54 protein-coding genes, 5 tRNA genes and 1 pseudogene (1 of these 60 running past the window's edge) are annotated in these 57,671 nt (G+C 52.7%); 17 read left to right on the top strand and 43 right to left on the bottom strand.

Annotated elements, in window-relative coordinates; all coding sequences use genetic code 11:
- From rhtC to pldA, 3 genes are all read right to left on the bottom strand, one after another.
- Positions 1–270 carry the start of a threonine export protein RhtC gene (gene rhtC / locus AAIG39_RS20165; RefSeq protein ID WP_343194579.1) on the bottom strand. It extends 354 nt beyond the left edge of the window, so only the first 270 of its 624 coding nucleotides appear in the window; the start codon lies at positions 268–270; the stop codon falls past the left edge of the window.
- 61 nt (positions 271–331) lie between these two features.
- Positions 332–2,158: an ATP-dependent DNA helicase RecQ gene (gene recQ / locus AAIG39_RS20160; protein WP_343194578.1), complete on the bottom strand. Its 1,827-nt coding sequence runs from the start codon at positions 2,156–2,158 to the stop codon at positions 332–334.
- Positions 2,159–2,223: 65 nt separating this feature from the next.
- Positions 2,224–3,099: a phospholipase A gene (pldA, locus tag AAIG39_RS20155; RefSeq protein ID WP_090088478.1), complete on the bottom strand. Its 876-nt coding sequence runs from the start codon at positions 3,097–3,099 to the stop codon at positions 2,224–2,226.
- Between the two features lie 159 nt (positions 3,100–3,258).
- On the opposite strand from pldA, the gene yigI reads away from it, so the two are divergent.
- Complete coding sequence (yigI, locus tag AAIG39_RS20150; protein WP_090088475.1) at positions 3,259–3,726, top strand: acyl-CoA thioesterase YigI; 468 nt, start codon at positions 3,259–3,261, stop codon at positions 3,724–3,726.
- A 51-nt stretch (positions 3,727–3,777) separates the two neighbouring features.
- Positions 3,778–4,665: an EamA family transporter RarD gene (gene rarD, locus AAIG39_RS20145; protein WP_090088474.1), complete on the top strand. Its 888-nt coding sequence runs from the start codon at positions 3,778–3,780 to the stop codon at positions 4,663–4,665.
- A 436-nt stretch (positions 4,666–5,101) separates the two neighbouring features.
- Here rarD and corA read toward each other — a convergent pair whose 3' ends face one another.
- From corA to lptM, 8 genes are all read right to left on the bottom strand, one after another.
- Positions 5,102–6,052: a magnesium/cobalt transporter CorA gene (corA, locus tag AAIG39_RS20140; RefSeq protein WP_039077036.1), complete on the bottom strand. Its 951-nt coding sequence runs from the start codon at positions 6,050–6,052 to the stop codon at positions 5,102–5,104.
- Between the two features lie 153 nt (positions 6,053–6,205).
- The gene (ysgD, locus tag AAIG39_RS20135) at positions 6,206–6,262 is read right to left on the bottom strand and encodes a YsgD/CorL family protein (RefSeq protein WP_212743980.1); all 57 of its coding nucleotides are present in this window, start codon (positions 6,260–6,262) and stop codon (positions 6,206–6,208) included.
- 148 nt (positions 6,263–6,410) lie between these two features.
- Positions 6,411–8,573 (bottom strand): DNA helicase II, encoded by a 2,163-nt coding sequence (uvrD, locus tag AAIG39_RS20130; protein ID WP_039077035.1) that lies wholly within the window; start codon positions 8,571–8,573, stop codon positions 6,411–6,413.
- 131 nt (positions 8,574–8,704) lie between these two features.
- The gene (gene yigB, locus AAIG39_RS20125) at positions 8,705–9,421 is read right to left on the bottom strand and encodes a 5-amino-6-(5-phospho-D-ribitylamino)uracil phosphatase YigB (protein ID WP_090088472.1); all 717 of its coding nucleotides are present in this window, start codon (positions 9,419–9,421) and stop codon (positions 8,705–8,707) included.
- Positions 9,421–10,323 carry a tyrosine recombinase XerC gene (gene xerC / locus AAIG39_RS20120; RefSeq protein ID WP_090088469.1) on the bottom strand — a complete coding sequence of 301 codons (903 nt, stop codon included), beginning with the start codon at positions 10,321–10,323 and terminating at the stop codon, positions 9,421–9,423. The genes yigB and xerC overlap by 1 nt, the downstream gene beginning before the upstream one ends.
- Entirely contained in the window at positions 10,320–11,027 is a 708-nt protein-coding gene (locus AAIG39_RS20115; protein ID WP_090088467.1) for a DUF484 domain-containing protein, read from the bottom strand. The genes xerC and AAIG39_RS20115 overlap by 4 nt, the downstream gene beginning before the upstream one ends.
- Positions 11,024–11,848 (bottom strand): diaminopimelate epimerase, encoded by an 825-nt coding sequence (dapF, locus tag AAIG39_RS20110; RefSeq protein ID WP_343194586.1) that lies wholly within the window; start codon positions 11,846–11,848, stop codon positions 11,024–11,026. Before dapF ends, AAIG39_RS20115 begins: the two co-directional genes overlap by 4 nt.
- Before the next feature lie 36 nt (positions 11,849–11,884).
- Complete coding sequence (lptM, locus tag AAIG39_RS20105; RefSeq protein ID WP_090088465.1) at positions 11,885–12,088, bottom strand: LPS translocon maturation chaperone LptM; 204 nt, start codon at positions 12,086–12,088, stop codon at positions 11,885–11,887.
- A gap of 229 nt (positions 12,089–12,317) precedes the next feature.
- On the opposite strand from lptM, the pseudogene AAIG39_RS20100 reads away from it, so the two are divergent.
- Positions 12,318–12,542, top strand: a pseudogene (locus AAIG39_RS20100) (hypothetical protein); the annotation flags it as partial.
- Positions 12,543–12,840: 298 nt separating this feature from the next.
- Positions 12,841–13,164 carry an iron donor protein CyaY gene (gene cyaY, locus AAIG39_RS20095; RefSeq protein ID WP_090088463.1) on the top strand — a complete coding sequence of 108 codons (324 nt, stop codon included), beginning with the start codon at positions 12,841–12,843 and terminating at the stop codon, positions 13,162–13,164.
- Positions 13,165–13,238: 74 nt separating this feature from the next.
- On the opposite strand, the gene cyaA is transcribed toward cyaY, so the two are convergent.
- Positions 13,239–15,782: a class I adenylate cyclase gene (gene cyaA / locus AAIG39_RS20090; RefSeq protein ID WP_343194577.1), complete on the bottom strand. Its 2,544-nt coding sequence runs from the start codon at positions 15,780–15,782 to the stop codon at positions 13,239–13,241.
- Positions 15,783–16,093: 311 nt separating this feature from the next.
- Here cyaA and hemC point away from each other — a divergent pair, with 311 nt between their 5' ends.
- The 5 genes from hemC (at position 16,094) to AAIG39_RS20065 (ending at position 21,546) form a co-directional block, all read left to right on the top strand.
- Positions 16,094–17,035 carry a hydroxymethylbilane synthase gene (gene hemC / locus AAIG39_RS20085; RefSeq protein WP_343194576.1) on the top strand — a complete coding sequence of 314 codons (942 nt, stop codon included), beginning with the start codon at positions 16,094–16,096 and terminating at the stop codon, positions 17,033–17,035.
- On the top strand, positions 17,032–17,772 hold the full coding sequence (gene hemD / locus AAIG39_RS20080; protein WP_090088455.1) for a uroporphyrinogen-III synthase: 741 nt from the start codon (positions 17,032–17,034) through the stop codon (positions 17,770–17,772). The genes hemC and hemD overlap by 4 nt, the downstream gene beginning before the upstream one ends.
- A gap of 21 nt (positions 17,773–17,793) precedes the next feature.
- The gene (hemX, locus tag AAIG39_RS20075) at positions 17,794–18,951 is read left to right on the top strand and encodes a uroporphyrinogen-III C-methyltransferase (RefSeq protein WP_343194575.1); all 1,158 of its coding nucleotides are present in this window, start codon (positions 17,794–17,796) and stop codon (positions 18,949–18,951) included.
- 2 nt (positions 18,952–18,953) lie between these two features.
- Positions 18,954–20,150 carry a protoheme IX biogenesis protein HemY gene (gene hemY, locus AAIG39_RS20070; RefSeq protein WP_090088451.1) on the top strand — a complete coding sequence of 399 codons (1,197 nt, stop codon included), beginning with the start codon at positions 18,954–18,956 and terminating at the stop codon, positions 20,148–20,150.
- A gap of 187 nt (positions 20,151–20,337) precedes the next feature.
- Positions 20,338–21,546: an MFS transporter gene (locus tag AAIG39_RS20065; protein ID WP_343194574.1), complete on the top strand. Its 1,209-nt coding sequence runs from the start codon at positions 20,338–20,340 to the stop codon at positions 21,544–21,546.
- A gap of 526 nt (positions 21,547–22,072) precedes the next feature.
- On the opposite strand, the gene AAIG39_RS20060 is transcribed toward AAIG39_RS20065, so the two are convergent.
- The 17 genes from AAIG39_RS20060 to trxA form a co-directional block, all read right to left on the bottom strand.
- Positions 22,073–22,149 (bottom strand) — tRNA-Pro (locus tag AAIG39_RS20060).
- 38 nt (positions 22,150–22,187) lie between these two features.
- A tRNA-Leu gene (locus tag AAIG39_RS20055) sits at positions 22,188–22,273 on the bottom strand.
- A gap of 28 nt (positions 22,274–22,301) precedes the next feature.
- A tRNA-His gene (locus tag AAIG39_RS20050) sits at positions 22,302–22,377 on the bottom strand.
- Positions 22,378–22,444: 67 nt separating this feature from the next.
- Positions 22,445–22,521, bottom strand: a tRNA-Arg gene (locus AAIG39_RS20045).
- Positions 22,522–22,623: 102 nt separating this feature from the next.
- Positions 22,624–24,009 carry a bifunctional threonine/serine APC transporter ThrP gene (gene thrP / locus AAIG39_RS20040; protein WP_090088446.1) on the bottom strand — a complete coding sequence of 462 codons (1,386 nt, stop codon included), beginning with the start codon at positions 24,007–24,009 and terminating at the stop codon, positions 22,624–22,626.
- A 233-nt stretch (positions 24,010–24,242) separates the two neighbouring features.
- Complete coding sequence (gene wecG / locus AAIG39_RS20035) at positions 24,243–24,983, bottom strand: lipopolysaccharide N-acetylmannosaminouronosyltransferase (protein WP_343194573.1); 741 nt, start codon at positions 24,981–24,983, stop codon at positions 24,243–24,245.
- Positions 24,984–24,995: 12 nt separating this feature from the next.
- Complete coding sequence (wzyE, locus tag AAIG39_RS20030) at positions 24,996–26,336, bottom strand: ECA oligosaccharide polymerase (RefSeq protein WP_343194572.1); 1,341 nt, start codon at positions 26,334–26,336, stop codon at positions 24,996–24,998.
- Positions 26,336–27,412, bottom strand: a complete 1,077-nt coding sequence (locus tag AAIG39_RS20025) for a TDP-N-acetylfucosamine:lipid II N-acetylfucosaminyltransferase (RefSeq protein WP_343194571.1) — start codon at positions 27,410–27,412, stop codon at positions 26,336–26,338. Before AAIG39_RS20025 ends, wzyE begins: the two co-directional genes overlap by 1 nt.
- A complete protein-coding gene (gene wzxE, locus AAIG39_RS20020; RefSeq protein WP_249572465.1) occupies positions 27,409–28,659 on the bottom strand; it encodes a lipid III flippase WzxE in 1,251 nt (416 codons plus the stop codon). The genes AAIG39_RS20025 and wzxE overlap by 4 nt, the downstream gene beginning before the upstream one ends.
- Before the next feature lies 1 nt (position 28,660).
- Positions 28,661–29,791 carry a dTDP-4-amino-4,6-dideoxygalactose transaminase gene (gene rffA / locus AAIG39_RS20015; protein WP_090088433.1) on the bottom strand — a complete coding sequence of 377 codons (1,131 nt, stop codon included), beginning with the start codon at positions 29,789–29,791 and terminating at the stop codon, positions 28,661–28,663.
- Positions 29,792–29,795: 4 nt separating this feature from the next.
- Positions 29,796–30,473 (bottom strand): dTDP-4-amino-4,6-dideoxy-D-galactose acyltransferase, encoded by a 678-nt coding sequence (gene rffC / locus AAIG39_RS20010; RefSeq protein WP_343194570.1) that lies wholly within the window; start codon positions 30,471–30,473, stop codon positions 29,796–29,798.
- Positions 30,474–30,484: 11 nt separating this feature from the next.
- Complete coding sequence (gene wecC / locus AAIG39_RS20005; protein WP_090088429.1) at positions 30,485–31,747, bottom strand: UDP-N-acetyl-D-mannosamine dehydrogenase; 1,263 nt, start codon at positions 31,745–31,747, stop codon at positions 30,485–30,487.
- A complete protein-coding gene (gene wecB, locus AAIG39_RS20000; protein WP_343194569.1) occupies positions 31,744–32,874 on the bottom strand; it encodes a non-hydrolyzing UDP-N-acetylglucosamine 2-epimerase in 1,131 nt (376 codons plus the stop codon). Before wecB ends, wecC begins: the two co-directional genes overlap by 4 nt.
- Positions 32,875–32,930: 56 nt before the next feature.
- On the bottom strand, positions 32,931–33,977 hold the full coding sequence (wzzE, locus tag AAIG39_RS19995) for an ECA polysaccharide chain length modulation protein (RefSeq protein WP_090088425.1): 1,047 nt from the start codon (positions 33,975–33,977) through the stop codon (positions 32,931–32,933).
- A 13-nt stretch (positions 33,978–33,990) separates the two neighbouring features.
- Entirely contained in the window at positions 33,991–35,094 is a 1,104-nt protein-coding gene (wecA, locus tag AAIG39_RS19990; protein WP_090088423.1) for a UDP-N-acetylglucosamine--undecaprenyl-phosphate N-acetylglucosaminephosphotransferase, read from the bottom strand.
- A gap of 242 nt (positions 35,095–35,336) precedes the next feature.
- Positions 35,337–36,596 carry a transcription termination factor Rho gene (rho, locus tag AAIG39_RS19985; RefSeq protein WP_023479599.1) on the bottom strand — a complete coding sequence of 420 codons (1,260 nt, stop codon included), beginning with the start codon at positions 36,594–36,596 and terminating at the stop codon, positions 35,337–35,339.
- 340 nt (positions 36,597–36,936) lie between these two features.
- Positions 36,937–37,266 carry a thioredoxin TrxA gene (gene trxA / locus AAIG39_RS19975; RefSeq protein ID WP_039077011.1) on the bottom strand — a complete coding sequence of 110 codons (330 nt, stop codon included), beginning with the start codon at positions 37,264–37,266 and terminating at the stop codon, positions 36,937–36,939.
- Between the two features lie 144 nt (positions 37,267–37,410).
- Here trxA and rhlB point away from each other — a divergent pair, with 144 nt between their 5' ends.
- Both rhlB and gppA read left to right on the top strand, forming a co-directional pair.
- A complete protein-coding gene (gene rhlB, locus AAIG39_RS19970; RefSeq protein WP_090088421.1) occupies positions 37,411–38,676 on the top strand; it encodes an ATP-dependent RNA helicase RhlB in 1,266 nt (421 codons plus the stop codon).
- 4 nt (positions 38,677–38,680) lie between these two features.
- Positions 38,681–40,165: a guanosine-5'-triphosphate,3'-diphosphate diphosphatase gene (gene gppA, locus AAIG39_RS19965; protein ID WP_343194568.1), complete on the top strand. Its 1,485-nt coding sequence runs from the start codon at positions 38,681–38,683 to the stop codon at positions 40,163–40,165.
- A gap of 38 nt (positions 40,166–40,203) precedes the next feature.
- On the opposite strand, the gene rep is transcribed toward gppA, so the two are convergent.
- Complete coding sequence (gene rep / locus AAIG39_RS19960; protein WP_249572470.1) at positions 40,204–42,225, bottom strand: DNA helicase Rep; 2,022 nt, start codon at positions 42,223–42,225, stop codon at positions 40,204–40,206.
- Positions 42,226–42,336: 111 nt separating this feature from the next.
- Here rep and ppiC (AAIG39_RS19955) point away from each other — a divergent pair, with 111 nt between their 5' ends.
- Positions 42,337–42,618, top strand: a complete 282-nt coding sequence (gene ppiC, locus AAIG39_RS19955) for a peptidylprolyl isomerase PpiC (RefSeq protein WP_090088416.1) — start codon at positions 42,337–42,339, stop codon at positions 42,616–42,618.
- A gap of 50 nt (positions 42,619–42,668) precedes the next feature.
- The gene (ppiC, locus tag AAIG39_RS19950) at positions 42,669–42,950 is read left to right on the top strand and encodes a peptidylprolyl isomerase PpiC (protein WP_039077006.1); all 282 of its coding nucleotides are present in this window, start codon (positions 42,669–42,671) and stop codon (positions 42,948–42,950) included.
- 42 nt (positions 42,951–42,992) lie between these two features.
- Here the strand turns inward: ppiC (AAIG39_RS19950) and AAIG39_RS19945 are convergent, their stop codons facing one another.
- The 3 genes from AAIG39_RS19945 to ilvC all read right to left on the bottom strand — a co-directional run bounded on the left by AAIG39_RS19945 (position 42,993) and on the right by ilvC (position 45,473).
- Positions 42,993–43,370 carry a DUF1360 domain-containing protein gene (locus AAIG39_RS19945; protein WP_343194567.1) on the bottom strand — a complete coding sequence of 126 codons (378 nt, stop codon included), beginning with the start codon at positions 43,368–43,370 and terminating at the stop codon, positions 42,993–42,995.
- Positions 43,348–43,806: an Rrf2 family transcriptional regulator gene (locus AAIG39_RS19940; protein ID WP_090088412.1), complete on the bottom strand. Its 459-nt coding sequence runs from the start codon at positions 43,804–43,806 to the stop codon at positions 43,348–43,350. Before AAIG39_RS19940 ends, AAIG39_RS19945 begins: the two co-directional genes overlap by 23 nt.
- 191 nt (positions 43,807–43,997) lie before the next feature.
- Entirely contained in the window at positions 43,998–45,473 is a 1,476-nt protein-coding gene (ilvC, locus tag AAIG39_RS19935) for a ketol-acid reductoisomerase (RefSeq protein ID WP_090088410.1), read from the bottom strand.
- Between the two features lie 153 nt (positions 45,474–45,626).
- On the opposite strand from ilvC, the gene ilvY reads away from it, so the two are divergent.
- Positions 45,627–46,517 (top strand): HTH-type transcriptional activator IlvY, encoded by an 891-nt coding sequence (gene ilvY / locus AAIG39_RS19930; RefSeq protein WP_071195544.1) that lies wholly within the window; start codon positions 45,627–45,629, stop codon positions 46,515–46,517.
- Positions 46,518–46,527: 10 nt separating this feature from the next.
- A complete protein-coding gene (locus AAIG39_RS19925) occupies positions 46,528–46,917 on the top strand; it encodes a hypothetical protein (RefSeq protein ID WP_343194585.1) in 390 nt (129 codons plus the stop codon).
- 41 nt (positions 46,918–46,958) lie between these two features.
- Here AAIG39_RS19925 and AAIG39_RS19920 read toward each other — a convergent pair whose 3' ends face one another.
- From AAIG39_RS19920 to ilvL, 8 genes are all read right to left on the bottom strand, one after another.
- Positions 46,959–47,663, bottom strand: a complete 705-nt coding sequence (locus tag AAIG39_RS19920; RefSeq protein ID WP_343194566.1) for a DUF2461 domain-containing protein — start codon at positions 47,661–47,663, stop codon at positions 46,959–46,961.
- Between the two features lie 103 nt (positions 47,664–47,766).
- Complete coding sequence (gene ilvA / locus AAIG39_RS19915) at positions 47,767–49,311, bottom strand: threonine ammonia-lyase, biosynthetic (protein WP_090088400.1); 1,545 nt, start codon at positions 49,309–49,311, stop codon at positions 47,767–47,769.
- Between the two features lie 2 nt (positions 49,312–49,313).
- A complete protein-coding gene (ilvD, locus tag AAIG39_RS19910) occupies positions 49,314–51,164 on the bottom strand; it encodes a dihydroxy-acid dehydratase (protein ID WP_090088398.1) in 1,851 nt (616 codons plus the stop codon).
- 60 nt (positions 51,165–51,224) lie between these two features.
- Positions 51,225–52,154 carry a branched-chain amino acid transaminase gene (locus AAIG39_RS19905; protein WP_090088395.1) on the bottom strand — a complete coding sequence of 310 codons (930 nt, stop codon included), beginning with the start codon at positions 52,152–52,154 and terminating at the stop codon, positions 51,225–51,227.
- A gap of 16 nt (positions 52,155–52,170) precedes the next feature.
- A complete protein-coding gene (gene ilvM / locus AAIG39_RS19900) occupies positions 52,171–52,434 on the bottom strand; it encodes an acetolactate synthase 2 small subunit (protein WP_039076997.1) in 264 nt (87 codons plus the stop codon).
- Positions 52,431–54,077: an acetolactate synthase 2 catalytic subunit gene (gene ilvG, locus AAIG39_RS19895; protein WP_090088393.1), complete on the bottom strand. Its 1,647-nt coding sequence runs from the start codon at positions 54,075–54,077 to the stop codon at positions 52,431–52,433. Before ilvG ends, ilvM begins: the two co-directional genes overlap by 4 nt.
- 2 nt (positions 54,078–54,079) lie before the next feature.
- Entirely contained in the window at positions 54,080–54,130 is a 51-nt protein-coding gene (gene ilvX / locus AAIG39_RS19890; RefSeq protein ID WP_139223077.1) for a peptide IlvX, read from the bottom strand.
- A gap of 86 nt (positions 54,131–54,216) precedes the next feature.
- On the bottom strand, positions 54,217–54,315 hold the full coding sequence (gene ilvL, locus AAIG39_RS19885) for an ilv operon leader peptide (RefSeq protein WP_032229281.1): 99 nt from the start codon (positions 54,313–54,315) through the stop codon (positions 54,217–54,219).
- 341 nt (positions 54,316–54,656) lie between these two features.
- Here ilvL and AAIG39_RS19880 point away from each other — a divergent pair, with 341 nt between their 5' ends.
- A complete protein-coding gene (locus AAIG39_RS19880) occupies positions 54,657–56,183 on the top strand; it encodes a YifB family Mg chelatase-like AAA ATPase (RefSeq protein ID WP_343194565.1) in 1,527 nt (508 codons plus the stop codon).
- A 23-nt stretch (positions 56,184–56,206) separates the two neighbouring features.
- Here the strand turns inward: AAIG39_RS19880 and AAIG39_RS19875 are convergent, their stop codons facing one another.
- Positions 56,207–56,545 carry a MaoP family protein gene (locus AAIG39_RS19875; RefSeq protein WP_090088389.1) on the bottom strand — a complete coding sequence of 113 codons (339 nt, stop codon included), beginning with the start codon at positions 56,543–56,545 and terminating at the stop codon, positions 56,207–56,209.
- Between the two features lie 88 nt (positions 56,546–56,633).
- Here AAIG39_RS19875 and hdfR point away from each other — a divergent pair, with 88 nt between their 5' ends.
- Entirely contained in the window at positions 56,634–57,485 is an 852-nt protein-coding gene (gene hdfR / locus AAIG39_RS19870) for an HTH-type transcriptional regulator HdfR (RefSeq protein ID WP_425503338.1), read from the top strand.
- Between the two features lie 97 nt (positions 57,486–57,582).
- On the opposite strand, the gene AAIG39_RS19865 is transcribed toward hdfR, so the two are convergent.
- Positions 57,583–57,658: transfer RNA gene (locus AAIG39_RS19865), tRNA-Trp, on the bottom strand.
- Positions 57,659–57,671: the final 13 nt, after the last annotated feature.

Here is a 57,671-nt window from a genome sequence, read left to right as displayed (position 1 = left end):
CAGCATCTGGTAACCCATCCAGCACAGGTACAGGCCGCCGCCGACCATGATAATACTGTGCAGCCACGCCATTTTTTCGAGGATCAGGTTAAGACCAAGCAGAGCAACGCCTGCCCACACCATCACGCCAGTGGTAATCCCGAGCACACCCATCATCGCCTCTTTGCGGGAGCGGCTGACGGCAGTTTGCGACACAAAGAAGAAATCCGGACCGGGGCTCATCAGGGCAACAATGTGCACCAGGGCGACGGTGAAAAACAGCATTAACATGGTTAACTCGCGGGAAAATAATAAAGTGAGTCACTATCCTGGCACTTTTCGTCCGTGCTGACTACTCATCATCACCATCAACATGGGCACGAATCAGCGCCATAAACTCCTGGCCAAAGCGCTCAAGCTTACGAACCCCAACACCGTTAACACCGAGCATTTCGCCTGGCGTAATGGGCATCTGTTCGGCCATCTCTATCAGCGTTGCGTCATTGAATACCACGTACGGCGGCACGTTATTTTCATCGGCAATCGCTTTACGCAATTTGCGTAGCTTCGCAAAGAGTTTGCGGTCATAGTTGCCGACCGCCGCCTTTTGCATCACGCGGGATTTCAGGGCCACCATGCGCGGTACAGCCAACTGGAGCGGTACTTCGGCACGCAGCACCGGGCGAGCGGCTTCGGTCAGTTGTAATGCGGAGTGCTGCGCAATGTTTTGCGTGACCAGGCCTAAATGAATAAGCTGGCGGATCACACTTACCCAATGCTCATGGCTCTGCTCACGGCCAATACCGTAGACCGGCAGTTTGTCATGACCAAGGTCGCGGATACGCTGGCTGTTGGCGCCCCGCAGCACTTCTACCACATAGCCCATACCGAAACGCTGATTCACCCGATAGATAGCGGAAAGTGCCTTCTGCGCATCTTTTAGTCCGTCATACTGACGTGGTGGATCAAGGCAAATATCGCAGTTACCGCAAGCTTCCTGGCGCCCTTCGCCAAAGTAATTGAGCAAGACCAGGCGGCGGCAGGTTTGCGCTTCGGCAAACGCTCCCATCGCATTGAGCTTATGGCGCTCAATGTCCTGCAACTGTCCGGGGGGTTTTTCTTCAAGACAACGACGCAGCCAGGCCATATCTTCCGGCGCGTAAAACAGCATCGCCTCGGCGGGCAGACCATCACGCCCGGCACGACCAGTTTCCTGGTAGTAAGACTCGATATTACGTGGAATGTCAAAGTGAACCACAAATCGCACGTTGGGTTTGTTGATCCCCATGCCGAACGCGACGGTCGCGACCACGATTTGCAGATCGTCGCGCTGGAACTTCTCCTGCACGCTGGCGCGTACCTCGTTTTCCAGCCCGGCATGATACGCCGCAGCGCTAAAGCCCCGGCTTTGCAGGCGAGCGGCAGTGTCTTCCACTTTCGCCCGGCTGTTGCAGTATATAATTCCGGACTTGCCGCGCTGGTCATGTACGTAGCGTAGAAGCTGATCGAGCGGTTTGAATTTCTCCATCAGCATATAGCGGATATTGGGGCGGTCAAAACTGCTGATCTGAATCAGCGGATCGTTCAATCCCAGCAGACGTTCAATATCGCGACGTGTGGTGTCATCCGCCGTGGCGGTCAATGCCATAAAAGGCACAGACGGCAGATACTGACGAAGCTGGCCGAGTGCGGCATATTCCGGGCGGAAATCATGACCCCACTGCGAGATACAGTGCGCTTCATCGACCGCCAGCAGTACCGGATTCCAGTGCGTCAGTTGCTCAAGGAAGTTATCAAGCATCAGCCGCTCGGGAGCAATATAAAGCAGACGGATTTGTCCGGTGCGGCAGCCAGCCATCACCTCAAGCTGCTGTTCACGACTTTGGGTTGAGTTCAGGCAGGCCGCGGACACGCCATTCGCCAGTAACTGATCAACCTGATCTTTCATCAGGGAGATCAGCGGCGATACCACCACCGTAAGACCGGGCAGAATCAGTGCCGGAATTTGATAACAGAGCGATTTGCCGCCACCGGTAGGCATGACAACCAGACAGTCGCGGCCGCCGAGCACGGTATCAATGATATGTTGCTGACCCGGACGGAACTGCTGGTAGCCGAAGGTTTCCCGTAAAACTTCCAGGGCTGTCGATTCCAGATTCAATACTTCCGCCTGCGCCACATGTACTCCACTCGACAAAATAAAACAGGCGCTATTTTCAGCGCCTGCTCATGAAACTGCAATGCTTAAAACAGATCGTTAAGCATAACGCCGACACCGACACGCGTCTGATTGAAATTGTAGTCAATTAACGACTCGCCATAACCGCTGTACACCTGGGTGTAGAAGCGGACATGTTTGGTAATCGGATAGCTTACGCCGACCTCTGCACCACCGTAGCCAGTGTTCCAGTTGTACTGTCCTTTGACGCTGAAAATGGCATCGCCATACTGGTAACCGACGCGCAGTTGATAGTGGCCCAGATATTTAGTGATATCCGGGTTATCGTCGGTGTTCCCCACAACATACCAGGGTTTTACTTCCACCAGCCAGTTGCCGTTTTGCGCCATCAAACGCGTATAGAGGCGGTTCCAGCTACGCGATGTGGGATCAGAACGGCCATTGGAGTCATGGTTAAAGCCAAACTCAATATCGCGCAACGTCCAGCCCGCAAAGCTGTAATCGGTGGCGAAACCGAGAAACATTTGAGGTTCATAGTTAGTTTCACGAAATGGCGAAGAAGCCGGCTCCTTCGTATTAGAAAGCTGCCACCACGATTTTTGTGTATAGGAAGCGCCCAACACGGAATTCGGACCGAGTATTCCGCGCCACAGAGGGAATGCCAGGCTGAGCTGGAATTTTACTTCATCCTTACGCGCTTCATCAGACCAGCTATACGAACGAATGGCTTCCTTGTTCATGTCGCTGGTGTAGGTATAAAGCAGGTAGTTCGATTCGTACGGATAGAGCGTGAACGGATTATCATGCTCCTGCAGCATATTCGCGATAATACTACCGCGCACAGCTGGCGCATCATGAACTTCTTTTACTGTCGCTTCCTGCGCAAAAGCCGCAAAAGGCAGCGCACACAATGCCACAAACCAACCCAGAAACGTCCGCATCGGTTTTCTTCCCCTGAACAATGTTGATGAACTGAATATTTTTACAACATCTATTCTACATATTTATTGAGACGCTGCGCAGGTATCCTTTCTTAAACTGGAATTCAACAATTTAGAGGCATAAAATCAACATTTCATTAACCTAACGGAAGAGCCACTATGTCTGCCGTCCTCACAGCAGAATCCGCATTAAAACTGGTGGGTGAGATTTTCGTCTACCATATGCCCTTCAATCGCGCGCTGGGTCTGGAGCTTACTCGCTACGAGAAGGATTTTGCCCAACTCAGCTTCAATAATCAGCCCATGATGGTGGGAAACTGGGCGCAGAGCATTTTACACGGCGGGGTTATTGCCTCCGCGCTGGATGTCGCCGCAGGTCTGGTGTGCGTTGGCAGCACGCTGACGCGCCATGAAACCATCACCGAAGAGGAATTGCGCGCTCGTCTGTCGCGAATGGGCACCATTGATTTGCGTGTCGACTATTTACGCCCGGGTCGAGGCAATCGCTTCACCGCCACCAGTACGCTACTGCGTGCTGGAAATAAAGTTGCGGTCGCCCGTGTTGAGCTACATAACGAAGAGCAGCTCTATATCGCCAGCGCTACAGCAACCTATATGGTGGGTTGAGCGGCAATAATCGGGTAAAATGTCGATACTTTTCAGCAAAGAGTTTTCCTGATGGATGCAAAACAGACGCGGTTGGGAGTGATACTTGCTCTGGCCGCTTATTTTATTTGGGGTGTCGCGCCAGCCTATTTCAAAGTCATATGGTTTGTTCCCGCCGACGAAATTCTGACTCACCGAATTATCTGGTCCTTCTTCTTTATGATCGCCCTGATAAGCCTCAGCCGTCAGTGGTCGCAGGTGAAACAGCTTTTACGTACGCCAAAGAAAATCTTTCTGTTAGCGGTATCCGCCGTTCTCGTTGGCGGAAACTGGCTGCTCTTTATCTGGTCAGTTAACAACCACCATCTCCTGGAAGCAAGCCTGGGCTATTTTATTAACCCGCTGGTTAATATCCTGCTGGGAATGCTCTTCCTTGGTGAACGTTTCCGACGCATGCAGTGGCTGGCGGTAATACTGGCTGCCAGTGGCGTATTAGTACAGTTATGGGCCTTCGGTTCCTTGCCGATTATCTCGCTGGGTCTGGCCTTTAGCTTCGCCTTCTATGGGCTACTGCGTAAAAAAATCGCCGTCGACGCGCAAACCGGAATGCTGGTGGAAACACTGTGGTTGCTCCCTGTTGCGGCTATCTGGCTGTTTGGGTTTGCCAACAGCGCTACCAGCCATATGACGCAAAATAGCTGGTCGCTTAATTTGCTCTTGATGGCTGCCGGGGTGGTCACCACTGTTCCTCTGCTGTGCTTTACCGGGGCGGCGATGCGTCTGCGCCTGTCGACGCTGGGTTTCTTCCAGTACATTGGCCCAACGCTGATGTTCCTGCTGGCGGTGACGTTTTATGACGAACATCCGGGCATGGATAAAATGGTGACATTCGGGTTTATTTGGGTAGCTCTCGCTATATTCGTGATGGACGCACTGTACACTCAGCGCAGAGGTCGATAATTCCCGGCATCGGGCGGCAGACGCTTCGGCCTTTCTCGTTGCGGATGACAATCCGCAAACAGGCGGCATCAGGACTCCGTATCGCTGAGGTCGCAAAGCTGGCTAATCACGACAACCTCGACGACGATATCTGCTTTAGGCATGTCGAACGTCTTACAACCCGCCTTTGGACATTTTAATCCCGCTGTATTTATCTTTGTCTGGCAAGGATAAATACACGGGTGAAATGGCTAGTTGTCTACCTTTCCCTTGCCTTCAATCTGGATAAACGCCCTATCACGCTATTGTTGTGTATGCTGCTATTTACTTATCTGAAGGTGAATATAAATGCACAACGGGCGCGGGGCAGCGGATTAAAAATCCGCTAAGAGTATTCAGAGCTGGGGTTTGTAAATAAAAAGGTTCAGCAGAATGGCTGAACCTTTTTATTTTAGCTTTACAGCCAGTTACGACGTTTGAAGTAGAGATAAGGCGCCAGCCCGGCGAGGATCATAAAGACAATCGCGCCCGGGTAGCCAAAACTCCAGTGCAGCTCAGGCATAAACTCAAAGTTCATCCCGTAACTGGACGCCACCAGCGTCGGCGGCAGGAAGACAACAGAAACGACCGAGAAGATCTTGATGATCCGGTTCTGCTCAATATTGATAAAGCCCATTGCCGCCTGCATCAGGAAGTTCACTTTCTGGAACAGGGATTCGTTATGCGGCAACAGGGATTCGATATCGCGCAGGATTTCGCGGGCCTGTTCCAGCTGGCCGCCTGGCAAACGTGCTTTACGGACCAGGAAGTTCAGCGCACGCTGGGTATCCATCAGACACAGACGCACCTTCCAGCCGATATCTTCCAGCTCCGCCAGCGTTGACAGCGCTTCGTCATATTCATCGCCCTGATGGCCTTCCATGATCACACGGCTCAGTTTTTCCAGGTCGCTATAGATGTTTTCAATTTCATCGGCGAGCTGTTCGATTTTGGTCTCGAAAAGATCAAGCAGTAATTCATAGGCGTTGCCATCTACCATTGCCTGACTACGGGCACGCATGCGGTAGAGACGAAATGCCGGCAACTCACGCTCACGCAGGGTGAACAGGCGACCTTCGCGGATAGTAAATGCCACGGTGGAGTTACCGGCGTGGTCTTCCGCATCTTCAAAGAAGAAGAAGGAGTGAATGTGTAAGCCGTCTTCATCTTCAAAAAAACGCGCAGACGCTTCGATGTCTTCCAGTTCCGGGCGTGTGGCCAGGTTCTGCCCCAATTCAGACTGCACGCGGGTTCGCTCGTCATCGTCCGGCTCGACCAGATCAACCCAGACGGAACTGGCGAGGTGCTTTATTTCGTCAGCTTCGAGACGGGTTAAACGATTATTTTCCAGTTGAAATGCGCTCAGCATAGCCGGGACTCCCAATGCAAAAATGACTGGACAGTTCGGTTGGGCACACAAGAAACATTTGGCGTTTCAGACCATTAAACAGCCTGACTCAGCGCGACGGGAATACAGCAGGTCGCTGACAACCACTAAGGCCATCAGCATAAGGAGATAGCCTTAGGAGTTGTTCCTGGATGACAGGGAATTGAGCCAGTATCTACTGGGTGTGTCCAAGGCGAATGTCCTCTTAGCGTGATCGTGCGCGCATGTTACGCCAGCAAAAATGAGGCGTCAACACGCAACGAAACGCTAAAGGGTAATATTTCCCCCTCAGCGTATAAGGCTAGCAGAATATTACAAAATAATGATATTTTTCTGAAAGTTACACTGTTTCAAGGCGCGCATAGGCAGCCACCAGCCATTTAATGCCCTGCCCCTGGAACGCCACCTGCAAACGACTGTGTTCGCCGCTGCCTTCAAGATTAACAATTGTCCCTTCGCCGAACTTCGGATGACGCACACGCTGGCCCAGCTTATAACCCGTATCGTTCTCTGAAATCGGCGCGCCAAGACGTTGATGACTGACCGGACGACTGACGGTAGCGCGCAGACGTACCTCTTCCACACAGTTTTCCGGCAGCTCGCCGATAAAGCGCGACGGACGGTGATAGGCTTCTTTACCATACAGACGGCGGGTTTCCGCATATGTCAGCGTCAGTTTCTGCATAGCGCGAGTCACACCAACGTAGGCCAGGCGACGCTCCTCTTCCAGACGTCCGCCTTCATCCAGCGACATCTGGCTGGGGAACATCCCCTCTTCCATCCCGACAATAAACACCTGTGGGAACTCCAGTCCCTTGGCGGAGTGCAGTGTCATCAGTTGTACTGCATCCTGCCAGGTATCTGCTTGCCCTTCGCCCGCCTCCAGCGCGGCATGGGAGAGAAACGCCTGCAATGGCATGAGATCTTCGTCTTCTTCGTTGTAGCTGAACTGGCGGGTTGCCGTCACCAGTTCCTCTAAGTTCTCAATACGCGTCTGGCCTTTCTCGCCTTTCTCCTGCTCGTACATCATCCAGAGGCCGGAATCTTTCACCACCCGGTCCGTTTGTACGTGTAACGGCATATCGGCCGTCTCCTGTGCCAACGCGTCAATGAGCTCCATAAAGCGCTGTAATGCACTTGCCGCGCGACCGGCCAGTACTTTTTCCTGTAATAATTCGCGAGTCGCCTGCCACAGCGTCAGCTGGCGATCGCGCGAAGTCTGGCGCACAACATCCAGTGTTCTGTCGCCAATCCCACGCGTCGGCGTATTCACCACACGTTCAAAAGCGGCATCGTCATTGCGGTTTGCAATCAGGCGCAAATAGGAGAGCGCATCTTTGATTTCCTGGCGTTCAAAGAAGCGCATCCCGCCATAAATACGATACGGCATGCTTGCCTGTAACAGCGCCTCTTCCAGCACGCGTGACTGGGCGTTACTACGATAGAGAATGGCACAGTGCTCCAGCGCACCGCCGCTCTCCTGCCAGGTTTTAATACGGTTAACAACAAAACGTGCCTCATCGAGTTCATTGAAAGCACAGTAGAGTGAAATCGGCTCGCCATCGGCGCCGTCAGTCCACAGGTTTTTACCCAGACGACCGTTATTGTTTTCGATCAGGGCGTTCGCCGCGCTGAGGATATTGCTGGTTGAGCGGTAGTTCTGCTCCAGGCGAATCGTCTGCGCGCCGGGGAAATCGTTAAGGAAGCGCTGGATATTTTCTACCTGTGCCCCGCGCCAGCCGTAGATCGACTGATCATCGTCGCCAACAATCATCACTTTGCCGGTGTCGCCTGCCAGCAGGCGGATCCAGGCATACTGAATGTTGTTGGTATCCTGGAATTCATCCACCAGGATATTGGTGAAGCGCTCGCGGTAGTGCTGCAGGATATGCGGCTTATTGAGCCACAATTCGTGCGCGCGCAGCAGCAGTTCGGCGAAGTCCACCAGTCCGGCGCGATCACAGGCTTCCTGGTAAGCCTGGTAAACCTTCTGCCAGGTCTGTTCGACCGGGTTACCGTAGCTTTGAATATGGTGCGGACGAATGCCTTCGTCTTTCTGGCCATTGATGTACCACATGGCCTGACGCGGCGGCCACTGCTTCTCATCCAGGTTCATCGCCTTGATCAGACGCTTAAGCAAACGCAACTGGTCTTCGCTGTCGAGGATCTGGAAATCCTGCGGCAAATTGGCATCCATATGGTGCGCACGCAGCAGGCGGTGCGCCAGCCCGTGGAAAGTACCAACCCACATACCACCCTGGCTGGTCCCCATGAGTTGACCGATACGGTGGCGCATTTCCGCCGCGGCTTTGTTGGTAAATGTCACCGCCATAATAGAATAGGGCGAGCAGTTTTCCACGGTCATCAGCCAGGCGATGCGATGCACCAGCACGCGAGTCTTGCCACTGCCTGCCCCGGCCAGCACCAGCATGTTGCTACGCGACGCGGCAACCGCGTCACGCTGTTTGTCATTAAGGCTGTCGAGCAGGTAAGAAACGTCCATTGGCACCGCCGCACGAAAATAAGTATGGGGCCACTACGCGCAATAACCACGATCCGCAGGGCGCTAAACGCACCTGCGGGCCAAAGGATGACGCGAAGAAACCCTGGGAATTTATACAGAACTTGTGGTGATTATATCAGCGTGGTGAGGGATGCCAACCGCGAAATCTCCAGATGTGGCAGCAATCGGCTATCAGAAGCCGTCAACAGGTCAGCCCCTTCCGGTTTGATCCAGCAGGCCTGCATACCACAGCGAATGGCGCCGGCGACATCGGTCGTCAGATCATCCCCGACGTGCAGAATTTCACCCAGCGGAATGTTCAGGCGTTCCGCCGCAAGGTGGTACATATCGTTAAATGGCTTCGCACGTCCGTCAGGACCCGCGCGCAGCACAAACTCAAAGTAATCGGCCAGGCCGAACAACGCCGGTTGCGCGTTGCCGTTGGTGATCGCGACCAGCGGCCATTTTTCAGCTAGTTTCGCCAGGGTTTCATGGGTCTCTTGCGGCACATCAACACGGCTACGCCATTTCGCGAAATGCTGCATTGCGGCTTGTGCCCCTTCTGCCGCCTCATCCGCCGTTAGCCCCGCATCCAGCATGGCGCGTTCGACCGCACGACGGCGCCATTCGGTCACATCGTGGTAGATCTCCGGTTCTGTGAGCAGCAGCGACTGGCGAATGCGTTTCAAGTCCGTGTTTTCCAGCGCATTCAGAGACGGATGATATTGTTGAACAAACAACAGGGATTCTTGCTCAGTTCGCAGAATAACCGGGCGGTTATCGTAAAGCGTGTCGTCGAGATCAAAAGTGATAGCCGAGATATGGCCCCTGGGCCGGTAAAATCGCATTATTTCCCCCGTTTGGCGCGTGGATGCGCTGCGTCATACACCGAGGCAAGGTGTTGAAAATCAAGATGGGTATAGATTTGTGTGGTGGAAAGGTTAGCATGCCCCAGGAGTTCCTGCACGCCGCGTAGATCGCCGCTGGACTCCAGCATATGGGTGGCAAAGGAGTGACGCAATTTATGCGGGTGCACATGGCTATTCAGCCCCTGCCTGATGCCCCACTCGGCAAAGCGTTTTTGCACATTACGCGCGGAAATACGTTTCCCCAGTTTCGAGAGAAACAGCGCCTCTTCTTCGGTACCAAATAACCCGCGCAGATCCAGCCAGTGTTCAATCCAGATGACCGCATTACGCCCAACAGGTAAACGGCGCTCTTTGCTGCCTTTCCCCATCACCCAGACTTCACCACTTTCCAAATCAAGGTGTTTGATATCCAGCCCCACCAGTTCGGATAAACGCAGCCCGGCGCCGTACATCACCTCCAGCATCGCCCTGTCGCGGACGGCCAGCGGATCGTTAAGATCGATATCCAGCAGACGGTTGACGTCATCCACATCGATATTTTTTGGCAGGTGACGCGGTGTTTTCGGGGCGGAAACGCCCTTCGCGGGATTGGCAGGAAGCTCGCCCTGGCTCACCAGCCAGTCAAAGAAGCTGCGCAAAGCCGAAAGGCGAAGCGCCAGGCTGGCGGCACCCAGACCTTTGCGGCGACTGCGTACGGCAAAAGCCCGTACCATGGCGGCATCACATTGTTGCCAGCGCTGCAAACCGATTTCCCCGGCAAGCGCAATGATGGCATCAAGCTGACGCTGATAATTGAGAAGCGTGATAGGGCTTAGCTGACGCTCCACGCCCAGATAGCGCAGGAAACGCGTGACAGCCTGGTGCAGGGGTGAATCAGTCATACGCGCTCGATCCAGCGCTCCAGCAGGTCCGGTAACATCATGGCGATCTCTTCCAGCAGCTGCGTGCCCTGTCCATGCTGGTAGTGATGTGGGTCGCGACTACTGAACAGAACCACGCCCAGATCGGCGTCTGGCCCCATCATTGTTACCGCCACAGAACCGATCGCTTTCGCTTCCGGCAAGAGTAAGAGTAACTCCGGTCCGTTCAGTGAACCGAGATAATGCTGTTGTTGACCCAGGCGCTGAATACGCAGCGGCTCAAAGGCCTGACGAGAGAGCGCAAGATGGGTAAAACCGGAGGGTGCGCCAAGACGCCAGCGGTCAGGGAACAGGCGGACGGTCGCCCCTGCCAGCCCCAAATCTCTGGCCCACCGCTGGAAGCGATTCAACATTTCCTCAAGGCTTTTGGCCGAAGCCAGTTTGCCCTGCAGACGCAACAGGCGATAGAACAGCCCTTCATTGGCGCTGGCCTGCTCCATCAGCAACGTCATGTTCTCTTCCAGCACGTTGATATGGTTACGTGCCCGAACCATGTGCCACTCGACTAACGAAATCGAACCGCGTACGGGATGAGGAACACGAATAGCTTCAACAGCGTGTGCGTTACGGATAAAAAACTCAGGATTACGCAACAGATAATCGACGACAGCGTGGTCATCCAGTTCCATAAACGTTTCCTGCAGTTCTTCCCCTGGTTGCTTCATAGATGAATAAACCCGTCGTAGACATGTGCCGCCGGGCCAGTCATAAACAACGGTTGGCCCGGTCCTTTCCATGCGATATCCAGCCGACCGCCTGGGAGTTCCACATGTACTTCCTCTGCCAGCAAACCTTGCTGGATGCCGACAGCGACCGCCGCGCAAGCGCCACTTCCGCAAGCCTGCGTTTCGCCCGCGCCACGTTCATACACGCGCAGTCGGATGTGATCGCGTTTGACCACTTGCATGAAACCAATGTTAGCGCGCTCAGGAAAGCGTTCGTGGCTCTCCATTACCGGCCCCAACGTTTCAACCGGAGCGGTATCGACATCATCGACCTGGATAACGCAGTGCGGATTGCCCATTGAGACAACGCCGCACAATATTGTTTGTTCCGCCGCACGCATAATATAGGTCTTTTCCGCTTTGTTCGCCCGGAACGGAACCTGTGACGGCTCGAAATTGGGCTCGCCCATATTCACACGCACCAGCTCGTCATCCGTTACGGTTAATACCATGCGGCCATTTGCGGTGCTGACGCGAATGTCACGTTTATTGGTCAACCCTTTTAAACGCACAAAACGGGCAAAACAACGTGCGCCGTTTCCGCACTGGGAGACTTCGCTGCCGTCAGCATTAAAGATGCGATAGTGGAAATCAAGTTCAGGATCATAGGGTGGCTCGACCACCAGCAGCTGATCGAACCCCACCCCGAGATGCCTGTCAGCCATACGGCGGATCAGATCAGGGGAAAAAAAGACATTCTGCGTTACCGCGTCGACGACCATAAAATCGTTGCCAAGGCCATGCATTTTAGAGAACTGCATCATCTACTCCATATACGCGGATACAGCACGGGAACGTTAGTAATTCACCTGCGTTGGGCCATCATTATCGCCACGATCGTTGCGGTCCGGGGTGGTTGTCTGAATGGCACTTTCGGTTTTTTTGGTTGGCGGCGGCGCATTTTTGTCAGCCGGCGGGAAATAGAGCGGCCCTTTCAGACCACAGCCCGTCAGGCTAAATAAGGTTAATAATACAGCCAGGGTTCGACACACGTCTTTCATTGTAGGTTGCCTGTTGGTTCATTCTTTCTGCTTTCTATCATCGCAGGAGAAGACACAAAAGCAAGCGTTTAGCACGTCTTTATAAAATCGGAAAAGCCGCCCGTTTAGCTGCTTACGGCACATTCTCAGCACCAAATATGCTTTGCTACACCTTCTCTTCTCATGGCCATGATGGCGTGATGAAAATTAACCAGCTGTTTTATCTCCTTTCTCTCTTGTTACAGCCCGCCCTGGCATGCCGCCTGTGGACATCCCCCTCTTTTCAAATTTTCGAGAGCTTTGCCGCTGATAAACATAGCCTTTACTACGATGGCAGACGTACTGGCGATAACAGTACTGAAAGGCCTGTGAATGTGGCCAGGCTGCGCAAAAATCCTGGGAGCAGCGCGGCAAATTTTCTGCGGCGTTTAACCCCTGCGTCGCGCTGCCTTTCGGTCCCAGGGATACTCTGGCGTGAACACGTATGGATTATCGCGTACCAGATGAAAAGGAAGCACACCTGGACAATAACCCCCTATCTTCGAAATTGGTTCGCCCCATCACCAGGCGTATCGGGCGTTATCAAAACCGCCTGTACATCGCTACGTTATCTCCCTCAGGCGAAGAATATTTGAACTGAGTTCATCCGCACCCTTTGTCAGTAAGTGGACGCATAACAGAACAGAGGACGAAAAATGAAAGCACAGGCGCGGCTTTGATGCGATTCGCTCCTGCGGCTATACTGCCGCCATCACGTAAAACGGGAAACGACAATGAACGACAGTGAATTTCATCGCCTTGCTGACACTCTTTGGATGACTATTGAAGAGCGTCTGGACGACTGGGATGGCGACAGCGATATCGACTGCGAAATCAACGGTGGCATATTGACCATCACCTTTGAAAACGGCAGTAAAATCATCATCAACCGCCAGGAACCCCTGCATCAGGTATGGCTGGCGGCCAAACAAGGCGGTTATCATTTCGATCTGAAAGGAGACGAGTGGGTTTGCGACCGTTCAGGCGAAACCTTCTGGGATCTGCTGGAACAGGCGGCAACGCAACAGGCAGGCGAAAAGGTGAGCTTTCGCGGCTAATACATAGCCTGGATAAAACATCAGGCCGCATCCGGGAGCCCCGGGTGCGCTTACCCGGGCTACCAGCAAAAATGTCAGGAGAAGTACTGCTGCAACAGTGGCGTGTCGTTATCCTGATTGGCAGACGCAACGGGCGCAATAGCCTGATTGCGGAACGGAATCACCTGTGCCCGGCCATCAACGTTCACGATTTGATAGAACTGCGGCAAGTTGAAGTTGATAAAGCTGGAGCCATAAGTAAATCGGTCGTGCGAGGACGAATAGAAGCGGCTAACGTCACGCACCAGCTCCTCTTTGCTACCTTCGCAGTGGTGATACACTTCCGCACGGTTGCTTTCATCCAGAATATAAATATTAAAACCGTCATCGCCGGTCTCTTCGAAGAAGAACTGGATAATCCCTTCGCTGGCAAACCCGTCCACCACCTGCGGCAGTTTAACGTGGTTCGTTTCGACCTGAACCGACAGCCCGTGCAATTTGTTATGCGAAATCGCGCCATAAAATTCAATCGCGTTTTCCAGTTTCTGCACTGACACATTCAGACGCTCGAAGAAGAGTCCCCAGGTCTGTCCGGCTACACGTAACGCTTTGAAACGTCCGGTCTCCTGACGGGTACTGGACAGGCGCAACTCAATGCATTCAGAAACCAGTTGCTGTACACGGGTACGGATCAAACCGCGCAGATGCTGGCTATAACAGAAGACTTCAACGCTATCCGGCGGCGCGGCATCCTGATGCATTTTTCCCAAAATGGTTTTCAGTGCTTCAATCATCGCCTGCTCGCCGTTGAAATGCAGTGTACGCACTTCATTCCAGGAGTTGCGATAAAGCAGGTCTACACTGCCAACCAGACAGTTTTGCTGCTCGCCGAAGCTGAATACATCAAGCTTACGGAAATCGAAATGCACTACCTGGTTTCGGAATGCCGCAGTCGGGTCATATTCCAGATTGACAATAATTGCCAGATGGCGGATTTCGCAGGGGCTATATAGCGCTTTCGGCGTTGGCGCAGGCAGACGCAGCGGGAAGTGATGGGACACATTTGCTACCATCTCCTGCAGTTTTGCAAAATCAACAATGCCATTACCTTTAATAAACAGGCGCGTACGTGAAGTCAGCAAACCATTAAACCACGCCCACGCCACCAGTTTGTTCAGGTAACGGTTATATTCCAGCGGCTGATGGCTAACGATAGAGTCCATGTTTGGGGCACGGTTATACAGGTACCAACCCGTACGATTCGCCCGGCCCGGGGGCACATAGATAAAGGTTAAATTGGGCTCGGAGAGATCCGGAGAAATCTGCGGATTCACCAGGGTGACTTTACCCGGCAACGCTTCAAAAGCGGCATATAACTTACGGGTCAACACCCCGATGTCCTGCGGACTGGCGGAAACGCTCAGGTTGTTGCGGCGCGCAAAACGAATCAGATTACGATAGCTCTGCATCATGGCATCGAGCAGTTCGTTATGCGCTTCACGCACCTGGTCGATTTTCCAGTTTGCCCGATTATCCAGCATGGTGAGACGCGCTTCGTCCCAACCCCACTCTTTCACTAGCTGACTGACGACTTCACGCCGCCAGCCCACACAGGCACGCTCACGGCTCAGTTTCTCACACACTTTTAAATAGAAACATCGACGTACAAGGTCGAGACGGGTGAAATCTTCAATGGCTGTCAGATAATGGGTGACGCGCTCCAGCATCATGCAGTAGTGATCAAGGCCGAACGAAACGATTTCACCATCGTGCAGACGCTGTTTAATGTCTTTCGCCAACAGGCGGGTGTTCGGATACTCCCAGGAATACGCTTCCAGCAGCAGGGTTTTCAGGACTGCTTTATAGGGGGAGTCGATACTTTTATAAAGTTGCCACAGGCTGGCCCCGAAGTACTCTTCGGCGGACAGGGAACTCAGTCCACCCAGATCCAGCCATTCATTTGGCGTCAGTACGCCCTGTGCATAGAGCGTCATGACGTAATCGTCATAGTGCTCCTCTTCATCGCCCGGCACCATATTCCACAGAATACGCTTACCAGCCAGACGCACAGCAGTACGATAGAATTCATCAAGCAACAGAATATGCTGCGTCGAGCCACAGTCTTCACCCCCCAGACTGCCGCTTTCATTATGGCGGAAACGGTTCTCATCAATTAAGAAGAAGCTGACTTCCACACCCAGTGACGCAGCCCAGCTTTCAAGCAGGCTGCATTTACGTTGCAATAGCTGACGCTCTTCGTTATCGAGCCACGACTGATGGCAAACCCAGATATCCAGGTCAGAAGAACAGCTTTGTCCTACCGATGAAGTACTGCCCATGGAGTAGACGCCGGTTATCGGCAATTCACCTTTTGGCGATTCCTGCGGGGGCATTCCACGATAGAGCTCAAGCTCGTTGAGGTAGTGGCGCTGGGTTTCATCAGGCGTGTAGAGACAGATGCCTTTGGGAACGTTACCTTCGAGGTAGCCCGGCATCAACGGATGATGGTAGTGCAAAAGCGTGGGCAGCAGGCTGTAAACCTGCTGGAAAGCAGGGCCCATGGCCGCTAGCGCGCGATCCACACGCAATTGGTTGATGGCATCCAGCCTCTGTTTCAGAGTCTCAATATAGAGGTACAAGACGTATCGCCTGATGTTTACAGAAAGTCCAAAATCGCCGTCACCTTTTTTCGCCCTTGTCTTTGTGGTGGTACAGACGAAAAAATGGTCTAAAACGTGATCAATTTAACACCTTGCTGATTGACCGTAAAGAAAGATGCGCTACATACCAGTTTAGCACCATTTACAATCTGTAAATTCCCACTTACGGCTGAGGGTGTGTCTCGTATTGACGGGACCGTGCTCGCCTTACCTATGCAATCACCACGAACACTGACACCCTAAGACAAGAATGTTAGGATGGTCGATGGATGATAATGACGGTAACAAGCATGTTAGACAATGTTCTGAGAATTGCCACACGGCAAAGTCCCCTTGCACTTTGGCAGGCACAATATGTTAAGCAGCGCCTTGAGGCGCTCCACCCAGGCCTGACGGTCGAACTGGTGCCTATGGTCACGCGTGGTGATGTCATTCTGGACACGCCCCTGGCGAAGGTCGGCGGTAAGGGCCTGTTTGTGAAGGAACTTGAGCTGGCATTGCTTGAAAACCGCGCCGATATCGCCGTGCACTCGATGAAAGATGTCCCCGTCGAGTTCCCGGAAGGGCTGGGGCTGGTGACGATTTGTGAGCGTGAAGATCCACGCGACGCCTTCGTCTCTAATCACTACAGCGATATCGACGCGTTGCCTGCCGGGAGCATAGTTGGCACATCAAGTTTACGCCGACAATGCCAGCTGGCGGCACGCCGCCCGGATCTGGTGATCCGCTCTTTGCGCGGCAACGTCGGTACCCGTCTGTCGAAACTCGATAATGGAGATTATGACGCTATCATCCTGGCGGTGGCTGGTCTGAAACGTCTGGGGCTCGAATCGCGTATTCGCGTCGCGCTGCCGGCAGAGCTGTCTCTTCCGGCAGTCGGTCAGGGTGCCGTTGGCATTGAGTGTCGTCTTGCAGACGAACGCACCCGTATGCTGCTCGCCCCGCTTAACCATCACGAAACCACCGTGCGGGTTGCCGCAGAGCGTGCCATGAATACCCGCCTCGAAGGTGGCTGCCAGGTGCCGATTGGCAGCTATGCTGAATTACATGACGGTGAACTGTGGCTGCGCGCGCTGGTTGGCGCGCCGGACGGTTCAAAAATGGTTCGCGGCGAACGCCGTGGCCACCCGGACGACGCCGTCCAGCTTGGTATCTCGCTTGCAGAGGAACTTCTGGATAACGGCGCACGTGAAATTCTGGCAGACGTCTACAACGGAGATGCGCCCGCATGAATATCCTTGTCACCCGCCCATCCCCGGCAGGGGAAATGTTAGTGAGCCGACTGCGCGCACTGGGACAGGTGGCATGGAGTTTTCCGTTGATCGAATTCACTCCGGGCAGGGAACTGAACACGCTGCCCGAGCGTCTGTCGGCGCTGGGCAAAGACGATATGGTTTTTGCCTTATCTCAACATGCCGTGACTTTTGCCCACGCACATTTACAGCAAACTCACACTCGCTGGCCTTTACACCCAGCCTATTTTGCTATTGGTCGCACGACCGCGCTGGCGTTACATACTGCAAGCGGTATTGAGGTACGCTATCCGCTGGATCAGGAAATCAGCGAAGTCTTACTACAATTGCCTGAATTACAAAACATTCAGGGCAAACGTGCGCTAATCTTACGAGGAAACGGTGGGCGCGAGTTATTAGGTGAAACGCTGGTCGCTCGTGGTGCTCAGGTTGAATTTTGCGAATGTTATCAACGCTGTGGGAAATTGTACGACGGGGCACAAGAGGCCATGCGCTGGCATACGCGCGGTGTCGATACGGTAGTTGTCACCAGCGGTGAGATGCTGCAACAGCTTTTTACGCTTATTCCGCTCTGGTATCGCGAAAATTGGTTACTACGCTGTCGGCTGTTGGTCGTCAGCGAGCGTCTGGCGAACCTCGCCCGGGAACTGGGCTGGCAAGATATTCAGGTCGCTGAAAACGCAGACAACGATGCGCTGCTTCGCGCATTACAATAACACTCATAATGGGAAGCCATAATGACGGAACAACAACACTCCTCTGCCGTGGTTGAAGAAACCAAACAGGCTGATGGCTACACGCCGCCGCCGAAAAACGCCGAGAAGAACAACCGCGCGGGCAAGACAAGTCTTGCTCTTAGCGTAATTGCTATTGCGATTGCGCTGGCAGCAGGCGTCGGTCTTTATGGCTGGGTAAAACAGCAAACAACTGTACTGCGCGCAACAAATGATGAGCTGGCAAACCAGGTCATTGCGATGCAACAGGCACAGGACAAACAAAAAGCCGCGCTGGAAGGTGTCATTAAACAGCAGGCAACGCAACTTGATGAGGCCAAACGCCAGCAAGACGCGCTCGCCAGGCAGTTAAATGAGGTACAGCAAAAGGTTGCCACGATTTCCGGCACCGATGCGAAAACCTGGCTGCTGGCGCAGGCTGACTTCCTGGTCAAACTGGCCGGACGTAAACTGTGGAGCGACCAGGATGTCACCACCGCCGCAGCGCTGCTGAAAAGCGCAGATGCCAGCCTGGCGGACATGAATGATCCCAGCCTTATTACTGCGCGCCGCGCTATTACGGATGATGTCGCCAGCCTCTCTGCGATTTCCCAGGTGGACTATGACGGCATCATCCTGAAAGTAAACCAACTCTCGAACCAGATTGATAATCTGCGTCTGGCAGATAACAACGACGACGACTCCCCGATGGACTCGGATAGCAGTGAGCTGTCGAGTTCCCTTAGCGAATGGCGCGTGAATCTGCAAAAAAGCTGGCAGAACTTTATGGACAGTTTCATCACGATTCGTCGTCGCGATGAAACCGCTGTGCCACTGTTAGCCCCGAACCAGGACATCTACCTGCGCGAAAATATCCGCTCACGGCTGTTGGTTGCGGCGCAGGCCGTACCTCGCCATCAGGAAGAGACCTACAAGCAGGCGCTGGATAATGTCTCCACCTGGATTCGAGCTTATTACGATACGGATGATTCCACCACCAAAGCGTTTCTTGAAGAAATTGACAAGCTTGAGCAGCAGTCCATCGCCATGGCGGTACCTGAGTCGCTGAAAAGCCAGCCGATTCTGGAGAAGCTGATGCAGACTCGTGTGCGTAATCTTCTGGCGCAGCCTGGTGTTGCCCAGGATCCAAATGCACCCGCTCTAGCGCCGCAAGGAGAATAATCATGCTGAAAGTATTATTACTCTTTGCGCTGTTGCTAGCTGGCATCGTGCTGGGTCCGATGATCGCGGGTCATCAGGGCTATGTACTTATCCAGACTGACAATTACAACATTGAAACCAGCGTCACTGGCCTGGTCATTATTCTGGTACTGGCGCTGTTGGTGCTTTTTGCCCTTGAATGGCTGTTGCGCCGTATTTTCCGCACCGGTGCGCATACGCGTGGCTGGTTCGTTGGCCGTAAACGTCGCCGCGCACGTAAACAGACAGAGCTGGCGCTCATCAAGCTGGCAGAAGGTGATTATCAGCAGGTTGAAAAGCTGATGGCGAAAAATGCCGATCACGCACAACAACCCGTGGTGAACTACTTACTGGCGGCCGAAGCAGCACAACAGCGTGGCGATGAAGTGCGTGCGAATCAGCATCTTGAGCGTGCCGCAGAGCTGTCGGAAAACGATCCAATTCCGGTCGAAATTACCCGCGTCCGTCTGCAACTGGCACGTAATGAAAATCATGCCGCGCGCCATGGTGTTGACCGACTGCTGGAGATTACTCCGCGCCATCCGGAAGTATTGCGTCTGGCGGAACAGGCTTACATCCGCACCGGCGCATGGAGTTCACTGCTGGATATCATTCCATCGATGGCAAAAGCGAACGTTGGCGATGAGGCGCATCGCGAAGCACTCCAGCAACAAGCCTGGATCGGGCAAATGGATCAGGCGCGTGCCGATCTGGGAAGCGAGGGGCTAAGAAGCTGGTGGAAAAATCAGAGTCGCAAAACCCGTCATCAAATTCCCTTGCAGGTAGCAATGGCAGAACACCTTATCGAATGTGAAGATCACGATACGGCCCAGGCGATCCTTCTGGATGGGCTAAAACGGCAGTATGACGACCGCCTGGTTTTGGTGATCCCGCGCCTGAAAACCAATAATCCTGAGCAGGTAGAAAAAGTCCTGCGCCAGCAAATCAAAACGCAGGGCGACCGACCAATGCTCTGGAGTACGCTGGGACAATCGCTGATGAAACACGGCGAGTGGAAAGAGGCCTGCCTGGCGTTTCGTGCTGCGCTGAAACAACGCCCGGATGCATTCGATTATGCCTGGCTTGCAGACTGCCTCGATCGGCTGCACCAGCCGGAAGAGGCGGCGGCGATGCGTCGTGATGGCCTGCTACTCACGTTGCAGAACAATCCACCTTCCTGATCGTCTGCCGGGGTCGTAAGACCCCGGTTTTTTTTGCCTGGCTGACATTTCTGAATATCCTGTGCTAGAGTTTTCCAGTCTCTGTTAATGGAATCCTTTTCCCAATGTAACGATCTCCCCGGGTTAACTCTTTTCTGTCTATGCAGCGCCTGCTGCAGGAAATAACTCGCTTTGGGAAATCGTCATTATGAATACCCTGTTATTCGCGCTCATCCGTGCGCTGCGCACGCACCGCTGGCTGCGGCTGCTCCTTTGCGCATTTGTCTTATCTTCACTGGGTAATGGCCTGACACAGATTCTGGTCTTCGGTCAGCTCTTGCGCTGGCACGCCTCACCTTCAACGCTCACTCTCGCTTATATGCTGGCAACACTACCGGGCTTTGTGGGTAGCCTGGCGGGAGAAAAGCTCTGTCGCCGCCTGTCGCCCGTGTCTCTTTTAATCTTCGCAGAACTGTTGGGTATGCTCGCCCTCGTCCTTCCGTTGACTGGACTCGTCTGTCACAACATTCCTGCGTTGCTGATGGTTCAGTCGACAGAGGCGTTTCCTGGCGGGATGTCCTGGCCTGCTCTGGCGTTAGTATTCAAGCGAGGGCTCACACATGATGAACTGCCTGCGGCTACGGGAATGGAGAGCGTTATTTTTGCCTCTCAGGTATTACTGGGAACGGGAGCCGGCGTGCTGTTGTTCGACCATGTTGCGCCGTTAATATTGCTGAGTATCGATGCACTTAGTTTTCTGGCATCGGTGGTTCTGCTCATACTGACACGGGCACGTTATCACGCCCATAACAGCGGCAATAGCGATAACGGCCAACTCTCACTCACCGTAGCATGGCCTTCGCTGACCGCCGCACAAAAACGCAGCCTGCTGATCCTGCCTGCCCTTGCCGCAGTCGGCTCGCCAGCCATGGCATTATTACCCGCGCTGGCGCAGCAGATACGCCCTGACGACGCTACCGGGCTGGCATTGCCCCTATTGTTCGCCCGTAGCCTGGGACAGCTTTGTGGTCCGCTGCTGCTAAATGGTGAGAAATTGCCGCACTATGCCCGCCGCAATTACCTGTTACTGCTGTGCCTGGCTATTTTCCTTGGAGCATACGGTCTTCTGCCATTGCTCTCAGGTGAGAAGACTGCGGCGCTGGGGCTTATTTTTATCGCCCATCTGGCCTCGAATGTGGTCTTTGCTGTCGGTACGTTTAGTCTGCTTGCCGGGTTTAGCGGAGATGAGATACCGGCGGCCAGCGCAAAAGCGTGGCGCTGGCAAACGTTGACAGCCACTTTGATGACGACCATTGCGGCCTGGCTTGCCAGCGAATGGGGTGCAACTCAGGCACTCTATAGCGTATCACTAAGCGCATTGCTTCTGATGAGTGTTGTGATGGCGCGCTACCGATAATAAGACATAAAAAAACGCCTGCTCAAGAGCAGGCGTTAAAACAGGTCTGTTTGACAACATAAATGGGTGCTTCACTCAACGTAGTGTCCATGGTGTTTGATGAGGCCGAAGCGACATCTGTCAGTGGACGATAAGCACCGTAAACGGCTCTGCATCATTCCGGAGTTTATGAGGCCAGAAGGCGAACATAAGAGGTGGAATGAGCATCTACACGTATATTATTGCACATAATGTGCCAGGTTGGCATTAGCAAAACAGCACGCTTAAGTTGTTTTCAGATAACAGGAAATTCGCGCTCTGCGGCGGTAATCGCCCCTGTTTCGCCGTCGTACCCGACCCTTTATTGTCGTCGTCAGGAGACAGCCACAATGCCAGGCAGCCTAATCCTTATAAAACAAAGAATTACATGTCGCCAATCGACGACAAAGGTGAGTTGAGTTGTCGCTGATACGCAACACCGTAAAAGGAGAGGTTTTCCAGAATGGAAAAACAAAAAACCCCGCTTTATTCAAGCGGGGTTCAAAAGTGGTCGGCGAGAGAGGATTCGAACCTCCGACCCACTGGTCCCAAACCAGTTGCGCTACCAAGCTGCGCTACTCGCCGATGTACTGCTTTTTGAATTTTTTGTTCAATCTAAGTTGTGGTGCGAGGGGGGGGACTCGAACCCCCACATCCTAAGGACACTAACACCTGAAGCTAGCGCGTCTACCAATTCCGCCACCTTCGCATTCCACTAAACTTTTACTACTAAATAATGGGGTGGCTAATGGGACTCGAACCCACGACAACTGGAATCACAATCCAGGGCTCTACCAACTGAGCTATAGCCACCACTACAAATCTTTTCACGCGGCCCTGCAAGTTTCACAGGCCACCGCAGCTCAAGCGCCGAATTTAATGGCGCGCCCGACAGGATTCGAACCTGAGACCTCTGCCTCCGGAGGGCAGCGCTCTATCCAGCTGAGCTACGGGCGCTTAGCGCCGTTGCGGGGGTGGATAATACTGACTTCCCCCCCCTCTGTCTAGTGCCTTTTTAAATAAAATGCGCGTTTGGTTATGCTTTGCGCATTTTGCTGATTATTCCCCCACTCGCTGCGTCACAGCGTGGCGGTTTAACCCCAGCACTTTATAGATAACGCTTACCGCTGCCATGAAGATGATACCGACAAACAGCGACATACGCGTATCTTCATTGAAAGCCATACCAATCAGTACGCACACCAGGAATGCCATGGTCGCGTAGTTCGCCCACGGAAACATCACGGAGCGGAACGGATGGCTGGCAATCGCCTGACGATGCGCATGGCGGAATCGCAATTGGCTAATCAGAATCACAAACCACGGTACCATGCCGGGTAATACGCTGGCGCTGTAGACATAGACAAACACGCGCTGCGGGTTAGGAATGATGTAGTTCAGACAGGAGCCAATCAGCAGGATAATGATAGAAATGGTCACACCAGCAACGGGAACACCGTTTTTTGACACTTTCGCCACACCCGCCGGTAACTGGCGGTTTTTCGCCAGTGCGTAGAGCATGCGTCCACAGCTGTACATACCGCTGTTACAGCCAGACAGTGCAGCCGTCAGTACAACAAAGTTGATGATACCTGCCGCTGCGGTAATGCCGATTTTGGCGAAGGTCAGAACAAAGGGGCTACCGTTCGTTCCGATCTCATTCCACGGGAAGATAGTCACGATAACGAAAATCGCGCCCACATAAAAAATCAGGATACGCCATAGCACCTTGCTTACCGCGCTGCGCAGCGTTACCTGCGGGTTTTTCGCCTCACCGGCTGTGATACCAATAAGTTCTACGCCCTGGTATGAAGCCACAACGATACACAGCGCCGTCAGAAAGCCCTTCCAGCCGCCGGCAAAGAAGCCGCCATGTTCGGTCAGGTTGCTAAAGCCAATTGCGTGGCCGCCATTACCGAAGCCAAAGAAGATAACGCCCAGCCCCACGATGATCATCACGATAATGGTGGTGACTTTGATCATTGCAAACCAGAATTCAATTTCCCCGTACAGGCGCACCGCGGCCAGGTTCGCTACTGCGACCAGCCCAACGGCAATCAGCGCGGGTATCCACTGCGCCAGGTCAGGGAACCAAAACTGTACATAGACGCCGATGGCCGTAATTTCGGAGATACCCACCGCCATCCACATAAACCAGTATGACCAGGCGGTAAGATAACCAAAAAAGGGGCTCATATAACGGTGCGCGTAAACGGCGAAGGAACCGGTGACGGGCTCCAGGAAGAGCATTTCGCCCATTGAGCGCATGATAAAGAAGACAAAAAGACCGGCGATGATGTACGCCAGTAGCACGGAAGGGCCAGCCCATTTTAATGTGCTTGCGGCTCCCATAAAGAGCCCTACACCTATCGTGCCGCCCAGGGCAATCAATTCAATGTGACGAGACTCCAGGCCGCGCTGGAGCTCGGGTTTGTTTTCAGCCATATAACCTCTGTCGTGTTTGCAACTTTCCCGCTGTACGGGTTGTTTTTATGAGAATAACGTGCGTCAACACTCATCCGGAGGCGATAACCGCGCAAAATATACCGGGATGATGCATTGAGTGAGCGAATGGTTTCTTAAAATGACAAAAATGGCAAATGATGTGTAAAAAAAATCTGGGTATCGCACAATAAAAAAGCGAATGCCCCGTATCAACGGGGCATGTCAGGAGATAATTACAGATTACCGCGATAATGCCAGGACAAATAACGCAGCAGACGTAGCTGTCGCGTGACGCGGCTTGGCTGTGAAAGCAGGCGATACAGCCACTCAAGCCCCAGCCGCTGCCAGATGCCTGGCGCCCGTTTTACATAACCGGTAAAGACATCGTAGGTACCGCCGACCCCCATATAGAGGGCGTGAGCATAGACTTCGCGGCAGTCGCGCATCAATATCTCCTGACGCGGTGAACCCATCGCGACGGTCACTATTTTCGCCCCGCTCGCGCGGATCCGCTCAAACAGGCTCTGCCTGTCTTCGGCACGGAAATAACCGTCCTGGCTGCCAACGATATTGACCTGCCACTGTTTACGCAGCTTATCTTCCGTTTGCTCCAGCACTTCTGGCTTTCCACCTAACAAAAATACCGGCGTCCCTTCACGTCCCGCTCTTTCCATCAGCGCTTCCCAGAGATCGGCCCCCGCAACACGTTCAACGCGTGCCTGCGGAAATTTCTTACGAATTGACCGTACCACGCTAATACCATCGGCATATTTGAATTCAGCCGCCTCAATCAGCGACCTCACTTGCGGGCTGTCCTCAATCGTGAGCATTTTTTCAGCGTTGATGGCGACCAGCGTTCCTTCCCTGAGTGCGCCACCGGCATATAAATAGTCCAGTGCATGTTGCATATCACGCCAGCCAATCAATTTCAGCCCACGCAGCTCATACACCGGAGCCACAGTGTTGTCAGCCATTCGTATCCTTAGTCAGACCTGCGACAGAGAGGTGCCGCGCTTGTTAATCAACCCGGCACTATCAAAAAGCCAGTACAACAGTTTCGCCATCAGCAGGCAGGCGCCAAAGATGACGAGGAAAAAGACCACTCGAGAAGCAAATGCATCCAGCCCTTCACGCGCCAGCACGATCATATTGAAAATGGCACCAAAACAGAAGCTGTGCAAAATGGCGGCCTTGTAGCGGTTGGTCTCCCGGTTGGCAAGGGTATACAACCAGTCAAACCACTTGATAATCAGCCCGACCACTACCGCGCCCAGCGGAATAAACCAGACACCGCCCATCACCACCAGTGAGCCAATCAGGGTTGGAGAAATCGCCAGACCCGAGTGGTTATTCAACACTTCCCACGTAAAATAGTTGGCCGAATTCAATACAATGCCCGGGCGTGAAGGCCACAACCAGGTGGGGATAAAGACATAGAAATCACGGACTATCGGGGCTAACCCCTGGAAATCGATCTTGTCGTAATTCTGCAGCAGCAACGACAGGTTCTCCCAGGGCGAGAAGGTATCGCGGGTGAGATACAGGAAGGTATAAAACGCCTCATCGCCGCTGACATTGAGCCCGTAGCGTTTAAGCGCCAGCCAGAACATGCCGACAATGCCCATCACCCCTGCCGCTGCAAGCATCCACAGCGAAATCCAGCCACGAATAATCCCGATAAACAAGAAGATAGCGAAAGCAATGATGATGTTCGCGCGCGTCCCGCCCACAATCATGTAGGTCAGCAGGCCAAACGCCACGGTACTGACCAGGAAAAACAGCCACGCCCGTCCATCCTGACGCAGAAAATAGACCACCAGCATGGCGGGAATGAAGAAATAGAAGAACCGCTTGAGCGCGACACCGGAGACTTCGCTGGAAAAAATCTGGCTATAAGAATGCAGACGGAACAGTAAAAAGCCGTTATGCATGAAAAAGATCCCCACGCTTACCAGCGCAAGAATCATCAGCATCGCACAGGTTAAATGCGTTTCCACCCGATTTACGGTAAACAGAGGACGGCGCGCGTCCACACGGGATGACGCACGCAACCGCGTTTTATACGTCACATAGTAAACACCGTAAAAACAGGCCGCAGCCAGCAATGACTGTAGCATAACGCCTGGCGGTGCCACGCCAACATCGAAGCGAAACACCAGAATACTGGTCAATGGAAAACCGAAGAAAAACGTTAGCAAAAACAGCAATGAAAAGAAGACATTGAAATTAAAGCGCACGCGGCGGAACTCAAACCACGTCAGCGTAGCGATAAACAACGTCGCCAGCAGCCAGATGATCAGCAACCCACTGAATTCAAGCGGACTCATCACGCCTCCCCTGCGGCAATACGCAACGCCTGGTGCCAGGGTGCAATAAAGTTTGGGCTAAAGAAGGTGATACCGTCTTTGTCGACCACCAGCAACTGACGCTGCGCCTCACGAATGACCGCTTCATTCAGCATATCATCGGTGAACAGCACCGGAACGCCTTCTTCCACCATATCCCGCCAGAACGGGTTCTTGCGGTTTAGCACACAGGGCACTCCTGCCTGAATCAACAGACACAGCGTGCCGATCCCTTGCTGGCGCGCGAAGATACAATAGCCCAGGTCGCACTGGCTCAACAGCGCCAGGTAATCATCAAATGCCATCTTCTCGTTAAGGATACGCAAATTGTCCGGGCTAAACAGTGCGAGCCCGGCCTGACGAACCTGCTCAATGTAGGCTTCGTTATTTGCCGGGTAGCCCATTGGCACAATAATGTTTACCGTATCGCCAAACTGGCGATGAATCGCTTTTAAGGCTGCGATATGTTCATTGCTCGGATCGCCGGAATTCCCTACCAGGAGCGTCAACGTGCCCTCGCGCTGAATTTCATAGCCCAGAGTGTTGAGTGCCGGGTCCATACGCGTTGGAAAGTACAGTAACTCACCGCGTACATCCGGGTGTTGGTCTGCGAACCAGGCCAGATCGCCACGGGTCGCGAAAATAGTGCCAACCCTTCCCTGTGCCAGACGCCGCAACGGGTAAAACAGGCGGAATTTCAGACTACGGGAGACCTCATACAGATCGGCACCCCAGGCGTGCCAGTGAAATTGTGAGTGCTTAATCGCCCCGCGTAACAGTGCCAGCCAGATACCCGTGTTGAATTGACCATGAAAAAAGAAACGCTGCTGCCTGTTGGCCTGCGCTTTGGCAATAACTGCCTTCGCCAGCGCCTGTTTACTACCATAAAAATGCAGATGCAGGTCAGGATAAGCCTCACTCATGCCATTATCCTGCCCGGCGAGCATAAATTCACGGGCATGAATGCCCGTTGCTGCGAGATGTTCATTAAAGAAACGCAGCACGGTTTGATTATGATGAGGGATATCCGATCCCAGTACGTGTATGAGTGCCGTCATGCCCGTCTACGCCAGAGTAAAAACACGCCACAACAGAGGGCGAAATAAATAATGTAGGTTGCCATATAGGCCTGTGCCGCTCCTGCCGCACCGTGGGCCGGGATCAGGAGGCGGGAAAAAAAGGTCAGCAATACAAACTGGCTCACCTCCGCCAGGATATAAAACCGCAGCGAGGCTTTCGCGATAACCAGATAACCAAAAACGTAAGCGCCCACTTTCAATACGTCCCCCACCAGTTGCCAGGCAAACAGGTCACGCATCGCCATAAATTTGTCAGAAAAGAGCAGCCAGATCGCCACGTCACGCAACAACCATACACAGAAACTCACAGCAGCCACTGCTGGTAATACAAAGCGCAGTGACTTCACGATCTCACGGGTAATGTCCTGTTTTGTGGCGAGCCTCGAGAGAGTAGGTAGCAGATAGACGCTAAACGAGGCGGTAATAAATTGTAGATAAGCATCGGAGATGCTGCTTACCCCTTGCCAGATTCCCACGTCATCCCAGCTGTAATGGGCAGCCAGCAGGTTTCGCATCATCACATAGGCCAGCGGGATCGTGACTGAGGTAATAAGCGCCATCAGGGTGAATTTGCTGAGTTGCCCGGCCAGTCCGTTATCCCAGCGCGGGCGAAAATAGCTTAACGGGACGTGGCTACGGCGCGCCAGCAATAGCATTGCCGGGAAGACCACCAGCGCAGGCACCAGCGCCATACCCAGCAACGCCCCCTGATAATCACCCAATTTATAGCAAAGATACCAGGCGGCCACTCCCACCACGCTGCCTATAATCAGTGACAGCGCGTTACCCGCCGCATCGCGAAAACCTTTCATCACCGCCAGCAGCAGGTTCGCCCAGGCAATTCCCATTTGCACCAGCGCCACCAGCCGCACCAGCCCCTGATAATCGGCATGGCCAAACAAACCGCGACTTACAGGGCCCGCCGCCAACAAAAAGATCAGCGCCAGCAGCATGGAGAAGCCCAGTACTATGGCTGAAGACGTGCCGACAACCTCGCGTAACCGCGAGGGGTCGTCATGGTGTTGGGAGACAAATTTCGTCACGCCATTAAAGATACCCGCACCTGCAAGCACACCCAGCACAATGATCAACTGACGAAAATTACCCGCCTGCCCAACCCCGGAGGGACCATAGGCCAGCGCCAGCAATTTGACCACCAGTAACCCGGCGCCAATCTTGACAAGCGTACTTGCCGCCGTCCAGACAGAAGCTTTTGCCAGCGACATGTTAGCGGAAGTAACTCAGTAGCGTGTTAATCACGGTACGCTGGTTAACAGGGGCGAGATTGTAGAACAGAGGCAGACGAAGCAAACGCTCACTTTCCTGCGTCGTATAACGATCCTCACCGTGGAACTCACCAAATTTCGCCCCGGCAGGTGATGCATGTAGCGGAATATAATGGAACACAGAGAGAATCTCGGCCTCTTTCAGGAAGGCGATGAGCTTGCTGCGATCCTCTTCATCACGCAGTTTGATATAAAACATATGGGCGTTATGACCGCACTCTTCGGGGATCGATGGCAGCGTAATCCGCCCGGCACGTGCCAGCGGCGACAATGCGTCGAAATAGGTTTGCCACAGGGACAAACGTTGCTGATTGATACGATCTGCTGCTTCAAGCTGCGCCCATAAATAAGCCGCCTGTAAATCCGCCATCAGATAGCTCGAGCCAATATCGCGCCAGGTGTATTTATCCACCTGCCCACGGAAGAACTGACTACGGTTAGTCCCTTTTTCGCGGATGACTTCCGCACGCTCAATCAGCGCGCGATCATTAATCAGCGTCGCGCCGCCTTCGCCACCCGCAGTATAGTTTTTCGTTTCATGGAAGCTAAAGCAGCCAATATGCCCGATAGTACCCAACGCCCGGCCTTTATAGGTGGACATCACTCCCTGCGCGGCATCTTCCACCACAAACAGGTCATGCCGTTTGGCAATGGCCATAATCGTGTCCATTTCACAGGCCACGCCGGCATAATGAACCGGCACAATGGCACGGGTATTTTCGGTGATTGCCTCTTCAATACGGGTTTCGTCGATATTGAGCGTATCCGGGCGGATATCCACAAAGACGATCTTCGCGCCACGCAGTACGAAAGCATTAGCCGTAGAAACAAAGGTATAGCTTGGCATGATCACTTCATCGCCAGGCTGAATATCCAGCAGCAGTGCCGCCATCTCCAGTGATGCGGTACAGGAGGGGGTCAGTAGCACTTTCGGGCTATGGAAACGCTGTTCCATCCACTGCTGGCAGCGACGGGTAAAACCACCGTCACCGCACAGCTTGCCGCTGCTCATCGCCGACTGCATGAAGTCGAGTTCCGTTCCCACCACAGGAGGGGCATTAAAAGGGATCATAGAGTCACCTGTATAACCAGTAGGCGGTACTTTCCATTATCGCACCGCTGCGAGTGTAGCGTCTGATAGCCGCAAGGTTGCCCATCTGAGTCGCCACACGAATTGTCTTAAGCTGCCGCTGTTGTGCCCAATAACAGGCTGCCTGCATCAGTTTTTCGCCCGCGCCGCGCCCGCCCAGCAAACCAATCCGGGCTTCCTGTGCATCGAGTTGACGCATGGAGACAAAAGCCTCGATATCGCCATTTGTTCCGCGAAATAGCAGACATTCATGGTCAAATACGCCTTTCACCGCGTTTTCAATCCATTGCGCGTAAAAACGCCCGCTGGCATCTTCGGGATACCAGGGCGCGCGGAATCGGCTCTGGCTGAACATTATCGCCGCCATCTGACGCAACGGGGCGATATCGCCTGTTACTGCCGTCTGTGCCTGTGGATCGACGACCTGTACCGGAACCGATAATGCGAAATCAGCTTCACCTTCAACCAGTCGAAAGCCAAGTTGCTGCAACGCATCAAGTTGTTGCGCACTGGATGCGGAGATTTTTGCCTGTATACGCGGCCAACTGTCGAAAGCAGAAGCATTAAGCACCGGGCCATCGTCCTGCAAACGCACGATGGCGCTGCGCAGACCAAAGAATTCACTTTCCCATGCCAGTTCGTCGATATTGCCATGTAGTGTCATGGGAAGTGACCTCAGCGCCATACGCCTTTGGTATCAACAATATATTGCTGGCGCACATTATCGCCCGCGATAGCTTTGAATTCTTTGTGATCGACCAGCATGACCAGCACATCAGCTTGCGACATTGCATCCTCGAGGCTGACCAGCATGCTTTGGCCTGCCAGGCGGGGGGGCAACTGATGAATATTCGGCTCTACCACCAGCGTTTCGCCGCTATGCCACTGGGCTATGCTGTGGGCAATTTCCATTGCCGGGCTTTCTCGCAGGTCGTCAATATTGGGTTTAAATGCCAGACCAAAACAGGCAATTTTTACGTCGCTGGCGCGCTTATCACTTGCTGCCAGACAATCGGCGACGGTTGCTTTAACCTGGTTCATTACCCAGTGTGGCTTACTGTCATTCACTTCACGTGCGGTTCGAATCAGGCGGGCCTGCTGTGGGTTCTGTGCCACGATAAACCACGGATCAACGGCAATACAGTGACCGCCAACGCCGGGGCCGGGCTGCAGAATATTCACGCGCGGGTGGCGATTTGCCAGACGAATCAGTTCCCAGACATTAATGCCCTGGTCAGCGCAAATGAGCGACAATTCATTGGCAAACGCGATGTTGACGTCACGGAAGCTATTTTCCGTCAGTTTGCACATTTCAGCGGTACGGGAGTTCGTCACCACACACTCGCCTTCAAGAAAAATGTTATACAGCTCGCTGGCGCGTGCCGAGCATACGGGCGTCATACCACCAATAACCCGGTCATTTTTGATAAGCTCAACCATGACCTGGCCTGGCAATACACGCTCCGGGCAATAGGCAATATTGATATCTGCCTGCTCTCCCGCCTGCTGCGGGAAAGTTAAGTCCGGGCGAGCCGCAGCCAGCCAGTCTGCCATTTGTTCCGTCGCCCCGACTGGCGATGTTGATTCAAGGATAACCAGCGATCCTTTTTTCAGCACGGGCGCAATGGATTTTGCCGCTGCTTCAACAAATGTCATATCCGGCTCATGTTCGCCTTTAAAAGGGGTCGGAACGGCAATCAAATAGGCATCTGCTGCTACCGGTGTCGTGCTGGCACGTAGCCAGCCGCTTTCAACAGCGGTTTTGACGACCTTGTCCAGTTCAGGCTCAACAATATGAATCTCCCCGCGATTAATGGTCTCCACGGCATGAGGATTGATATCAATCCCTACCACTTCTTTTTGCTGTGAGGCGAAAGCCGCCGCAGTTGGCAGTCCAATATAGCCAAGGCCAATGACGGAAATCGTTTTGAAACTCATAGTGTTACCCGATTGTTTTTTAGTGCATGCAAAATTCGACCACAGGCCTGCCCGTCTCCGTACGGATTGTGCGCACGGCTCATGGCCTGCCAGGCATCATTGTCATAAAGCAGGCGTGATACCTCTTCAACGATACGCAGGCTGTCTGTACCAATTAACCTGACGGTTCCGGCTTCAATGGCTTCCGGACGTTCTGTGGTGTCACGCATCACCAGAACAGGCTTACCAAGCGAAGGGGCTTCTTCCTGAATACCACCGGAGTCAGTGAGAATCAGCCAGGCGCGATTCATTAACCACAGGAAGGGCAAATAGTCTTGCGGTTCTATCAGCGTGACATTTTCCACATGACCGAGAATACGGTTCACTGGTTCGCTGACATTAGGATTAAGGTGTACCGGATAAACAATCTGCACATTGTCATGCTGGGAGGCAATTTCCGCCAGCGCATGACAGATATGTTCAAAGCCGAGACCGAAACTCTCCCGACGATGTCCGGTAACCAGAATCAGTTTTTTGTTGTTATCAAGGAAGGGATAACGTGACGCCAGCTCTTCCTCAAGTGAAGGGTTGTTCAGCACACTATCACGCACCCAAAACAGCGCATCAATAACGGTATTGCCGGTAACAAAAATATGTTTATCCGCGACGTTTTCACGCAGCAAGTTATGGCGGGAGTTTTCCGTCGGCGCGAAATGGTACAGCGCCAGATGACCAGTTAACGTGCGATTGGCCTCTTCCGGCCATGGCGATGACAGATCTCCCGTACGCAACCCTGCCTCCACATGCCCGACAGGAATGCGCTGGTAAAACGCAGCCAGACTTGCGGCGATAGTGGTTGTCGTGTCGCCGTGAACCAGTAGGACATCGGGACGGAAAGATTCCAGGATAGGTTTAAGCCCTTCCAGAATACGACAAGTAATTTCTGTCAGCCCCTGCCCGGGCCGCATAATATTCAGGTCATAATCCGGAACAATAGAAAAAAGATTCAATACCTGATCGAGCATTTCCCGATGCTGCGCAGTGACGCATACCTTCGCGTCGAAATCAGGGTCCCTTGCCAGCGCGTGTACCAGAGGCGCCATCTTAATGGCTTCTGGTCGTGTGCCAAATACGGTCAGTACTTTCACAACGATTCTCTTCGATTAGGTAATGAAGGCACGAAGCCTTCATCTTAGACTGCGTGTCAAAATGATCGACGACGCGTTAATGCAACACCAGCTCCGATGAGGGCCCCCACCACACCCCACATGATCATAAGGAAGGCACGACGCGGGCTGTCGCGTTTTACCGGTTCTTCAGGTGTGCGCAAATATCGATAAGTCTGAAAACGGGGATCAAACGTAGGGCCCACATTCAGCGTATTAAGCATGGCTCGGTTTTGGAAGTAGTCCAGATCGTACTCAGGCCCTACCGCACGCAAATTTTCCAGGCGCGCCTGCAACATCGGGCGACCTAATAAAAACATTTCCGAATCCGGCAATTCATCCGCCGGTACTTCTGTTTCACTACGGGAGATATTGTGTTCTTCTGCCACCTTCAGCGCCTGCTCGACGTTGCTCACGCGACGCTTGAAAAGGCTATTGGCAACTTCTTCCTGACGCTTGACCTGCGCTTTCATTTGAATCGTACGAGCCGCCCACGCCCCTTTAAGCTCATCGTTCAGATGGCGTGCAGCGCGCTGGCTGGCAAAAGCCACATACTGGCGCAGCAAATTATTAGCATCAGGCGCAGTTTCAGCCGTCAGCTTGACATTGTCGTTAAGGTTGCGCGTAACATCTCCCGGCGTGTACTGGATGTAGTTGATTAAATCATCCAGCATGGCGGCGTCTGCTTTGCTGTTGCCGACTTTTCGCTGCTTGAAATAGTCTGTCTGCATCCAGAAGTCACGCCGTGTATCCCATGACGCCAGTTGCATCACAAACTCTTTATACGCCTCATCCATGACAGAAATCTGGTCTACAGGTGCGAGATTCGCCTTAACGTCCAGGTTACGCAGGAATTGTTGCTGTGAATAAAACCCACCCAACATATTTACCGTGGGCCGATCGGTGATGGCTGTAGCCCCCCACTCCTGACGAGCAAAGAACGTCCAGGTTAAGGCGATTAACGCAAAAAGTAGCGCAATCCCGCAAATCCATAATTTCCCGGCCCATAAAGTACGAAACAGACCACGAATATCCAGCTCGTTTTCCGTACCCGCTGTAGGTATTCCCGACAATGGTTGAGTCATCGCTTTCCCAGATTTACTTGGTTAAGGTTGGTTTTTGACCGCTATTACGGCGCATTCTGCGCTTCACACGCTTTATCAACCGCGCCACTTTCCATGCGCGTTTGATGCAGTAGCCATATAAGAAAAAGGATAGCAAAAATAATGCCAACATCACCCATTCAGGAATGAAGTGGAGGTACTCGGTTAACACGCCAACCGACGCCAGCAACGCCGCCGCAAGTGTGATCAACACAAAGGCCTGCCGCGAGGTAAACCCGGCACGCATAATAAGATGGTGAATATGCTGACGGTCCGCTGAGAACGGACTCATCCCTTTTCGCAAGCGACGATACATGATCGCCACCATGTCCATTAATGGGATTGCGATAATCCACAATGCGGTAACCGGGCTAATAGGGTGGGTCTTACCCTGCGTAGTTTCGAGCAAAATCCAGATAAGTGTGAAACCGATAAAGGTGCTGCCGGCATCGCCCATAAAAACTTTGTAGCGCCTTCCCAGTACGCCGAGGTTTAACATAATGTACGGGAGGATCGCGGCAATCATGGCAAAACACCACATCGCGAGGCTGATTTGACCGTCAAACCATAAGATGATGCCGATAGCGGCAAAGGAGACACAGGACAACCCCCCCAACAAACCATCAATGCCATCAACCATGTTGAAAGCGTTAATGGCAGCCCAGACGGCAAAGAGTGTCAGCAAATAACCAAACGGCCCCAGTACCATTTCCCAGGTACCAAAGATGTAGCCCAGGCTACTGAGATAGAGTTTACCGACCGACATCATAACTATCGCAACAAGCGCCTGAATCATTGCGCGAATTTTGACACTGATGTCGTAGCGATCATCAAGCGCTCCCACGAACACCAGAATCCCGGCGCAGAGCAGATACAAGACCGCATGGGGAATGTAGTAATCAGCAATACCGAAAGTGAAGCAGATACCTGCGAAAACTGAGATACCCCCAACCAGCGGAATCAAACCCTGATGCCGTTTACGAAAGTTGGGCTTATCCACCAGACCGACGCGCTTCGCTACTTTTCGGGCGAAGAATAAAAACGCGGTCGTGAATAAGAAAATACTGAATAATTCAGTAAACGCAGTGAGTAAATTCACAATGCATGCTCTCAGCGAATGTTAATCCTGGCAGTATAACGACGATGCCTCACTCCAAAAAGAAGAAAGCAGGTCATTCACAGGCGTTTTAGTATGTTTCTTAAGCAATCAGGATATTGATTGCTTAGGTATTTGTGTTGAGCTGGCCTGTAGCGGACGGTGCCTGTCCCAATGCATATAGCGTATAGTCCATAAAAGAAAAACGCCACGTAAAAACGTGGCGTTTCCTGGCTTTATTTCTATTAAGAGCGCTTCATCATGTCGAAGAATTCATCATTCGTCTTCGTCATTGCCAACTTATTAATGAGAAACTCCATTGCGTCGATTTCACCCATCGGATGGATGATTTTGCGCAGGATCCACATTTTTTGTAACTCTTCTTGCGTGGTAAGCAGCTCTTCCTTACGGGTACCGGAACGGTTGTAGTCGATTGCCGGGAAGACGCGTTTTTCAGCGATCTTACGAGAGAGATGCAGCTCCATGTTACCGGTGCCTTTAAACTCTTCGTAGATAACTTCGTCCATTTTGGAACCGGTATCGATAAGGGCAGTAGCGATAATGGTCAGGCTGCCGCCCTCTTCAACGTTACGCGCAGCACCGAAGAAACGCTTCGGACGGTGCAGGGCGTTGGCATCCACACCACCGGTCAATACTTTACCGGAAGCGGGAACCACGGTGTTGTATGCACGCGCCAGACGAGTGATAGAGTCAAGCAGAATGATAACGTCTTTCTTGTGCTCAACCAGGCGTTTCGCCTTCTCAATCACCATTTCCGCAACCTGAACGTGACGAGATGCTGGTTCGTCGAAGGTGGAAGCAACAACTTCGCCTTTCACCAGACGCTGCATCTCGGTCACTTCTTCCGGACGTTCGTCGATGAGCAGAACCATCAGTACGCAATCCGGGTGGTTGTAGGCAATGCTCTGCGCAATATTCTGCAACAGCATCGTTTTACCGGCTTTCGGCGGTGCAACAATCAGACCGCGCTGACCGCGACCAATTGGCGAAGCCAGATCCAGCACACGTGCCGTTAAATCTTCGGTGGAACCGTTACCCCGTTCCATGCGCAGGCGAGAGTTCGCGTGCAGCGGCGTTAAGTTCTCAAACAGAATCTTGTTACGCGCGTTCTCCGGCTTGTCGTAGTTAACCTCGTTAACTTTCAACAATGCAAAGTAACGTTCACCCTCTTTCGGAGGACGAATCTTACCAGAAATGGTGTCACCAGTGCGGAGGTTGAAACGGCGGATTTGGCTGGGGGATACGTAGATGTCATCAGGACCGGCGAGGTAGGAGCTGTCTGCGGAGCGGAGGAAACCAAATCCATCCTGCAGAATCTCCAGCACACCGTCGCCAAAGATATCTTCGCCACTCTTTGCGTGCTGCTTCAGGATGGCAAAAATAATGTCCTGTTTGCGCATACGGGCCAGGTTTTCCAGCCCCATATTTTCGCCGAGAGTGATCAGCTCAGAAACCGGCGTATTCTTTAATTCGGTAAGATTCATAGTGGTGTGGGTTCTTAAACTCGGGGTAAAACTCGAACTTAATGTTGTGAATGGTATGGCAGGGTCATCCATGCCTGTTAACGGCCATCACTTATGTCCAATCGCTGCCTGGTCAAAGGTAAATACGCAGAACTGAAACGACAAGACGGAAAAGTGACAAGCCCGGAATCTATCCACTTCTCTCGCGAGGCTAAGCTCAACGGGAAGCGTCGGGTAAAACAAGATTCAAACTACAAGGTATGTTTACAACGAAGTCAAAACTAAATTAGCACGACTGAAGCCGGGCGTCCAGCGATCCACATAATTTAGAAGGCTGGCGCACCGGCTGAGATTCGAGGAGTTACGCCAGATTAGCGTCCAGGAACTCTTTCAGTTGCCCTTTAGACAGCGCGCCCACTTTGGTCGCAGCCACTTCGCCGTTTTTGAACAGCAGCAGGGTCGGAATACCACGGATACCGTACTTCGGCGCAGTACCTGGATTCTGGTCGATATTCAGCTTCGCGACGGTCAGTTTACCTTCGTATTCGCTAGCGACTTCATCCAGGATCGGGGCGATCATTTTGCACGGACCGCACCACTCTGCCCAGAAATCGACGAGAACCAGCCCGTCCGCTTTGAGTACATCCGTGTCAAAACTATCGTCAGTCAGGTGAATAATTTTATCGCTCATATATAACTCCACAGGAATAAGCCTGGTATGTTGGTGTAGCATAAAACAACAACGTGTTGATGCCACATTAACCAACTAAAGGTTGACTTTATTTCACCGGATACGCTTTCGTAAAGCAATAGTAAGCTGATATTCTACCACACTATGAGCAAAACACATTTAACTGAACAGAAGTTTTCCGACTTCGCCCTGCACCCTAAGGTGATTGAAGCCCTTGAAACTAAAGGGTTTCATAATTGTACGCCCATACAGGCACTGGCCCTTCCGCTGACGCTGGAAGGTCGTGATGTAGCAGGGCAGGCGCAAACCGGTACTGGCAAAACGATGGCGTTTTTAACGTCAACGTTTCATTATCTTCTTTCTCATCCGGCGATTGATGATCGCAAGGTGAATCAGCCGCGCGCGCTTATTATGGCGCCAACCCGTGAATTGGCTGTGCAAATCCACGCTGATGCGGAACCGCTGGCGCAATCTACCGGCATGAAGCTGGGCCTGGCCTATGGCGGCGACGGTTATGACAAGCAGTTAAAAGTGCTTGAGAGCGGCGTCGATATTCTTATCGGCACCACCGGTCGCCTTATCGATTACGCAAAACAGAACCATATTAACCTGGGCGCGATTCAGGTCGTGGTTCTCGACGAAGCCGATCGCATGTACGATCTGGGCTTTATCAAAGATATCCGCTGGTTGTTCCGCCGCATGCCGCCAGCAACTGCGCGTCTGAATATGCTTTTCTCCGCAACGCTCTCTTACCGTGTACGCGAACTGGCCTTCGAGCAGATGAACAACGCCGAGTATGTTGAAGTCGAACCAGAGCAGAAAACAGGCCACCGTATTAAAGAAGAACTCTTCTACCCTTCGAATGAAGAGAAGATGCGTCTGCTACAAACCTTAATCGAAGAAGAGTGGCCGGATCGCGCTATCATCTTTGCCAATACCAAACACCGTTGTGAAGATATCTGGGGTAGTCTTGCCGCAGACGGTCATCGTGTTGGTTTGCTGACGGGCGATGTCGCACAGAAGAAGCGCCTGCGTATTCTGGATGAATTTACCCGCGGCGATCTGGATATTCTGGTCGCGACTGACGTTGCGGCGCGCGGTCTGCATATCCCGGCGGTAACGCATGTATTTAACTACGATCTGCCGGACGACTGTGAAGACTACGTCCACCGTATTGGTCGTACCGGTCGCGCTGGCGCCAGTGGTCACTCTATCAGCCTGGCGTGTGAAGAATACGCACTGAACCTGCCGGCGATTGAAACCTACATAGGACACTCTATTCCGGTGAGCAAGTACAACCCGGATGCTCTGCTAAGTGATCTGCCACCCGCGAAACGCCTGACGCGTGCGCGTTCCGGCAATGGCCCGCGCCGCAGCGGTGCACCACGTAATCGTCGTCGTTCAGGTTAAAGATATGCTCGCTTCCGCCTCGCTCTATGCGGCTATTGATTTAGGCTCAAACAGTTTTCATATGCTGGTTGTGCGCGAGGTGGCTGGAAGCATCCAGACGCTTACCCGCATCAAACGTAAGGTTCGCCTGGCTGCGGGCTTGAGTCAGGAAAACGTACTTTCGCAGGAAGCAATGGAGCGCGGCTGGCAGTGTCTGCGCCTTTTTTCAGAACGGCTTCAGGATATTCCTCCGGCGCAAATTCGTGTCGTCGCCACAGCGACGCTTCGTCTGGCAGTCAATGCCAGTGAATTCATCAGCAGAGCGCAGGAAATCCTCGGCTGCCCGGTGCAGGTCATCAGCGGAGAGGAAGAAGCACGTCTTATTTATCAGGGTGTTGCGCATACTACCGGCGGATCCGATCAGCGGCTTGTGGTCGATATTGGTGGTGCCAGTACAGAGCTTGTTACCGGAACAGGTGCTCAGGCTACATCACTGTTCAGCCTGTCCATGGGTTGCGTAACCTGGCTTGAACGCTTTTTCACCGATCGTAATCTTGGGCAGGAAAATTTCGACGCTGCGGAAAAAGCCGCGCGCGATGTTTTACGCCCGGTTGCCGATGAGCTTCGCCATCACGGCTGGCAGGTCTGCGTCGGTGCTTCTGGCACCGTACAGGCATTGCAGGAAATCATGATGGCGCAGGGGATGGATGAACGCATCACCCTGCCCAAACTCCAGCAGTTGAAACAGCGCGCCATCCAGTGTGGACGTCTTGAAGAACTGGAGATCGAAGGCCTTACGCTGGAACGTACCCTGGTTTTTCCGAGCGGACTGGCTATTCTCATCGCTATTTTCACCGAGATGAATATCCAGAGTATGACGCTGGCCGGCGGCGCGCTGCGCGAAGGGCTGGTCTATGGCATGCTGCATCTGACCGTTGATCAAGATATCCGCCGCCGTACGCTGCGTAATATCCAGCGCCGTTTTATCATCGACACCGATCAGGCAAAACGCGTTTCTACCCTGGCGACGCAGTTTGCCAGTGCGGTCGCTAATGAGTGGGATTTAGATGCCTATAGCATCGAAATTCTGCAAGTTGCCAGCGAACTGCATGAAATTGGTCTAAGCATTGAATTTAAGCAGGCACCCCTTCACGCGGCCTGGCTGGTACGCAATCTGGACTTACCAGGATTTACACCAGCGCAGAAAAAGTTGCTCGCAACGCTGTTATTAAACCAGACGAACCCGGTTGATCTCTCTTCTTTGCATCAACAAAACGCTGTCCCACCGCGGGTCGCAGAACATCTTTGTCGCTTACTGCGCCTGGCGATTATTTTTGCCAGCCGCCGCCGCGATGATCTCCTGCCTAAGATCGATATTTCCGCCAAAGGGGAAGCATTGACTCTGGTCTTACCGCACGGCTGGCTGGAAAGTCATCCGTTAGGCGCCGAAGTCATTGAGCAGGAAAGCCAGTGGCAAAGTTACGTTCACTGGCCGCTTGAGTTGAAATAAATCGCTTCTGCCTCTCACGGTCGGGAGAGGCAGGGATTTCACTTTTCTTTCGCTTTAGCCATCATCGCCCGTATATTGGCAATACTGGCCTGTCCCTTTTGCATCCTTTCTTCCGCAGTAATGACCTTGCGCTCTTGCTCCCAAATCACATCATCTTGCGGCAATTCAAGCAAAAATCGACTCGGTTCAGGACGCACCAGTTCACCATACTGACGGCGTTCTTTGCATAAGGTGAAGATAAGTTCTTTCTGCGCGCGGGTAATGCCCACGTAGGCAAGGCGGCGCTCTTCATCAATATTATCTTCATCAATACTGCTCTGGTGCGGCAGGAAGCCTTCCTCCATCCCCACCATAAAGACGTACGGAAACTCCAGCCCTTTTGAGGCGTGTAACGTCATCAGTTGCACTTGATCCAACTCTTCATCGCTTTCTCCGCGCTCCATCATGTCACGCAGAGTAAAGCGGGTAACAACCTGGTCCAGCGTCATCGGCTCGTTGAGCTCATCCCCTTCCAGCATTTCTGTCATCCAGGAAAAGAGCGTGTTGACGTTTTTCATTCGCATTTCAGCGGCTTTTGGGCTGGGAGAGGTTTCAAACAGCCAGGATTCATAATCAATACCATGAATCAGATCGCGCACGGCAGCGATCGGCTCCCGTTCTGCCAGACGCTGGATTTCACCAAGCCAGTGGGTAAAGCGGGTCAGTGATTCATAGCCGCGCCCGGTCAGGGTCTGTGTGAGTCCCATATCAAAGCTGGCGGCAAATAAGCTTTTGTTGCGTGTGGTGGCCCACTCCCCCAGCTTTTGTAATGTCGCAGGGCCAATCTCGCGCTTCGGCGTATTCACGATACGCAGGAATGCGCTGTCATCATCCGGATTAGTGAGTATGCGTAAGTAAGCCAACAGATCCTTGATCTCGGGGCGAGAGAAAAAAGAGGTGCCGCCCGAAATACGATACGGAATGCGGTTTTGCATCAGGAATTTTTCGAACACACGCGACTGGTGGTTGCCACGATAGAGGATGGCGTAGTCCTTATATTCGGTCTTATTGATAAAGTGATGAGCAATCAATTCACCGGTCACACGCTCCGCTTCATGTTCCTCATTATTCGCCGTCAGAACCTTAAGCTCAGTACCGTAGCCCAGCTCAGAGAAAAGGCGTTTTTCAAACACATGGGGATTATTCGCAATCAGGATGTTCGCGGCTTTCAGAATGCGTCCCGAGGAGCGATAGTTTTGCTCGAGCTTTATCACCCGCAATGCCGGAAAATCTTCGTTCAGCAGCACAAGGTTTTGGGGACGCGCGCCGCGCCAGGAATAGATGGACTGGTCATCATCACCAACAACGGTAAAACGCGCTCGCTGCCCTACCAGCAGCCTGACCAGCTCATATTGGCTGGTGTTGGTATCCTGATACTCATCCACCAGCAGATAACGGATTTTGTTCTGCCAGCGCTCGCGTACCTCTTCATTACGCTGCAGCAGCAGTGTCGGTAACAGAATCAGGTCATCGAAGTCGAGAACGTTGCACGCTTTCAGATGTGCATCGTAAAGCCCATAGCAGTGGGCAAAAATACGATCCCGTTCCCCCATCGCTTTTGCCGCCGCCTGGGAGGGGGTCAGGAGATCGTTTTTCCAGTTGGAGATCGTCGAGATCAGCTGTTGCAGTACCACTTTGTCATCATCGATCAACCCTTCGGTCAGCTCTTTGAGCAACGCCACTTGATCGGTATCGTCAAAGAGAGAGAAATTGGATTTCATCCCCAGTGCGGCAAACTCCCGCTTAATAATATCAAGGCCCAATGTGTGAAACGTTGAAATCATCAGACCGCGCGCTTCTTTACGCCCAAGTGTCTGCGCCACACGTTCTTTCATTTCGCGCGCGGCTTTGTTAGTGAAGGTGACCGCCGCGATATGCCGCGCCTGATAGCCGCACTCTCGAATTAAGTGGGCAATTTTATTAGTAATCACACGGGTTTTACCCGAGCCAGCACCTGCCAGCACCAGGCAGGGTCCGGTAACAAATTCGACAGCTTGTTGTTGGCCAGGATTTAAACGCATGGAGGTATTGCTCAATCTTCGAACGGGGGAAGGATTGTAGCAGAAAGCCTGCCAGAGATTTACCCGCCAATGGTAAAGTGTGGAGACGACTCTTAACTACGGAACGCGAACATGGCGAAGACAGCGGCAGCGCTGCATATTCTGGTGAAAACTGAAAAACTGGCGCAGGAAATCATGGCTAAGCTTGAGAAAGGATCGAGTTTCGACCATCTGGCAAAGCGCTATTCCACCTGCCCTTCGGCGCGTAACGGCGGCGATCTGGGTGAATTCAAAGAAGGCGTGATGGTGGGGCCTTTCAATAAAGCTGTGTTCAGTTGTCCCTTATTACAGCCTTTCGGTCCGGTTAAAACCCGGTTCGGTTATCACATTATCAAAGTGCTGTATCGCCGCTAACGCGTGCTACTATTGCGCCCGTATTTATACAACCTCATCAAGGCGTAATCATGGCAAAAACAGCGGCAGCAATGCATATTCTGGTGAAAGAAGAGAAACTGGCACTCGATCTTCTGGAACAGCTTAAAAATGGCGGAGATTTCGAGAAACTGGCAAAAAAACACTCAACTTGCCCTTCCGGTAAGAAAGGTGGCCATTTAGGCGAGTTTAAACAGGGCCAGATGGTGCCGGCGTTTGATAAAGTGGTCTTCTCCTGCCCTGAGCTGGAGCCAACCGGCCCGCTGCATACCCAGTTCGGTTACCACATCATCAAAGTGCTGTACCGGAAATAATTTGGCTACAGAGCCTCTCTGTTCATGAGAGGCTATCTTGTTTCATTTATGGGATTGCAGCGTTTTTTGCGCTTCGAATTTCATCACGTGTGTACTGACTGCCGCCTGAAAAACGTTAAACATCAGGCCACAAATCAAGGTTGTAAGGGTAATGGTAATAAATGCCGTCATCACCCAGTCAATCAACGCAAAACCGCTTTGCAGTAACGCCGGGCGATAAACCAGCATCCCGCCAAATACCACCCAATGACTCAGGCAATAAAAGCACTGGAAAAGGTGCCCCATCATTGCGTTCTTTTTGATTGTCCATTCACGAAATGCGGCAAACAGTTCAGTTTGCGTTATCGTCACTGAGATGCTGCTGGCTGCCAGTGCGATCATCAGGCAGGTCGTCAGTTCAGTCATTAATGTGGAAATCATGGTTATGCCCTTTTTCACTAAAGTAACTGGTAAATTCTGTCCCCACATCCTGCAACGTCAGCTTTTTAAAGCGCTCCAGGATCAGCGACTGCGCATCAGCCAGCGTGGATGACATCACCCGGTTAACGCCTTGCTCAACCAGGCACTGAGGATTCTCGCTACGATTTCCCAGGGCAAACAACGCCGGGGAACCTAAAGCGATATAGATATCGTGGAGAGTGACCTCGCTGGAGGGGCGACAAAGCCGCCAGCCGCCGTGATGCCCTTTTGTCGCATACACAATCTGCCTTTCCCGCAGTCCGGCAAGAAGTTTACGGATAAATGCCGGGTTACCGTCGATATAAGCAGCCATCTGTTCCGAAGTCATCGGTTTATCCGCCTGCTCCATGTGCAGCAGAATGTGTAATGTTGCGGAGAATGAGTTATTTATTTTCATGTAACTTACGATATTACATAAAAAATTAAATAACAATAACGCTAATGAGAAACGTGCGAAGGAAATAACTATCCTTTTGATAAAACTCTATTTTTATGTGTAGTAAATGAAAAAACCTGACGGCGTTTCCGCACATCAGGTTTATAAACAGGAAAGTTGCAGGTCAGATCAGCAAAACAGTCGTCGTGCGATCAGCCAGCGACCGCGATACGTTTCATATCGGTCATGTAGCCACGCAGCTTCTTACCAACCGCTTCAATTGGATGAGCCTGAATGGCTTCGTTTACATCACGCAGTTGCGCATTATCAACGGAACCTTCGGCAATAGCCTGGCCCAGGTCACCTTTCTGCAGGGTGGTCATGAACTCTTTCAGCAGTGGAACGCACGCATAAGAGAACAGATAGTTACCGTACTCAGCGGTATCAGAGATAACCACGTTCATTTCGTACAGACGCTTACGGGCGATGGTGTTCGCAATCAGCGGCAGTTCGTGCAGTGATTCGTAGTAAGCAGACTCTTCGATGATGCCGGAATCCACCATGGTTTCGAACGCCAGCTCAACGCCCGCCTTGACCATAGCAATCATCAGAACGCCTTTATCGAAGTATTCCTGCTCGCCGATTTTACCTTCGTACTGTGGCGCGGTTTCGAACGCGGTTTTACCGGTCTCTTCACGCCAGGTCAGCAGTTTCTTATCGTCGTTCGCCCAGTCTGCCATCATGCCGGAAGAGAATTCGCCGGAGATGATGTCATCCATGTGTTTCTGGAACAGCGGCGCCATGATTTCTTTCAGCTGTTCGGACAACGCGTAAGCGCGCAGTTTCGCCGGGTTGGACAGACGGTCCATCATCAGCGTGATACCGCCCTGCTTCAGCGCTTCGGTAATGGTTTCCCAGCCGAACTGAATCAGTTTTTCTGCGTATGCCGGATCGGTACCTTCTTCCACCAGCTTATCGAAGCACAGCAGAGATCCCGCCTGCAGCATGCCGCACAGAATGGTCTGCTCACCCATCAGGTCAGATTTCACTTCGGCAACGAAGGACGATTCCAGCACGCCCGCACGGTGACCACCCGTTGCCGCTGCCCATGCTTTGGCGATTGCCATGCCTTCGCCTTTCGGATCGTTCTCCGGGTGAACAGCGATCAGGGTCGGCACGCCGAAACCACGCTTATACTCTTCGCGTACTTCGGTACCCGGGCATTTCGGCGCCACCATCACCACGGTGATGTCTTTACGGATCTGCTCGCCCACTTCCACGATGTTGAAGCCGTGGGAGTAACCCAGCGCCGCGCCATCTTTCATCAGCGGCTGTACGGAACGCACAACGTCAGAGTGCTGTTTGTCCGGCGTCAGGTTAACCACCAGATCCGCCTGCGGGATCAGCTCTTCGTAAGTCCCAACTTTGAAACCGTTCTCGGTCGCCTTGCGCCAGGAAGCACGTTTTTCCGCAATCGCTTCTGCGCGCAGAGCGTAGGAGATATCCAGACCGGAGTCACGCATGTTCAGGCCCTGGTTCAGACCCTGCGCGCCACAGCCGACGATGACCACTTTTTTACCCTGCAGGTAGCTTGCGCCATCGGCGAATTCGTCGCGCGCCATAAAGCGACATTTACCCAGTTGCGCCAGTTGCTGACGCAGATTCAGTGTATTGAAGTAGTTAGCCATGGTGATTCCTCGTCGATGTGTCGTGCTTTTGTTATTCGGTTCGCTGTATTGCGAGAATGTACCCACATTACAACAGGAAATGCGTTGCTTAAATTGATATATTAACAATGTGACATTGCAATTTATGCAACGTAAAAATGTGGAGTCTGTCTCATGGATTTACGCGACCTGAAAACCTTCCTGCACCTGGCGGAGAGCCGCCATTTCGGCCGCAGTGCGCGCGCCATGCACGTTAGTCCATCCACACTTTCAAGACAGATTCAGCGCCTGGAAGAAGATCTTGGTCAGGCGCTTTTTGTCCGCGATAACCGCACTGTTACGCTCACCGAAGCGGGTGAAGAGTTGCGGGCATTTGCTCATCAAACTTTATTGCAGTATCAGCAACTGCGCCATGCCATCGATCAGAAAGGCCCGTCGTTGTCAGGTGAGTTGCATATCTTCTGTTCGGTCACGGCAGCCTACAGCCATCTGCCACCCATTCTCGATCGCTTCCGCGCCGCGCATCCTTCGGTAGAAATCAAGCTCACCACCGGTGACGCTGCTGATGCGATGGAAAAAGTGGTTACCGGAGAAGCCGATCTGGCGATTGCCGGAAAACCTGAAACATTGCCGGGCGCAGTCGCGTTTTCTATGCTGGAGAATCTGGCGGTGGTATTGATTGCTCCGGCGTTGCCTTGCCCTGTTCGCAGCCAGGTCTCGGTGGATAATCCCGACTGGGCCACGGTGCCATTTATCATGGCCGATCAGGGCCCCGTACGCCGCCGCATTGAACTCTGGTTTCGTCGCCATAAAATCAGTAATCCGTCGATTTACGCGACAGTCGGAGGTCATGAGGCAATGGTCTCCATGGTGGCGCTTGGCTGTGGCGTGGCGCTAATCCCTGAAGTGGTGCTAGAAAATAGCCCTGAACCCGTACGCAACCGTGTCATGATTCTGGAGCGCAGCGACGAAAAAACCCCCTTCGAACTGGGCGTTTGTGCGCCCAAAAAGCGGCTGCATGAACCATTGATTAATGCATTCTGGGAAATTGTTCAGGCTAAATAAGGAGAAAATGATGCGTTTACAGGCCCTGTTATTAACCATAGCCGTTGCGGCGTGTTGTACTGCTCAGGCTAAACCAAAGGACGTTACCGTACAGGATGTAAAACATCTGGCGCTGAAACAATGCCTGGTAGCGAATTACCAGGCCCGAACGCCAGAAGGCATAAAAGCAGCCCCCTCTCAGGATGCATCATTCCTTGTGGAGAGTTACGCATTAGACAATGCCGGCGTCTGGAAGGAATTTCAGAAATTCGTCGCCAAAGAGACGAAAAATTTCGACAAGCTAACCATGTCATTACATCCCGAGCATGCCCAAACCGCTAATAACGTGCTGGCGCAATGCATCAGCTTTTATGAATCAGATAAGCTGGATAAGTATGTACGAGAGACGGTGATGAAGTGACACAAGGCATGCCCCTTCTCACTTATTCTTGCAGTGTGGATTTATAAATCATCGGGATCGATTTGTTTCATCGTTTCCACTGTCATCAGCCACTGATACAACGGCTCCAGTTGACGAAATCCCTCTGCCAGCAAATTAACTAACCCGGCGTGGAACAGCTTTTCCACGTCGTTATCGGTCACCATCACCGCGAACGTTTTACACTGGTACCACCGGGCAATCGCCGCATCGAGATCTTTCACTAATGGCCGCTTATAACGCTGAGCCTCCAGGGTAAACGGCGGCTGGCAGCATTCCTCGGCTATCTCCAGAAACTGTGTCGGGCGTTGCTTCAACGTATGACGAAAAAGGTCCATCGTCGCTTTGCTGGCACTGTAATACCCCAGGCCGTAGCGCAGGGTGTCCGGGCTGATTTCGAAAAAGAAAACCGGCGCATCCGTCCAGTTTTTTGCTGAACGTTTGAAGGTCAGCCACATTCGGCTGCGATAAAGGGATTTGTCGTGAGAAAAGCGGGTATCGCGATGAATGCGCGATAAAGTCTTACCTATCGCGGAGCGTGTTTCAAGCAGCGAATCAATTTCCAGCATTGTGGGAGCTAAGTCATCCACCAGCGAACGAAAAGGGGTCAGGACACTACGGTCATAGATAAAACGATGCTCTTCAAACCAGGTCTTATCGTTTTCGATGCGGACTTGCTGGAGAAAGTCGAGCCCTTCCTGAGCAAACCCCTGAAAGCGTCCTGCCATGTGGTTCACCTGCTTTAGAGGAAATCTGTTACCACATTATGCCGCCGTGCCCGCCAGACAAACAAGGCACGAAATATCGTGCCTTGTTTTTTTCAGCCTGACGCTAGCCTGCAAGGAAAAAGCGAAATGCCGGATTGTTGGTCTCATCATGGCAGTCGTAGCCGAGCTCATTGAGACGGGTTTCAAAATCTGGCTCGTGGTCGCCCAGTTCGAATGCCGCCAGCACGCGACCATAGTCGGTACCATGGCTGCGGTAGTGGAACAGCGAAATATTCCAGTGAGTACCAAGCGTATGCAGGAATTTCAGCAGCGCGCCGGGCGATTCCGGGAACTCGAAGCTGAAAAGTCGCTCGGTAAGCGGTTTCGAAGGACGGCCACCAACCATATAGCGCACATGCAGCTTCGCCATTTCGTCATCGGACAGATCCACCACGCTATAACCGCCTTCATTCAACAGTTGCAGGATCTCTTTACGCTCTTCCAGCCCACGGCTTAACCGCACCCCCACAAAAATGCAGGCATCTTTCGCATCGGCAAAGCGATAGTTGAATTCGGTGACGGAGCGTCCACCCAATAGCTGACAGAATTTCAGGAAGCTACCCTTCTCTTCCGGAATGGTGACGGCCAGCAGCGCTTCGCGTTGTTCACCCAGCTCACAGCGTTCGGAAACATAACGCAGACCGTGGAAATTCACGTTAGCGCCAGACAGTACATGCGCCAGACGTTCGCCGCGGATCTTATGCTGAGCGACGTACTTCTTCATCCCCGCCAGCGCCAGTGCGCCGGACGGTTCAGCCACTGCGCGAACGTCTTCAAACAGGTCTTTCATGGCCGCGCAGATGGCGTCACTGTCGACCGTCACAATGTCATCAAGATATTCCTGACACAAACGGAAAGTCTCATCGCCAATACGTTTGACGGCAACCCCTTCGGCAAACAACCCCACACGTGGCAGGTCTACCGGATGACCAGCTTCCAGCGCCGCTTTCAGGCAGGCAGAATCTTCGGCCTCAACAGCGATGACTTTGATTTGCGGCATCAATTGCTTAATCAGCACCGCTACACCCGCAGCCAGGCCACCGCCGCCCACGGGTACAAAAACGCGGTCAATATGGGCATCCTGCTGCAACAGCTCCAGTGCCAGCGTGCCCTGACCGGCAATCACCATCGGGTGATCAAACGGTGGCACCCAGGTGAAACCCTGTTGCTGAGAGAGTTCAAGCGCCCTGGCTTTTGCTTCATCGAAGTTTGCTCCATGCAACAGCACTTCACCACCAAAGCCGCGTACTGCATCCACTTTGATATCCGCGGTTGCAGTTGGCATAACGATCAACGCTTTGACACCAAGACGGGCAGAAGAGTAAGCCACCCCCTGCGCATGGTTGCCTGCCGATGCGGTAATCACACCACGCGCTTTCTGCTCGGCGGTTAAGCCCGCCATCATGGCGTAAGCGCCACGAAGCTTAAAGCTGTGCACCGGCTGACGGTCTTCACGCTTCACCAGTACAATGTTGTCGAGGCGCGAAGAGAGTTTTTCCATTTTCTGCAATGGGGAAACCTGCACCGCTTCATAGACCGGCGCGCGCAGCACCGCCCTGAGATACTCGGCTCCCTCAGGGGAGCCGGATAGGGGTTGTGAGTCTGCCATGATTAGCCACCCAGTTTAGATTTATCGCGCACAGCGCCTTTGTCTGCACTGGTGGCGAGGCTGGCGTATGCACGCAACGCGAAGGAAACCTGACGTTCGCGAGATTTCGGCGTCCAGGCCTGGGCGCCACGGGCTTCCTGCGCTTCACGGCGTGCCGCAATTTCGGCATCGCTCAGTTGCAGTTGAATACCGCGATTTGGGATATCGATAGCAATCATGTCGCCATCTTCAATGATGGCAATGTTACCGCCGCTCGCCGCTTCCGGAGACACGTGACCAATGGAGAGACCAGAGGTACCGCCCGAGAAGCGACCGTCAGTAACCAGCGCACAGGCTTTACCAAGGCCCATGGATTTCAGGAAAGTCGTCGGATACAGCATCTCCTGCATACCCGGCCCACCTTTTGGCCCCTCGTAGCGGATAACCACAACATCGCCCGCCACAACCTTGCCCCCGAGGATCGCTTCTACCGCCTCATCCTGGCTTTCATAGACTTTTGCCGGACCGGTGAATTTCAGGATGCTGTCATCCACGCCTGCGGTTTTTACGATGCAGCCGTTTTCAGCGAAGTTGCCGTACAGAACGGCCAGGCCGCCATCTTTGCTATAGGCATGTTCCAGAGAGCGGATACAGCCCTCAGCGCGATCATCATCCAGCGAATCCCAGCGGCAATCCTGCGAGAAGGCCTGAGTTGTACGGATACCCGCAGGACCAGCGCGGAACATTTTTTTCACCGCCTCGTCCTGGGTTACCGTGATGTCGTACTGCTCCAGCGTCTGCGGCAGGGTCAAACCAAGTACGTTTTTCACGTCGCGGTTCAACAACCCTGCGCGATCCAGCTCACCGAGGATACCCAGTACGCCACCAGCACGATGCACATCTTCCATATGGTATTTCTGCGTACTCGGCGCAACCTTACACAGCTGTGGCACTTTACGGGACAGCTTGTCGATATCACTCATGGTGAAATCGATTTCTGCCTCTTGCGCAGCCGCCAGCAGATGCAGCACGGTATTGGTGGAGCCACCCATGGCGATATCAAGGGTCATGGCATTTTCAAACGCCGCTTTACTGGCGATGCTGCGCGGCAACGCGGAGGCATCATCCTGCTCGTAGTAGCGTTTGGTCAGCTCAACGATACGCTGGCCCGCGGTGAGGAACAGCTCTTTACGATCGGCATGGGTCGCCAGCAGCGAGCCATTGCCTGGCTGAGACAGGCCCAGCGCTTCGGTCAGGCAGTTCATTGAGTTAGCAGTGAACATACCGGAGCAGGAGCCACAGGTCGGACAGGCAGAGCGTTCAACTTGTTCGCTCTGTGAATCGGACACTTTCGGGTCCGCGCCCTGAATCATCGCATCGACCAGGTCAAGCTTAATGATTTTATCGGAAAGCTTGGTTTTGCCAGCTTCCATCGGGCCACCGGAAACGAAGATCACCGGAATATTGAGGCGCAGCGACGCCATCAGCATCCCTGGGGTGATTTTGTCACAGTTGGAGATGCAAACCATGGCATCGGCGCAGTGGGCGTTCACCATATACTCAACGGAGTCAGCGATCAGTTCGCGCGAAGGCAGTGAATAAAGCATGCCGCCGTGCCCCATGGCGATCCCGTCATCCACGGCAATGGTATTAAACTCTTTCGCCACACCGCCGGAGGCTTCAATTTGCTCAGCAACCAGCTTACCGAGATCGCGCAGGTGCACGTGCCCCGGCACGAACTGGGTAAACGAGTTCACAACAGCAATGATCGGCTTACCGAAATCGGCGTCTGTCATCCCGGTTGCGCGCCACAGCGCGCGGGCACCCGCCATATTACGCCCGTGGGTGGTGGTGGCGGAACGGTACTTAGGCATGCTTTAGTTACTCCCAGTTTCTGTTAAATGGGGCGTTGCGTGCCGCCCCATCTTTTATACTTAGTTATTAACCTGATCCAACCAGCCCCATTTATCTTCGGTTTCACCGGTAAACAGGCCAAAGAATGCTTGCTGAATACGTTTGGTGACCGGACCACAGCGGCCTTCGCCCACCTGAATACCATCTACGCTGCGAACCGGCGTGATTTCGGCTGCGGTACCGGACATGAACACTTCATCGGCCAGGTACAGCGATTCGCGGGACAGGGTCTGCTCGCGAACTTCAATACCAAGGTCTTTCGCCAGCTTGATGATAGCGTCACGGGTGATGCCAGGCAGAGCGGAAGAGGTAAATGGCGGAGTGAACAGGATGCCATCTTTCACTTCAAACAGGTTTTCACCCGCACCCTCTGAAATATAACCATTCACATCCAGCGCAATGCCTTCCTGATAACCGTGACGACGTGCTTCACTGCCAACCAGCAGAGAAGAAAGGTAGTTACCGCCTGCTTTTGCCGCAGTAGGAATAGTGTTAGGCGCAACGCGGTTCCAGGATGAAACCATCGCGTCGATCCCCTGATCCAACGCTTCTGCGCCGAGGTATGCACCCCACGGAAAAGCTGCAATGATCACATCAGTGGTGTAACCATCAGGCGGATTAACACCCATACCTACATCACCGACAAACACCAACGGACGAATATAGGCGCTGGTCAGGTTGTTTTTGCGAATCACCTGACGGCAGGCTTCCATCAGTTCATCAACGCTTTGAGAAACCGGGAAGCGATAAATTTTGGCTGAATCACGCAGACGCTGCATGTGCTCACGATGACGGAACACCACCGGTCCTTTGTGCGAATCATAGCAACGGATACCTTCGAATACGGAAGTACCGTAATGCAGGGCGTGGGACATCACATGAACTTTCGCTTCTCCCCACGGAACCATCTCGCCATTGAACCAAATGTAATCAGCTTTTTTCGTCGTCATTTTTATTCCTTTGCGCTCAGGCGCGGATCTGTTGTGATGATGTTGTACATTGCTGGATATCAACCCGGGCGACATCGACCAGTTTGCTTAGCTGGCTAAACAGTAATTCGACGGGGCGCGGGCTGGCAACGGTCAATTCAATATTTATATTCTGCGCGTCGGTAGCCGCTTCCATGTTCATTGAGCAAACCTGAAAGCCACGGTGGCGCACCACACGCAATACACGTTCTAACGTTTCCGGGTTGAAGCGGGCCTGCACGGCGACCTGATGTTGCATCATGATAATTTCTCCAGCATTTCTGCATTACTGGCACCTGGCGGTACCAACGGCCAGACATTCTCAAGCTCGTCAATTGAGACATGAAGCAGGTAAGGCCCCTCGCAGGACAGCATGGTGTCGAGAGCCGCTTCAACCTGGTCTTTACGGGTGATGTGCTGGCCGGGAATGCCGAAGGCGCTGGCCAGAACGAGGAAATCGGGGTTATCGGTAAGCGTTGTTTCGCTATAACGTTCGTTGAAGAATAACTGCTGCCACTGGCGAACCATCCCTAAACGCTGATTATCCAGTAATACGATTTTCAGCGGTAACTGCTTGCGTTTTACGGTGCCAAGTTCCTGAACATTCATCATGAAGGAACCGTCACCGGAGATACAGATTACCGTATCATCAGGACGGGCCACCTGTGCTCCTACAGCGGCTGGCAGACCAAAACCCATTGTGCCTAAGCCACTGGAAGTAATGAAATTCTCCGGGCGAGTATAGGTCATATGCTGAGCGGACCACATTTGGTGCTGACCCACATCGGTGGTTACTACGCTGTCGGCGGGTTTACGATCTGACAGCTGTTTTAACAACAGCGGTGCGTAAATCGCATCACCGGGATGATCATAACGCCAGGCAAACTCTCTACGCATCTCGGCATTAAACTGGCGCCATTCGTTAATCTCCAGATCCTGTTGCAATGCTGGCAGTAACGCATTCAAATCGCCTTGCAAGCTGATATGTGCCTGACGCAATTTGTTAATTTCTGCCGGATCGATATCCATATGGATAACTTTTGCATCAGGAGCAAAGGTGTTCAGTTTGCCGGTTACACGATCATCAAAGCGTGCGCCCACGGCGATCAACAGATCGCACTCCTGCACCGCCAGGTTCGCGGCTTTGGTGCCATGCATCCCCAGCATGCCGAGATACCATGGATAGCTATCTTCAACCGCACCCAGACCTTTAAGCGTGCAAGTTACTGGCATCTGTGTAGTAGAAAGGAATTCACGCAGTGCCGGAACCGCCTGCGCCATTCCTACCCCGCCGCCTGCGTACAGCATCGGTTTTTTGGACTGAGCCAGCATCTGACGTGCCTGCGCCACTTCATCATGCGGGAAGATGAACTCATCTACAACGGTGGAAAAATGCGGTTCCAGATCACCGGAGGCTAATTGGATATCTTTAGGGATATCAACGAGAACCGGGCCTGGACGGCCTGAGTTTGCCACCTGGAAAGCTTCGGCAATCACGCGCGGCAACTCCTCCAGAGACTGCACCAGAAAACTGTGTTTAGTACAGGCCAGCGACAAACCGAGAACGTCCACCTCCTGGAAGGCGTCGGTACCAATGAACGGCGCAGCAACCTGGCCGGTAATGGCGACTACAGGAACAGAATCCAGCAGCGCATCCGCCAGCCCCGTGATGAGATTAGTTGCTCCCGGACCAGACGTGGCGATACACACACCGGTTTTACCCGTCGAGCGCGCATAGCCGATAGCCGCCATAGCCGCCCCCTGCTCATGCCGGCACAACAGGTGTTCCACGCCGCCGTCATACAATGCATCGTAAACCGGCATAATTGCGCCACCAGGATACCCAAAGACCGTATCAACCTGCTGTGCCCGCAACGCATGTACTACCCACTGTGCGCCATTCATAGTTAGTTCCCCGCCGTAAATCGGGAGAAACAGAATTTTGTGCTATTACTCATCCTCTGCTCCTCGTTTATGTTTTTAGGTCATAAAAAAACCCCCGGACCTTTCGGTGCGGGGGTCTTAGTTCGTTAAGGCTTGATTTTTAAGCCTTTCCTCGTCCAAGTGCAGCCCCGCACGGTGGGATAATAATCACCACCACGCTAATCACAATCAGGCTAATCACTCGTAGAAGGGCTGTCATTTTCTGTACTTTCTGGCTTCATGTTCGAAGGAATGCCTAAAGAGTTATCACAGATATGAGACATGACACAAGATTTTTTTATGACGTGTTTTTTTGTCAGCAAAAAAATATCAATAAAACGCATTGTTTTTTATAAAGAAAAAGTTAAATGAAATAATTTCATTTTTTTCAACATCGGCATGACTTTTGGGCATGTAGCCGTAACATGCGAGAAGAATTCCAGAAAAAAATACATCGTCTGCAATGTCCTAAAAAGTGTGGAAGCCTGCGCGCAAATCCTCTTTTTTTCAGGAAGGGAAAGTCCATTTGCCCCGCATACTTACCTTCCACAAGGAGGTGTTATGACGTTGTCGGTTATTTACACGCGTGCAGCGCTGGGAGTTTGTGCGCCGTTAATCACCGTTGAGGTGCATATAAGCAACGGTCTTCCCGGCCTGACAATGGTCGGTTTACCGGAAACAACGGTGAAGGAAGCACGGGACCGCGTACGTAGCGCAATCATCAATAGCGGCTACGAATTCCCCGCGAAAAAGATCACGATCAACCTGGCACCGGCGGATCTTCCGAAGGAGGGAGGGCGATATGATTTACCTATCGCAATTGCGCTTCTCGCGGCTTCTGAGCAATTGCAGACTAACCACCTTAATCGGTTTGAGTTCGTTGGTGAATTGGCCCTTACAGGGGCGCTCCGTGGTGTTCCCGGGGCAATATCCAGTGCCATGGAGGCAATCAAAGCTGGCAGGACCATAATTGTCGCGGCTGAGAACGAAGCCGAGGTGAGCCTTACGGGAACGCAAGATTGTTATATTGCTGAGCATTTACAAGCTGTCTGCGCCTTTCTTGAAGGCAAACATGAATTATCTCCGCCATCTCCTCATTTCATCAGCAATGATCCGGATACAGCGCAACATGACCTCAGCGATATCATCGGCCAGGATCAAGGTAAACGCGCGCTGGAGATTACAGCTGCCGGCGGGCATAACTTATTACTGATCGGTCCACCGGGGACAGGTAAAACCATGCTCGCCAGCCGGCTTGGTGGATTGTTGCCGCCTCTGAGCAATCAGGAGGCACTGGAAAGCGCAGCAATACTGAGTCTGGTGAATACCTCTGGGTTGATACGTCAATGGCGACAGAGACCCTTTCGCGCACCGCATCATAGTGCCTCACTTACGGCCATGGTCGGCGGTGGCGCAATACCGGGCCCCGGAGAAATCTCGCTGGCCCATAACGGCGTGTTGTTTCTCGATGAACTCCCTGAATTTGAGCGTCGTGTGCTGGACGCATTGCGTGAACCCATCGAGTCAGGGCAGATTCATATTTCCCGTACGAGGGCGAAAGTCACTTATCCGGCCCGTTTTCAACTTATTGCCGCCATGAATCCCAGCCCAACGGGGCATTATCAAGGGAACCATAACCGCAGCACGCCGGAACAGACACTGCGCTACCTTGGACGCCTGTCTGGGCCATTTCTTGACCGCTTCGACCTGTCGCTTGAGATCCCACTCCTCCCGCCTGGTATGCTGAGTCACAACCAACATGACAGCGAAAGGAGCAGCATCGTGCGTGCACGGGTTATGGTTGCACAAGAACGACAGTACCAACGGCAAGGGAAGCTTAATGCGTTACTGGAAAACAGCGAGATGAAGGAATTTTGCGTTCTCACGCAAGCTGATGGACAGTGGCTGGAAGAAACACTTGTGCGACTTGGCCTTTCTGTACGGGCCTGGCAGCGTTTGTTAAAAGTAGGAAGAAGCATCGCCGATCTGGAAGGCGCGGAAAGTATTCAGCGCGACCACCTACAGGAAGCGCTTAGCTATCGCGCCATCGACAGGCTGCTCATCCATTTGCAGAAAATGTTGGGATAAAAAAGGGGCCGTAGCCCCTTTTTTTAGTCGTCAGAATCCGTGTAGTCCTCATTCCCTTCCATCTGCGGTTTACCGCCTGACAGGGTATGAAAACGCTTTGGACGCTTAATGCGTGACATATACTTAGACCAGACGCGTTCTGCTTCGGTATCTGGCTCGCGTTCGCCGCGACATACCGCGACGAAACGGATTTCTTCTTCAGTGGTCGGTTCACGCTTACCGAGGTCCAGCTCGTTGAAAGCATAACCGTGACGCTCAAGCAGCTGAGCTTCTTTGATGGTGAAATCACCATGACGGGAAAACCCGCGCGGATAATGTTTATTGTCAAAAAAACGATTAGTCGTCGTAAAGCTTTCCGCCATCCTGCACGCTCCTAATTCTTTGGCCGAGCTATTTATGGCGCGGAGTATTAGTTACGCTTGACAGAGTGTAAAACAAAACATTTAAATCATTACGACAAATAATTTTGCGGAGAAACCTGTGGATACGGAATTGCTAAAAACTTTCCTGGAAGTCAGCCGAACTCGCCACTTCGGGCGTGCAGCTGAAGCACTCTATTTGACCCAGTCAGCCGTGAGCTTTCGTATTCGTCAGTTAGAAAACCAGCTTGGTGTGAATCTTTTCACTCGTCATCGCAACAATATCCGCCTGACGGCGGCCGGAGAAAAACTTCTCCCCTATGCCGAAACTCTGATGAACACCTGGCAGGCGGCACGCAAAGAGGTTGCCCATACATCGAGGCACAATCAATTTTCTATCGGTGCAAGTGCCTCGCTATGGGAATGCATGCTTAGCGACTGGCTTGGAAGGCTTTATCAACTCGAAGAAAGTTTGCAATTTGAAGCGCGAATTGCACAGCGACAATCACTGGTTAAACAGTTACATGAGCGCCAACTTGATCTCCTGATCACGACAGAAACGCCCAAAATGGACGAATTTAGCAGCCAGTTATTAGGACATTTTACACTTGGACTCTATTGCTCGACGCCCGAAAAAACGAAGTCACAGTTAAATTACTTGCGTCTGGAATGGGGGCCGGATTTTCAGCAACATGAATCAGAATTGATCAGCAGCGACGATGTCCCAACATTAACCACCAGTTCAGCAGAGGTCGCTCATCAGCAACTGACACTATTAAATGGGTGTGCGTGGTTACCCGTGTCATGGGCGCAGCAAAGGAGTGGCCTGCATATTGTGGTCGATAGTACGACGTTATCCCGACCACTTTATGCTATCTGGTTACAGAATAGCGATAAGCAAAACCAGATTCGCGAGTTATTGAAAATAAAGGTAATGGAATAAAAGCGGTGCATCCGCTGGCGACGCGGATGCGTTTCAATTATTTGTCAGAAAAAAAGCAAAAAAAATCCTTTGCCTGAGCAAAGGATTTTTATTTTTCTGGCAGGGGCGGAGAGACTCGAACTCCCAACACCCGGTTTTGGAGACCGGTGCTCTACCAATTGAACTACGCCCCTAAATAGGGTGGCG

The organism is Phytobacter palmae (assembly GCF_039409775.1).
Lineage (GTDB): Bacteria > Pseudomonadota > Gammaproteobacteria > Enterobacterales > Enterobacteriaceae > Phytobacter > Phytobacter palmae.
This window is presented reverse-complemented; position numbering and strand designations above follow the sequence as displayed.

Excerpts from the sequence above, each read along its gene's own strand:
- pldA (WP_090088478.1), bottom strand. The coding sequence starts at position 3,099 with ATGCGGACGTTTCTGGGTTGGTTTGTGGCATTGTGTGCGCTGCCTTTT.
- yigI (WP_090088475.1), top strand. The coding sequence starts at position 3,259 with ATGTCTGCCGTCCTCACAGCAGAATCCGCATTAAAACTGGTGGGTGAG.
- rarD (WP_090088474.1), top strand. The coding sequence starts at position 3,778 with ATGGATGCAAAACAGACGCGGTTGGGAGTGATACTTGCTCTGGCCGCT.
- corA (WP_039077036.1), bottom strand. The coding sequence starts at position 6,052 with ATGCTGAGCGCATTTCAACTGGAAAATAATCGTTTAACCCGTCTCGAA.
- uvrD (WP_039077035.1), bottom strand. The coding sequence starts at position 8,573 with ATGGACGTTTCTTACCTGCTCGACAGCCTTAATGACAAACAGCGTGAC.
- yigB (WP_090088472.1), bottom strand. The coding sequence starts at position 9,421 with ATGCGATTTTACCGGCCCAGGGGCCATATCTCGGCTATCACTTTTGAT.
- xerC (WP_090088469.1), bottom strand. The coding sequence starts at position 10,323 with ATGACTGATTCACCCCTGCACCAGGCTGTCACGCGTTTCCTGCGCTAT.
- AAIG39_RS20115 (WP_090088467.1), bottom strand. The coding sequence starts at position 11,027 with ATGAAGCAACCAGGGGAAGAACTGCAGGAAACGTTTATGGAACTGGAT.
- dapF (WP_343194586.1), bottom strand. The coding sequence starts at position 11,848 with ATGCAGTTCTCTAAAATGCATGGCCTTGGCAACGATTTTATGGTCGTC.
- lptM (WP_090088465.1), bottom strand. The coding sequence starts at position 12,088 with ATGAAAGACGTGTGTCGAACCCTGGCTGTATTATTAACCTTATTTAGC.
- cyaY (WP_090088463.1), top strand. The coding sequence starts at position 12,841 with ATGAACGACAGTGAATTTCATCGCCTTGCTGACACTCTTTGGATGACT.
- hemC (WP_343194576.1), top strand. The coding sequence starts at position 16,094 with ATGTTAGACAATGTTCTGAGAATTGCCACACGGCAAAGTCCCCTTGCA.
- hemD (WP_090088455.1), top strand. The coding sequence starts at position 17,032 with ATGAATATCCTTGTCACCCGCCCATCCCCGGCAGGGGAAATGTTAGTG.
- hemX (WP_343194575.1), top strand. The coding sequence starts at position 17,794 with ATGACGGAACAACAACACTCCTCTGCCGTGGTTGAAGAAACCAAACAG.
- hemY (WP_090088451.1), top strand. The coding sequence starts at position 18,954 with ATGCTGAAAGTATTATTACTCTTTGCGCTGTTGCTAGCTGGCATCGTG.
- AAIG39_RS20065 (WP_343194574.1), top strand. The coding sequence starts at position 20,338 with ATGAATACCCTGTTATTCGCGCTCATCCGTGCGCTGCGCACGCACCGC.
- thrP (WP_090088446.1), bottom strand. The coding sequence starts at position 24,009 with ATGGCTGAAAACAAACCCGAGCTCCAGCGCGGCCTGGAGTCTCGTCAC.
- wecG (WP_343194573.1), bottom strand. The coding sequence starts at position 24,983 with ATGGCTGACAACACTGTGGCTCCGGTGTATGAGCTGCGTGGGCTGAAA.
- wzyE (WP_343194572.1), bottom strand. The coding sequence starts at position 26,336 with ATGAGTCCGCTTGAATTCAGTGGGTTGCTGATCATCTGGCTGCTGGCG.
- AAIG39_RS20025 (WP_343194571.1), bottom strand. The coding sequence starts at position 27,412 with ATGACGGCACTCATACACGTACTGGGATCGGATATCCCTCATCATAAT.
- wzxE (WP_249572465.1), bottom strand. The coding sequence starts at position 28,659 with ATGTCGCTGGCAAAAGCTTCTGTCTGGACGGCGGCAAGTACGCTTGTC.
- rffA (WP_090088433.1), bottom strand. The coding sequence starts at position 29,791 with ATGATCCCTTTTAATGCCCCTCCTGTGGTGGGAACGGAACTCGACTTC.
- rffC (WP_343194570.1), bottom strand. The coding sequence starts at position 30,473 with ATGACACTACATGGCAATATCGACGAACTGGCATGGGAAAGTGAATTC.
- wecC (WP_090088429.1), bottom strand. The coding sequence starts at position 31,747 with ATGAGTTTCAAAACGATTTCCGTCATTGGCCTTGGCTATATTGGACTG.
- wzzE (WP_090088425.1), bottom strand. The coding sequence starts at position 33,977 with ATGACTCAACCATTGTCGGGAATACCTACAGCGGGTACGGAAAACGAG.
- rho (WP_023479599.1), bottom strand. The coding sequence starts at position 36,596 with ATGAATCTTACCGAATTAAAGAATACGCCGGTTTCTGAGCTGATCACT.
- trxA (WP_039077011.1), bottom strand. The coding sequence starts at position 37,266 with ATGAGCGATAAAATTATTCACCTGACTGACGATAGTTTTGACACGGAT.
- rhlB (WP_090088421.1), top strand. The coding sequence starts at position 37,411 with ATGAGCAAAACACATTTAACTGAACAGAAGTTTTCCGACTTCGCCCTG.
- gppA (WP_343194568.1), top strand. The coding sequence starts at position 38,681 with ATGCTCGCTTCCGCCTCGCTCTATGCGGCTATTGATTTAGGCTCAAAC.
- rep (WP_249572470.1), bottom strand. The coding sequence starts at position 42,225 with ATGCGTTTAAATCCTGGCCAACAACAAGCTGTCGAATTTGTTACCGGA.
- ppiC (WP_090088416.1), top strand. The coding sequence starts at position 42,337 with ATGGCGAAGACAGCGGCAGCGCTGCATATTCTGGTGAAAACTGAAAAA.
- ppiC (WP_039077006.1), top strand. The coding sequence starts at position 42,669 with ATGGCAAAAACAGCGGCAGCAATGCATATTCTGGTGAAAGAAGAGAAA.
- AAIG39_RS19945 (WP_343194567.1), bottom strand. The coding sequence starts at position 43,370 with ATGATTTCCACATTAATGACTGAACTGACGACCTGCCTGATGATCGCA.
- AAIG39_RS19940 (WP_090088412.1), bottom strand. The coding sequence starts at position 43,806 with ATGAAAATAAATAACTCATTCTCCGCAACATTACACATTCTGCTGCAC.
- ilvC (WP_090088410.1), bottom strand. The coding sequence starts at position 45,473 with ATGGCTAACTACTTCAATACACTGAATCTGCGTCAGCAACTGGCGCAA.
- ilvY (WP_071195544.1), top strand. The coding sequence starts at position 45,627 with ATGGATTTACGCGACCTGAAAACCTTCCTGCACCTGGCGGAGAGCCGC.
- AAIG39_RS19925 (WP_343194585.1), top strand. The coding sequence starts at position 46,528 with ATGCGTTTACAGGCCCTGTTATTAACCATAGCCGTTGCGGCGTGTTGT.
- AAIG39_RS19920 (WP_343194566.1), bottom strand. The coding sequence starts at position 47,663 with ATGGCAGGACGCTTTCAGGGGTTTGCTCAGGAAGGGCTCGACTTTCTC.
- ilvA (WP_090088400.1), bottom strand. The coding sequence starts at position 49,311 with ATGGCAGACTCACAACCCCTATCCGGCTCCCCTGAGGGAGCCGAGTAT.
- ilvD (WP_090088398.1), bottom strand. The coding sequence starts at position 51,164 with ATGCCTAAGTACCGTTCCGCCACCACCACCCACGGGCGTAATATGGCG.
- AAIG39_RS19905 (WP_090088395.1), bottom strand. The coding sequence starts at position 52,154 with ATGACGACGAAAAAAGCTGATTACATTTGGTTCAATGGCGAGATGGTT.
- ilvM (WP_039076997.1), bottom strand. The coding sequence starts at position 52,434 with ATGATGCAACATCAGGTCGCCGTGCAGGCCCGCTTCAACCCGGAAACG.
- ilvG (WP_090088393.1), bottom strand. The coding sequence starts at position 54,077 with ATGAATGGCGCACAGTGGGTAGTACATGCGTTGCGGGCACAGCAGGTT.
- ilvL (WP_032229281.1), bottom strand. The coding sequence starts at position 54,315 with ATGACAGCCCTTCTACGAGTGATTAGCCTGATTGTGATTAGCGTGGTG.
- AAIG39_RS19880 (WP_343194565.1), top strand. The coding sequence starts at position 54,657 with ATGACGTTGTCGGTTATTTACACGCGTGCAGCGCTGGGAGTTTGTGCG.
- AAIG39_RS19875 (WP_090088389.1), bottom strand. The coding sequence starts at position 56,545 with ATGGCGGAAAGCTTTACGACGACTAATCGTTTTTTTGACAATAAACAT.